Annotated in this window: 45 protein-coding genes; 31 read left to right on the top strand and 14 right to left on the bottom strand. The window is 71.8% G+C overall.

Features of this window, described 5'->3' with window-relative positions; translation table 11 throughout:
- Nucleotides 1-1,509 (top strand): LPXTG cell wall anchor domain-containing protein (locus tag DI269_RS24810; RefSeq protein ID WP_157975186.1); only part of this gene is annotated, 1,509 nt, incomplete at its 5' end.
- A gap of 61 nt (nt 1,510-1,570) precedes the next feature.
- Here DI269_RS24810 and DI269_RS24805 read toward each other — a convergent pair.
- The gene (locus DI269_RS24805; RefSeq protein WP_112141002.1) at nt 1,571-2,299 is read right to left on the bottom strand and encodes a TetR/AcrR family transcriptional regulator; all 729 of its coding nucleotides are present in this window, start codon (nt 2,297-2,299) and stop codon (nt 1,571-1,573) included.
- A gap of 87 nt (nt 2,300-2,386) precedes the next feature.
- Here DI269_RS24805 and DI269_RS24800 point away from each other — a divergent pair, with 87 nt between their 5' ends.
- The 3 genes from DI269_RS24800 (at nt 2,387) to DI269_RS24790 (ending at nt 5,846) form a co-directional block, all read left to right on the top strand.
- On the top strand, nt 2,387-3,055 hold the full coding sequence (locus tag DI269_RS24800; protein ID WP_157975185.1) for an SRPBCC family protein: 669 nt from the start codon (nt 2,387-2,389) through the stop codon (nt 3,053-3,055).
- A gap of 148 nt (nt 3,056-3,203) precedes the next feature.
- Nucleotides 3,204-4,529, top strand: a complete 1,326-nt coding sequence (locus tag DI269_RS24795; RefSeq protein WP_112140998.1) for a jacalin-like lectin — start codon at nt 3,204-3,206, stop codon at nt 4,527-4,529.
- Nucleotides 4,530-4,706: 177 nt separating this feature from the next.
- Nucleotides 4,707-5,846, top strand: coding sequence for a hypothetical protein (locus tag DI269_RS24790; RefSeq protein ID WP_112140996.1), 1,140 nt, complete (start codon nt 4,707-4,709; stop codon nt 5,844-5,846).
- Between the two features lie 13 nt (nt 5,847-5,859).
- Here the strand turns inward: DI269_RS24790 and DI269_RS24785 are convergent, their stop codons facing one another.
- Nucleotides 5,860-6,804: an alpha/beta fold hydrolase gene (locus DI269_RS24785; protein ID WP_112140995.1), complete on the bottom strand. Its 945-nt coding sequence runs from the start codon at nt 6,802-6,804 to the stop codon at nt 5,860-5,862.
- 87 nt (nt 6,805-6,891) lie between these two features.
- Between DI269_RS24785 and DI269_RS24780 the strand changes: the two genes are divergently transcribed.
- The 4 genes from DI269_RS24780 to DI269_RS24765 all read left to right on the top strand — a co-directional run bounded on the left by DI269_RS24780 (nt 6,892) and on the right by DI269_RS24765 (nt 9,555).
- The gene (locus tag DI269_RS24780; RefSeq protein WP_112140993.1) at nt 6,892-7,560 is read left to right on the top strand and encodes a TetR/AcrR family transcriptional regulator; all 669 of its coding nucleotides are present in this window, start codon (nt 6,892-6,894) and stop codon (nt 7,558-7,560) included.
- Between the two features lie 228 nt (nt 7,561-7,788).
- Nucleotides 7,789-8,193, top strand: a complete 405-nt coding sequence (locus DI269_RS24775) for a hypothetical protein (protein WP_112140991.1) — start codon at nt 7,789-7,791, stop codon at nt 8,191-8,193.
- Between the two features lie 148 nt (nt 8,194-8,341).
- Nucleotides 8,342-8,971: a ClpP family protease gene (locus tag DI269_RS24770; RefSeq protein WP_112140989.1), complete on the top strand. Its 630-nt coding sequence runs from the start codon at nt 8,342-8,344 to the stop codon at nt 8,969-8,971.
- Nucleotides 8,968-9,555 (top strand): ClpP family protease, encoded by a 588-nt coding sequence (locus DI269_RS24765; RefSeq protein ID WP_112140987.1) that lies wholly within the window; start codon nt 8,968-8,970, stop codon nt 9,553-9,555. Before DI269_RS24770 ends, DI269_RS24765 begins: the two co-directional genes overlap by 4 nt.
- Before the next feature lie 37 nt (nt 9,556-9,592).
- On the opposite strand, the gene DI269_RS24760 is transcribed toward DI269_RS24765, so the two are convergent.
- Nucleotides 9,593-9,970 (bottom strand): helix-turn-helix domain-containing protein, encoded by a 378-nt coding sequence (locus DI269_RS24760; protein WP_112140985.1) that lies wholly within the window; start codon nt 9,968-9,970, stop codon nt 9,593-9,595.
- A 191-nt stretch (nt 9,971-10,161) separates the two neighbouring features.
- On the opposite strand from DI269_RS24760, the gene DI269_RS24755 reads away from it, so the two are divergent.
- Genes DI269_RS24755 through DI269_RS24745 form a run of 3 tightly spaced genes read left to right on the top strand, consistent with a single transcriptional unit; the run spans nt 10,162 to nt 13,618 of the window.
- Nucleotides 10,162-10,374, top strand: coding sequence for a heavy-metal-associated domain-containing protein (locus tag DI269_RS24755; protein WP_112141014.1), 213 nt, complete (start codon nt 10,162-10,164; stop codon nt 10,372-10,374).
- Nucleotides 10,371-11,342 (top strand): heavy-metal-associated domain-containing protein, encoded by a 972-nt coding sequence (locus DI269_RS24750; RefSeq protein WP_112140983.1) that lies wholly within the window; start codon nt 10,371-10,373, stop codon nt 11,340-11,342. Before DI269_RS24755 ends, DI269_RS24750 begins: the two co-directional genes overlap by 4 nt.
- A gap of 32 nt (nt 11,343-11,374) precedes the next feature.
- Entirely contained in the window at nt 11,375-13,618 is a 2,244-nt protein-coding gene (locus DI269_RS24745) for a heavy metal translocating P-type ATPase (RefSeq protein ID WP_112140981.1), read from the top strand.
- A gap of 53 nt (nt 13,619-13,671) precedes the next feature.
- Here the strand turns inward: DI269_RS24745 and DI269_RS24740 are convergent, their stop codons facing one another.
- Nucleotides 13,672-13,992: a DUF3817 domain-containing protein gene (locus DI269_RS24740; RefSeq protein WP_112140979.1), complete on the bottom strand. Its 321-nt coding sequence runs from the start codon at nt 13,990-13,992 to the stop codon at nt 13,672-13,674.
- 222 nt (nt 13,993-14,214) lie between these two features.
- On the opposite strand from DI269_RS24740, the gene DI269_RS24735 reads away from it, so the two are divergent.
- The 12 genes from DI269_RS24735 to DI269_RS24680 all read left to right on the top strand — a co-directional run bounded on the left by DI269_RS24735 (nt 14,215) and on the right by DI269_RS24680 (nt 26,999).
- Nucleotides 14,215-15,228, top strand: coding sequence for a LacI family DNA-binding transcriptional regulator (locus tag DI269_RS24735; RefSeq protein WP_112140977.1), 1,014 nt, complete (start codon nt 14,215-14,217; stop codon nt 15,226-15,228).
- Nucleotides 15,225-16,139, top strand: coding sequence for a carbohydrate ABC transporter permease (locus DI269_RS24730; protein ID WP_112140975.1), 915 nt, complete (start codon nt 15,225-15,227; stop codon nt 16,137-16,139). Before DI269_RS24735 ends, DI269_RS24730 begins: the two co-directional genes overlap by 4 nt.
- A complete protein-coding gene (locus DI269_RS24725; RefSeq protein ID WP_112140973.1) occupies nt 16,136-16,969 on the top strand; it encodes a carbohydrate ABC transporter permease in 834 nt (277 codons plus the stop codon). Before DI269_RS24730 ends, DI269_RS24725 begins: the two co-directional genes overlap by 4 nt.
- A 32-nt stretch (nt 16,970-17,001) precedes the next feature.
- Complete coding sequence (locus DI269_RS24720; protein ID WP_112140971.1) at nt 17,002-18,285, top strand: ABC transporter substrate-binding protein; 1,284 nt, start codon at nt 17,002-17,004, stop codon at nt 18,283-18,285.
- A 74-nt stretch (nt 18,286-18,359) separates the two neighbouring features.
- Nucleotides 18,360-19,535, top strand: a complete 1,176-nt coding sequence (locus tag DI269_RS24715; RefSeq protein WP_112140969.1) for an ADP-ribosylglycohydrolase family protein — start codon at nt 18,360-18,362, stop codon at nt 19,533-19,535.
- Nucleotides 19,532-20,878: an ADP-ribosylglycohydrolase family protein gene (locus tag DI269_RS24710; protein WP_198667730.1), complete on the top strand. Its 1,347-nt coding sequence runs from the start codon at nt 19,532-19,534 to the stop codon at nt 20,876-20,878. The genes DI269_RS24715 and DI269_RS24710 overlap by 4 nt, the downstream gene beginning before the upstream one ends.
- A complete protein-coding gene (locus tag DI269_RS24705) occupies nt 20,875-21,765 on the top strand; it encodes a ribokinase (protein ID WP_112140967.1) in 891 nt (296 codons plus the stop codon). Before DI269_RS24710 ends, DI269_RS24705 begins: the two co-directional genes overlap by 4 nt.
- Entirely contained in the window at nt 21,752-23,791 is a 2,040-nt protein-coding gene (locus tag DI269_RS24700; RefSeq protein ID WP_112140965.1) for an SUMF1/EgtB/PvdO family nonheme iron enzyme, read from the top strand. Before DI269_RS24705 ends, DI269_RS24700 begins: the two co-directional genes overlap by 14 nt.
- Complete coding sequence (locus DI269_RS24695; protein WP_112140963.1) at nt 23,788-24,975, top strand: CaiB/BaiF CoA transferase family protein; 1,188 nt, start codon at nt 23,788-23,790, stop codon at nt 24,973-24,975. Before DI269_RS24700 ends, DI269_RS24695 begins: the two co-directional genes overlap by 4 nt.
- Nucleotides 24,972-25,763, top strand: a complete 792-nt coding sequence (locus DI269_RS24690; protein ID WP_112140961.1) for an HpcH/HpaI aldolase/citrate lyase family protein — start codon at nt 24,972-24,974, stop codon at nt 25,761-25,763. Before DI269_RS24695 ends, DI269_RS24690 begins: the two co-directional genes overlap by 4 nt.
- Nucleotides 25,764-25,780: 17 nt before the next feature.
- Nucleotides 25,781-26,299, top strand: coding sequence for a GNAT family N-acetyltransferase (locus DI269_RS24685; RefSeq protein WP_198667729.1), 519 nt, complete (start codon nt 25,781-25,783; stop codon nt 26,297-26,299).
- A gap of 55 nt (nt 26,300-26,354) precedes the next feature.
- Nucleotides 26,355-26,999: a maleylpyruvate isomerase family mycothiol-dependent enzyme gene (locus DI269_RS24680; protein ID WP_112140959.1), complete on the top strand. Its 645-nt coding sequence runs from the start codon at nt 26,355-26,357 to the stop codon at nt 26,997-26,999.
- Nucleotides 27,000-27,052: 53 nt separating this feature from the next.
- Here the strand turns inward: DI269_RS24680 and katG are convergent, their stop codons facing one another.
- On the bottom strand, nt 27,053-29,278 hold the full coding sequence (gene katG / locus DI269_RS24675; protein WP_112140957.1) for a catalase/peroxidase HPI: 2,226 nt from the start codon (nt 29,276-29,278) through the stop codon (nt 27,053-27,055).
- 193 nt (nt 29,279-29,471) lie between these two features.
- On the opposite strand from katG, the gene DI269_RS24670 reads away from it, so the two are divergent.
- Nucleotides 29,472-30,464 (top strand): aminoglycoside phosphotransferase family protein, encoded by a 993-nt coding sequence (locus tag DI269_RS24670; RefSeq protein WP_198667728.1) that lies wholly within the window; start codon nt 29,472-29,474, stop codon nt 30,462-30,464.
- A 7-nt stretch (nt 30,465-30,471) separates the two neighbouring features.
- Here the strand turns inward: DI269_RS24670 and DI269_RS24665 are convergent, their stop codons facing one another.
- Nucleotides 30,472-31,116: a TetR/AcrR family transcriptional regulator gene (locus tag DI269_RS24665; protein ID WP_112140953.1), complete on the bottom strand. Its 645-nt coding sequence runs from the start codon at nt 31,114-31,116 to the stop codon at nt 30,472-30,474.
- A 171-nt stretch (nt 31,117-31,287) separates the two neighbouring features.
- On the opposite strand from DI269_RS24665, the gene DI269_RS24660 reads away from it, so the two are divergent.
- Together DI269_RS24660 and DI269_RS24655 are read left to right on the top strand one after the other, a co-directional pair.
- Entirely contained in the window at nt 31,288-33,987 is a 2,700-nt protein-coding gene (locus tag DI269_RS24660) for an MMPL family transporter (protein WP_112141008.1), read from the top strand.
- A complete protein-coding gene (locus DI269_RS24655; protein ID WP_112140951.1) occupies nt 33,987-35,993 on the top strand; it encodes a YhgE/Pip family protein in 2,007 nt (668 codons plus the stop codon). The genes DI269_RS24660 and DI269_RS24655 overlap by 1 nt, the downstream gene beginning before the upstream one ends.
- Here the strand turns inward: DI269_RS24655 and DI269_RS24650 are convergent, their stop codons facing one another.
- Together DI269_RS24650 and DI269_RS24645 are read right to left on the bottom strand one after the other, a co-directional pair.
- Entirely contained in the window at nt 35,994-36,512 is a 519-nt protein-coding gene (locus DI269_RS24650; RefSeq protein ID WP_112140949.1) for a DUF4396 domain-containing protein, read from the bottom strand.
- An 87-nt stretch (nt 36,513-36,599) separates the two neighbouring features.
- Complete coding sequence (locus DI269_RS24645; RefSeq protein ID WP_112140947.1) at nt 36,600-37,826, bottom strand: MFS transporter; 1,227 nt, start codon at nt 37,824-37,826, stop codon at nt 36,600-36,602.
- 168 nt (nt 37,827-37,994) lie between these two features.
- Between DI269_RS24645 and DI269_RS24640 the strand changes: the two genes are divergently transcribed.
- The 3 genes from DI269_RS24640 to DI269_RS24630 all read left to right on the top strand — a co-directional run bounded on the left by DI269_RS24640 (nt 37,995) and on the right by DI269_RS24630 (nt 41,694).
- Nucleotides 37,995-38,402 carry a MerR family transcriptional regulator gene (locus DI269_RS24640; protein WP_198667727.1) on the top strand — a complete coding sequence of 136 codons (408 nt, stop codon included), beginning with the start codon at nt 37,995-37,997 and terminating at the stop codon, nt 38,400-38,402.
- 154 nt (nt 38,403-38,556) lie between these two features.
- A complete protein-coding gene (locus DI269_RS24635) occupies nt 38,557-41,325 on the top strand; it encodes a hypothetical protein (RefSeq protein WP_112140943.1) in 2,769 nt (922 codons plus the stop codon).
- Between the two features lie 105 nt (nt 41,326-41,430).
- Nucleotides 41,431-41,694 carry a GlsB/YeaQ/YmgE family stress response membrane protein gene (locus tag DI269_RS24630; RefSeq protein WP_112140941.1) on the top strand — a complete coding sequence of 88 codons (264 nt, stop codon included), beginning with the start codon at nt 41,431-41,433 and terminating at the stop codon, nt 41,692-41,694.
- A gap of 75 nt (nt 41,695-41,769) precedes the next feature.
- Here the strand turns inward: DI269_RS24630 and DI269_RS24625 are convergent, their stop codons facing one another.
- Nucleotides 41,770-43,323 carry a phytoene desaturase family protein gene (locus tag DI269_RS24625; RefSeq protein WP_112140938.1) on the bottom strand — a complete coding sequence of 518 codons (1,554 nt, stop codon included), beginning with the start codon at nt 43,321-43,323 and terminating at the stop codon, nt 41,770-41,772.
- Nucleotides 43,324-43,436: 113 nt separating this feature from the next.
- On the opposite strand from DI269_RS24625, the gene DI269_RS24620 reads away from it, so the two are divergent.
- The gene (locus tag DI269_RS24620; protein ID WP_112140936.1) at nt 43,437-43,676 is read left to right on the top strand and encodes a hypothetical protein; all 240 of its coding nucleotides are present in this window, start codon (nt 43,437-43,439) and stop codon (nt 43,674-43,676) included.
- Nucleotides 43,677-43,723: 47 nt separating this feature from the next.
- On the opposite strand, the gene DI269_RS24615 is transcribed toward DI269_RS24620, so the two are convergent.
- The 5 genes from DI269_RS24615 to DI269_RS24595 are packed head-to-tail and all read right to left on the bottom strand — an operon-like array spanning nt 43,724 to nt 49,480.
- Complete coding sequence (locus tag DI269_RS24615; protein ID WP_112140934.1) at nt 43,724-44,581, bottom strand: carbohydrate ABC transporter permease; 858 nt, start codon at nt 44,579-44,581, stop codon at nt 43,724-43,726.
- Complete coding sequence (locus tag DI269_RS24610) at nt 44,571-45,518, bottom strand: carbohydrate ABC transporter permease (RefSeq protein ID WP_112140932.1); 948 nt, start codon at nt 45,516-45,518, stop codon at nt 44,571-44,573. The genes DI269_RS24615 and DI269_RS24610 overlap by 11 nt, the downstream gene beginning before the upstream one ends.
- Nucleotides 45,515-46,783: an ABC transporter substrate-binding protein gene (locus tag DI269_RS24605; protein ID WP_112140930.1), complete on the bottom strand. Its 1,269-nt coding sequence runs from the start codon at nt 46,781-46,783 to the stop codon at nt 45,515-45,517. The genes DI269_RS24610 and DI269_RS24605 overlap by 4 nt, the downstream gene beginning before the upstream one ends.
- A gap of 31 nt (nt 46,784-46,814) precedes the next feature.
- A complete protein-coding gene (locus tag DI269_RS24600; protein WP_112141006.1) occupies nt 46,815-48,410 on the bottom strand; it encodes an FAD-dependent oxidoreductase in 1,596 nt (531 codons plus the stop codon).
- A gap of 8 nt (nt 48,411-48,418) precedes the next feature.
- Complete coding sequence (locus tag DI269_RS24595) at nt 48,419-49,480, bottom strand: LacI family DNA-binding transcriptional regulator (protein WP_198667725.1); 1,062 nt, start codon at nt 49,478-49,480, stop codon at nt 48,419-48,421.
- Nucleotides 49,481-49,669: 189 nt separating this feature from the next.
- On the opposite strand from DI269_RS24595, the gene DI269_RS24590 reads away from it, so the two are divergent.
- Complete coding sequence (locus DI269_RS24590) at nt 49,670-50,647, top strand: hypothetical protein (RefSeq protein ID WP_112140928.1); 978 nt, start codon at nt 49,670-49,672, stop codon at nt 50,645-50,647.
- Nucleotides 50,648-50,687: the final 40 nt, after the last annotated feature.

The following is a 50,687-nucleotide window of genomic DNA, read 5'->3' as shown; positions in this document are numbered from 1 at the left end:
CTCGCCGCGGCCGCCGTCGCCGCCGCGCTCGGCGCCGCCTCGTTCGCGTCACCGGCCGCCGCCCAGGCGCCCGTCCCCGTCGACGTCGTCCACCCGGCCGCCCATCTCATCACCGCGAACGGCGAGGAGCTGTACGGCGAGCTGACCATCGTCTTCGGGGAGGACTTCGCCGAAGGCGAGCACGACGTCACCGCCGGATTCTCGCTCGACCCGAACACCGGGGTCGTCTACTGGGCCAACAACGACCCGCAGTACGGCGGGTGCGGCCCCGACGCCACCACCGGCCTGCTGTGGTGCGAGGCCGAGGACGCCGACCGCAGCACCACCTTCAGCTACATGTACACCGCCGAACCCGGCGCCGCGCCCGGCGTCCACCCGTACGCGATCACCATCAGCGTCGACGGCGAGATCGTCATGGTCGTCGACGAGGAGATGGAGGTCATCGCGGCCGACAACGAGTTCCCGTACCTGCCCAGCGACCTCAACTTCAACGGCGTCGACCCCGGCGAGTCCGCCCCGGTCCAGCCCGAGTTCTACCAGGCCGAGGACCTGCCCGAGGACACCGCCGCGGTCGTCGTCTCCGCGTTCCGCGCCGACTACCTGCCGCAGGGACTCGTCGCGCCCCAGGACGACTGGGACAACTGCATGGACGACCACGGCGCGCTCGTGTGCGCCGTGACCGACTTCGAGGACGCGCCCGACACCGCGTTCACCTTCACCGAGCCGATCCGCTACGAGGTCCTGGCGACCGCGCCCGGCCCCGTCCTCGTCTGCGGCTGCTCCTACTCGGTGTTCCCGATCGACGCCGAATCGCTCGAATCCTGGTTCGGCGGCGTCACCTGGGAGGGCTCGGACGACGTGCTCGGATTCCAGGCCGTGGAGCCCACCGCGACCTTCTACGACTCGGACTTCGGGTACATCGACATCACCTCCAGCGAGAACCCCTACGACCTCGCCGTCGACGGCGCGACCTTCAAGGGCGACGACGGCGACGACGTGACGGTCACCATCGAGGTCGAGAACCGCGGCCCGGCCCTGGCCCCGACCTTCATGGACGGACCCGGCTCCTACGCGCTCGTCGGCGACCTGCCCGAAGGCGTCGACTTCGTCGAGATCGAAGCGCCCGAAGAGGGCTGGCACTGCGAAGAGGGCGCCAGCGACTTCCTCAACTCCTCGATTCCCGCAGTGGACGAGGACGAGGTCGACTTCGTGTGCCTGTTCTACAGCACGAACCCGGGCACGGTCCTGAAGTACAAGCTCACCGCCGAGATCACCGACGGGAAGTCGAACGACAAGGGCTACGTCCAGGTCGTCACCCTCGGCTCCGAGGACTACCCGGGCGACCTCGACGCGAAGCTGTCCAACAACACCGACGACCTGACGGTCAACGGCGGCGGCCCGAAGCTGCCCAAGACCGGGCCCGCCACGGCCTGGTTCATCGTCGCCGCCGCCGTCGCGCTGCTGTCGGGCCTGATCCTGGCCGTCGCCGCCCGCCGCCGCTCGGCCTGACCCGGAACCGCACCACCGCAACCGAACACCCCTAGGGCGCCGACACGCACCGGTCGGCGTCCTAGGCCCTGCGCCCGATGAGGTCGCCGATCCCGACGAGGAGCCGTTCGAGCCCGAACTCGAACGAGGAGTCGTGGTCGGCGTCCCCCTCGTTGCGGGCCTCCTCGGCCACCCGGTGGGCGGTCGGGAACCGCTCGGGGTCGAGCACCAGGTGCATGAACGGCTCGTGGTCCTGCCAGAACCGCCGCTCGCCCCGGCCGTCCCGCTCGTCGCTGCGCGCCTGGCTCTGGAACCGGGCCGCGCCGTACACGAAGCTCGTCAACGACATCACCGCCGCGTTCATCTCCGCCGCAGTCAGACCCGTCCCGTCCAGGGCCGCCAGGTCGCGGTCGTACTTCGCGGTCACGTTGGGCCCGAACGCGGGCCGCGCCGCCGGCAGCTCCAAAAGCCACGGATGGCGCAGGTAGCGGTCGCGGTCCTGCCGCGCGATCGCCGCGCACCGCTCGCGCCAATCGCCCTCCGGCTTCTCGGCCGCGTCCGCGAACACGCGGTCGAGCATGAGCGCGTACAGCTCCCGCTTGCCCGGCACGTGCGTGTACAGCGACATCGTGCCCACGCCGAGCCGCTCGGCGACGCTGCGCATCGTCACCGCGCCGATCCCGTCGGCGTCGGCGATCAGCACCGCGGCCTCCACGATCGCGCCGATCGTCAGCCCGCTGCCGCGGCTCGGACGCTCGGCCGTCCGCCACAGCAGCGGCAGCGCACTGCCGGGGTCGGGCCATGAGTTCACGTGCCGATTCTAGTGCCGCTCGGACGCCGCCCGCACCACCTCTACCGTATGTTGTACGGTACGACGTACGACAACGGAAGGAACCCCATGGCCACCATCAGATTCCTGCGCTGGAGCGAGCACGGCCGCTCCGTCCTCGCCCTCACCCCCGGCCCGCTCCCGAGCCTCGCCGAAGAACCCGCACCCGAAGGACTCGACCTGCCCGGCGCGGCCGGGATCGCCGTCCTGGAGGACCCCGACGGCTGGCTCGCCGCCGGAGCCGCGCCCCTCGGCGGCGCCCTCTACACCGGACCCGCACTCGACGCCCTCCTCGCCGAGGTCGCCGCCGGCCGCACCGACGACCTCGCGCCCACCCAGGCCGCCGGGGAGATCCTCGTCGACGCCGCACCCGAGCGGGTGTGGGACGTCCTCGCCGACGTCGCGGCCTGGCCCGAGGTCCGCGCCGACGTCCACGACGTCGAAGCCGACGGCCCCGCCCGCCGCGGCGGCGCCTTCACCTGGAGCGCCGGACCGAACCGGATCACCTCCACCTTCGGCGCCGTCGAACCCGGCCGCCTCCTCGCCTACGTGAGCACCAGCGCGGGCGCCCGCTTCACCCACGTCTACCGCACCGAACCCGCCGACGGCGGAACCCGCCTGTCCTGCAAGGAGACCCTCGCCGGACCGGTCGTCGCCGCGCTCGTCCCCAGCGCGGCCCTCCAAGTCGGCGTGGACACCTGGCTCGCGGGCGTCAAGGCCGTCGCCGAGACGCGCTGACGCGGCGGCGGGGGAGCGCCGCGGCGGCGCAAGCGGACTCCTTCACCCGGCGTTCCCCCGCCCGTCTTGAACATTTCGCGTATTTCGGGCAATCTGGCGGGGCCGCTTTCGAGCCGAGCCCCCTCGGCCGCACCACGACTGGAGTCCCATGCGCACCCCGTCCCGCCTGGCCGCGCTCGCCGCGCTGGCCGTCATCGCCGTCCCAGCGCCCGCCGAGGCGCAGGAGGCCGCCGCCGCCCAGAGCGGCGAGCTGTCCGTCCTCTCCTACAACATCGCGGGCCTGCCGCTGGGCCTCGGCGACGGCGACCCCGAGACGAACACGCCGATCATCGGGTCCCGCCTGGGCTCCTACGACATCGTGCACGTCCAGGAGGACTTCAACTACCACGCGGCCCTGTATGCGGCCGACGACCACCCGTACCGCACCCCCACCAGCGGCGGCGTCCCCTTCGGCGACGGCCTCAACACCCTCTCGGACCTGCCGTTCGAGGACTTCGAGCGGACGGCCTGGGACGAGTGCGCCTCCGGTTCCGGCGACTGCCTGACGCCCAAGGGCTTCACGTTCATGCGGGCCCGCCTTGCTGAGGGCGTGTGGGTCGACCTCTACAACCTCCACACCGACGCCGGCAGCGAGCCCGCCGACATCGCCGCCCGCGCCGCGAACCTCGCGCAGGTCTCGGCGTTCATGACCGAGCACTCGGCCGGGAACGCCGTGATCGTCTACGGCGACACCAACACCCGCTACACCCGCACCGGCGACGGCATCGCGTCCTTCGCCTCTGCGAACGGCCTCACCGACGCCTGGGTCGACCTCGTGCGCGGCGGCGACGCCCCCGACGAGGGCGACCCCGCGCTCGTCTGCGACGACGCCACCGTCAGTGCCGACTGCGAAGTGGTCGACAAGATCCTCTACCGCTCCGGCGACCACGTCCAACTGGACGCGGGCCAGTACCGCAACGACCACGCCGCCTTCCGTGACGGCTCCGGGGAGAACCTCTCCGACCACTACCCGATCGCCGTCGACTTCTCCTGGGCCACCAGCGGCGACTTCACGCTCAGCGACCAGTTCGGCGGCCCGCACGGCGACTTCTTCACCGACGTCGACGCCCTCGACGCGACCGACGACCCCGCCGTCCTGCGCCTGCGCGCCGGCTCGCGCGTCGACCTCATCGGCCTGACCCTCGCCGACGGCACCGTCCTCGACCACGGCGGCAGCGGCGGCACCCTCGCGACGCTCACGCTCGCCGCGGGGGAGTACCCGGTCTCGCTGCACCTGTGCCGCGCCGAACGCGACGGCCGCACGCGGATCTTCTACGCCCGCTTCACCACCAGCACCGGCCGCACCCTCTCCGGCGGCACGACCACCGGCGACTGCACCACGTACACCGCGCCCGCGGGCTGGCAGATCGCCGGCTTCCACGGCCGCTCCGGCGCCGAGGTCGACAAGATCGGCGTCGTCTACACGCGACGCTGACTCCGCGCCGTCCACTCCGGTCCCGTCCCCGATCCGTCCACAAGTTCGGCGGATTCGACGGCACGGGACCGGACCAGGCGTTCCGCGCCGTCACCTGCGCCGAAGTGCGGTTGACTACGCACCGTTCCGACTGTGACACTCGAATCCCCAGGACTCCAGTGGAAGCGAGGCGACGCCGTGTCACTCGAAGAAAAGCACCGCACCGAATGGTTCGCGATCCTCGGCGAGTACCCCGACGACCAGAAGCCCGACCCCGAGAACCGGCTCGACATGGAGACCGCGCTGTCGGGGTTCCTCGGAAACATGTGGACGCGCTCGACCTTCCCCGACATCCAGGGCGTGTCCCAGGCCGAGCTGGAGACGCTGCTCGTCCAGTACTACCTGAACAACCCCGACGCGTTCGGCACCGCGATGCTCGCGGCCATGACCGAACTCGCCGACACCCCCGGCGGCCGCCGCTCGGCGACCAGGGCCCTTGAGCGCCTGGGGAGGCTCGGCTTCCCCCCGCCCTCCTGGTACGGCGAGGAGATGCGGCTCGTCGAGTGCTGGGAGGCCGGCGACGTCTTCGGCGACCAGCGCAACTACCTCCTCAAGTTCGAAGCGCCGAGCGGGGACTACGGGGTCGGCTACTCCGTCGAGTACTCGGAGTACCACTTCGACATGGTCGTCGACGCGATCGCCTCGTTCTCCTTCGACTACCTCCTCGGCAAGTTCCGGCAGCGCGCCGCCGACCTCCCCGAGCTGTTCTTCGAACCGCGTCAGGTCGCGCGCGAGGACGTCTACCTCGGCACCCGCCAGTCCCTCGACGACTGGGACGTGTTCTGCGTCGACGGCGACCCGCGGAAGCTCGAACACCGGTTCGTCATGCTGCGCCAGCTGTGGAAGGCCCGCCTCCGGATGTGCCCGGAGGTCGAGATGCCCGGCATCAACGAGCCCGGCGAGGAGGAGCTCAGCATCTTCGCCTCCGGCTTCCTCAACCACATGCTCGGCAAGTTCCTGCTGGAGGCCGAGCACTTCGAGGCGATCAGGGAGCTGTGCTGGTTCCACGGCTTCAACGGCACCCGTGTCAGCCCGCTCCGCGCCTACGTCTTCCTGGAGCGCTACCTCCCCTCCAAGTACGAGCCCAACGACCCCGTCGTGCGGGCCGTGAAGCGCCTCTTCCAGCCCTTCGTCGAATGGACCGCCGACGCCACCGGCGTCTCACCGGCCGCCCGCTTCTACCTCTCGGCCAAGACCGAGGCCCTCCTGAAGACCTTCCCCAACTGGAAGCACCAGCAGTCCGACATCGCCCGCATCCCCCGGCCCCGGACGTTCTGACCGGAGCCGCGCCTCAGCTTCGCGGATTCGGCGCCGGCCCCGCATCGGCGCTGCGGGCGGACGCCCTCGCGGCGTTCGCGTGCACCTCCTTCGCGTAGTCGCCGTACTTGGGTCCGGGGATGTCGTGACCCACTCCCGGGCTCACGACGAGACGGGCCCCGGGGATCGCCGCCGCGAGGTCGCGGGCCGCCGCGACCCTGAGGAGCTGGTCGCCGTCGCCGTGCAGGACCACCGTGGGGACCTCGATCGTGTCGAGCCCGGGGCCGGACCAGTGGGCGCCGAGCTGGCGGCCCATGGTGTTCGGGTCGCGGACGGAGCTGCGCTCGTCCTTCTCGATGCGCGAGAGCGCCTCGGCCTCGTCGAACGGGTAGCCGGGGGAGGCCAGCGCCCGGGAGACCGCGAGGCCCATCGCCAGGTCGCCCTCGCGCGTCTCGGGAAAACGCAGGCGGGCCATCTTGGCGACGAACCCGAAGTGGATGTAGCGCAGCAGCTTCATGCGCCCGGCGTCGGAGGACACCGCGGCGGACACGGCGAGGCTCCGCACGCGGGCCGGATGGCGCAGGGCGATCCGCTGCGCCCGCAGGCCGCCGTTGGAGTGTCCGAACAGGTGGGTCGACTCCCAGCCGACCGCGTCGAGGACCGCGACGGCGTCGTCCGCTACGTCTTCGCCCGTGTAGGCCGGGACCTCCTTGCGGAACAGGGCCGTCACGGGTTTCGCGGGGGCGGCCGGGAAGTGGGTGGACTGGCCGGAGTCGCGGTTGTCGAAGGACACGACGTGGAAGCCGAGGCCGATCAGTTCGGCGACGAGGCCCTCCGGCCACCAGAAGCGCGTCACCGCCGAACCCATGACGAGCAGCAGCGGTTCACCGCCGCTGCCGCCGAGGTCCTCATAGGCGATCCGGACGTCGCCGTTGTGCGCGTAGCCGGTGGGAGGGGTCGAGGTCGGTGTCTGGTTCATGGTTCCTCCTTGCGATCGGAGTTTGCGAACGGTGTTCCCGAAGTCTAGTGTTCGGGTACAGTGTTCGCAAACGATGAGGTGAGTGACTTGGCCGACTACGACGAACCGATCTGGCTGCGACCCGAACGCGCCGCCACCGGCCGCCCCGCGGTCCGCAGCCGCCCCGAGATCACGGCCGCCGCCCTGGCGGTCGCCGACCGCGGCGGGCTGGAGACGGTCTCGATGCGGAACGTCGCCGCCGAACTGGGAACCGGCGGCGCCTCCCTGTACCGCTACGTCTCCGGCCGCGACGACCTCCTCGACCTCATGGTCGACGCGACCGCCGCCGACATCGAACTCCCGCCGCTGACAGGCGAATCCGTCGCCGACCTCGCCGCGGTCGGCGAGGGCATGTACGCGGTCATGCTGCGCCACCGCTGGCTCCCCGAACTGGTCCTGACACGACCCTCCCTGGGCCCCAACGCCGTCAAGGTCCTCGACCACGTCCTGGAAGCCCTCGCCGGCCACCCCGGCGACGGACGCGTCAAACTGGAGGTCTTCGCCCTGCTCAACGCCGTCGTCGCCACCTTCGCCCTGAACGAGCGGGCGGGCATTGAGCGGCCGCGCCAGGCGGTCGCCTACCTGGGCCACGTCGCCGCCTCCGGCGAGCACCCCCGCATCACCGCCCTGCTCGACGATCTGGCCGCCTCGACAACGACCGCCGACGACCGCAGACCCGCCGCCCTGACCAGGATCCTGACCGGACTCCTCAGCTGACACCGGGCGGACCGGCCGACCACTGGTGGTAGATCGACCGGCCCGCTGTATGGAGAACGCACCGGAACGTCTTCCATGACGCGGTTCGGGCGAAAAATCCCGAACGGCTGACAGACGGGACTCCGGGGACTGAAGGCGTGTCAGGCTCGCATCAGCGCCCCGTCAGGGCGGTCTCCGATAGTTGCTCCATCAACGGGAAACGCCCGATGAGCAACAAGGAGCAAGAACATGAGCGTCAACCTGACCGCCGAGAACCAGACCGTCATCCGCACCGCCGCCTACGGCGCGATCCACCTCCTCGCCTTCGCCGGCCTCGCCGGGTCGGCCCACAAGGTCGCCACCGAGGGGTCGCTGTCCTACGCCTCCGCCACCGGCGAGGTCGGGCACGTCCTCGCCTCGAAGAAGAACGACTTCAAGCTCAAGGGCAAGACCGCCGCGGCCGTCGCCGACCAGGTGCTGCCCGCGCTGGCCGAGGCCGTCGGCATCCTCAAGGCGCAGGACGAGGCCGAGGCGGAGAACTTCCGCAAGGTCGTCACCGTCGCCGTCGAGGCCGCGAACCGCGCCCACAAGGGCGCCCCGAGCCCCTCGATGGCCGAGATGAGCCGCAAGATCACCGAGGCGCTGAACGCCTGACCGCACCGATGACGAACACCGCCGCGCCGCGGAGGTCCCGAAAGGACCTCCGCGGCGGCCGCGCTGCTCAGAGCGGATCTGCTCAGAGCGGATCTGCTCAGGGCGGATTCGGTTGCGGGGGAAGCGGGGCGCGGCGGAGGGTGGGGGGATGAGCGAAGACAACAGGCCGCAGCAGTTCACCGAACGCGCGCGGCGGGAGCTGTACCAGCAGCGGGTGCTCGTGCTCGACGGGGTGCTCGACGACGACAACGGGACGCTGCTGGCGACGCAGATGCTGTCGCTGGCGATCGACGACCCGTCGAGCGACATCTCACTGTGGATCCACTCGCCGGGCGGGTCGGTGCCGTCGATGCTGGCGATCCGGGACACGATGCGGCTGGTGCCGTGCGACGTCGCGACGCTGGCGCTCGGGCTCGCATGCAGCGCAGGGCAGTTCCTGCTGTCGGCCGGGACGAGGGGCAAGCGGCGGGTGCTGCCGCACGCGAGGGTCCTCATGCACCAGGGGTCGGCCGGGATCGGGGGCGCCGCGGTCGACATCGAGTTGCAGGCCAACGACCTGCGCTACACCAGGGACACCGTGCTCAAGCTGATCGCCGAGGACACCGGCCAGACCGCGGAGACGATCTTCGAGGACTCGCTGCGGGACCGCTGGTACACCGCGGAGGAAGCGAAGGAGTACGGCTTCGTCGACGCGATCGTCACCTCCTTCGACGAGATCGCGCCGAAAGAGCGACCGGGCATCGGCCTGCGGGTCGCGGCCGAGAGGGGAAACCGGTGAGCAGCTACATGATCCCGAACGTGATCGTCGACCAGGGCCGCGGCGAGCGCGTCATGGACGTCTACTCCCACCTGCTGGCAGGGAGGATCATCTACCTCGGCACCGCGATCGACGCGGGCGTCGCCAACGCCCTCGTCGCGCAGCTGCTGCACCTGGAGGAGGCGAACCCCGACAAGGACGTCAACTTCTACATCAACTGCGAGGGCGGCGACCCCAGCGCGATGCTCGCGGTCTACGACACGCTGCGGTACATCAGGCCGAACGTCGCCACGCTCTGCGTCGGCCAGGCGATCGGCGTCGGCGCGGTGCTCCTGGCGTCCGGGACCGAGGGGATGCGCTCGGCGCTGCCGCACGCCCGCATCGTCCTCGACCAGCCCGCCGGGCAGGGCCGCGGGACGATCCCGGACCTGATCATCCAGGCCGACGAGCTCGTGCGGGTCCGCGACAGCATGGAGCAGATCCTGTCGCGCCACACCGGGCAGACCGCGGAGCAGCTGCGCCTCGACACCGACCGGGACCGCGTGTTCACGGCGGAGGCCGCGAAGGCCTACGGCCTGGTCGACAACATCCTGGAGACGCAGTAGCCCCCGGGGCCCGGCCGCGGCCGGGCCCCGCGAGTCCCTAGGCCGCGAGCGCGTACGCCGCCCGGCAGACCGGGCCGGACGGGGTGTCGGCGCGCTCGACCGCGGTGCGGTCGAGGAGGATCCGTTCGGCGACCTGGAGGACCAGGTCGCCGAGCGTCGTCTCCAGGGCGCCGGCGACCGCGGCGATCATCTCGCTCGACGGCTCCTTGACGCCGCGCTCCATCTCGGAGAGGTACTGCGGGGAGATCCCGGCGCGGTCGGCGGTCTCGCTCAGGGTCTCGCCGCGTTCGCGGCGGGTCGAGCGGAGCTGCTCGCCGAGGGCGTCGCGCCACAGGGGCTCGCTCGGCGCCGTGCTCGGTGCGGTCGGTCGGGTCTGCTCCGGCGCGTCGACCGGGTTCGGGGAAGTCTCAGCCATGGTTCACGGTAAGCCGACGCGCCCGGAGGATTCCACCCGTTACGCCCACGGCGGAATCCCCGGGCTTTCCGCATGTCCGGGGGTCTGGTCGAAAAAATGAGACCCGTCTGTTGACTCGATACCCCAAGGGGGTATAAATTCAGATCAAGGAGATACCCTCCAGGGGTATGATCGACCGAGAGGAAGTCGTCATGAGCGTCATCGAGTACCAGGTCACCGGAATGACCTGCGGCCACTGCGAGATGTCCGTGCGCGAGGAGGTCGGCAAGATCGGCCCGATCAAGCAGATCGACGTCAGCGCCGCCACCGGCAAGTTGGTCGTCACGGCCGACGCGCCGGTCGACGACGCCGCCGTCATCGCCGCCGTGGACGAGGCCGGCTACGAGGCGGTGCGCGTCTCATGAACGCCCCCGTCCGACTGGGCGCCTTCGGCCTCGGACTCGCCGCGCTGTTCGCCGGGACGTACGCGGTCGCCGCGGCCGTCGTCCCCGACAGCGCGGTCGAGGACCGGCTGGCGGCCACCGAACCCGAGCACGACATGGACATGGAGACGGACATGGAAGACCACGGCGGCCACGAGGCCGACCCGGTCCGCGGCCTCTCGATCGAGCAGGACGGCTACCTCATGAGCGAGGTCTCGGCCCCCGCCGAGACCGGCACCGAGGGGACGCTCGCCTTCGGCATCACCGCCCCGGGCGGCGAGGCCCTCAGCGAGTACACCGTCTCCCACGAGAAGGAGCTGCACCTCATCGTCGTCCGCGCCGACGGCGCCGAGTTCCGCCACGTCCACCCCGTGTTCGACGGCACGACCTGGTCCCTGCCCTGGTCCTGGGACCAGCCCGGCACCTACCGCGTCTTCGCCGACTTCGTCCCCGGGGACGCCGCCGAGGAACTGGACGTGACCCTCTCGCAGACCTTCGAGGTCGCCGGCGACTACACGCCGCGCGCCGACAACCCGGTCACCCGCACCGCGAGCGTCGACGGCTTCGACGTCACCCTCACCGGCGACCTCGCCGCGGGCGCCACCACCGAACTCACCGTCGAAGTGACCAAGGACGGCGCGCCCGTCACCACCCTGGAGCCCTACCTCGGCGCCTGGGGCCACCTCGTCGCCCTCCGCGAAGGCGACCTCGGCTACCTGCACGTCCACCCCGAAGGCGACGAGCCCGAACCGGGCACCACCTCCGGACCGGGCATCGTGTTCGCCACCGCCGCGCCCACCGAGGGCCGCTACCTGCTCTACCTCGACTTCCAGGTCGACGGCCAGGTCCACACCGCGCCGTTCGTCCTCGACACCGACGGAACCGAGCCCCAGTCGACCGAGTCGGAGTCCCCGCACGGGCACGACGGCACCGACTCCCACGACGACTGAGCGACACCGAGCAGAAGGAAGGAAGTAGACCCATGGCATCGGCCCCCGCCGCCGCGAACCGCATCGAACTTGAGATCGGCGGTATGACCTGCGCCTCCTGCGCCATGCGGATCGAGAAGAAGCTCAACAAGCTCGACGGCGTGACCGCCAGCGTCAACTACGCCACCGAGAAGGCCCTCGTCGAAGCCCCCGCGGGCACCGACCCGGCCGAGCTCATCGCCGTCGTCGAGAAGACCGGCTACACCGCCGCCGTCCCCAAGGCCCCCGAACCGGAGGCCGACGACGAGGACCGCCCCGACCCCGAGCTGACCTCGCTGCGCACCCGCCTCATCGCCTCGGTCGTCCTGTCGGTCCCGGTCATCGCCATGTCGATGGCCCCGGCCCTCCAGTTCGACTACTGGCAGTGGCTCTCGCTCGCGCTGGCGTGGCCGGTGATCCTGTGGGCGGCCTGGCCGTTCCACAAGGCCGCCTGGGTGAACCTGCGCCACGGCGCGGCCACGATGGACACGCTCATCTCGGTCGGGACGCTCGCCGCGTTCGCCTGGTCGGTGTACGCCCTGTTCTGGGGGACGGCCGGCGAGATCGGCATGACCCACCCGTTCGAGTTCACCGTGGAGCCCAGCGACGGCGCCTCGAACCTGTACCTCGAAGTCGCCGCGGGCGTCACGATGTTCATCCTGGCCGGGCGCTACTTCGAGAAGCGCTCGAAGCGCCGGGCCGGCGCGGCCCTGCGGGCCCTGCTGGAGATGGGCGCCAAGGACGTCGCGGTCCTGCGGGGCGGCGCCGAGACCCGCGTCCCGATCGCGCAGCTCGCGGTCGGCGACGAGTTCACGGTCCGCCCGGGGGAGAAGATCGCCGCCGACGGCGTGATCGTCTCGGGCACCTCCGCGATCGACGCCTCCATGCTCACCGGCGAGTCCGTCCCGGTCGAGGTCGCCGAGGGCGACCCCGTCACCGGCGCGACGGTCAACGCCGGGGGCCGCCTGGTCGTGCGGGCCACCCGCGTCGGCTCGGACACGCAGCTGGCGCAGATGGCGCGCCTGGTCGAAGAGGCCCAGTCGGGGAAGGCCGAGGTCCAGCGCCTGGCCGACCGGGTCTCGGGGATCTTCGTGCCGGTCGTCATCGCGATCGCGGTCGGCACCCTCGGGTTCTGGCTCGGCGCCGGGTTCCCCGCGGCCTCGGCGTTCACCGCCGCCGTCGCGGTCCTCATCATCGCCTGCCCGTGCGCCCTGGGCCTGGCCACGCCGACCGCGCTGCTGGTCGGCACCGGCCGCGGCGCCCAGATGGGCGTGCTCATCAAGGGCCCTGAGGTCCTGGAGTCGACCCGCCGGGTGGACACGATCGTGCTCGACAAGACCGGCACGGTCACCACCGGCAAGATGACCCTCGTCGACGTCGTCGCCGCCGAGGGCGTCGAGCGGGCCGAGCTGCTGCGGCTGGCCGGCGCGATCGAGCACGCCTCGGAGCACCCGGTGGCGCAGGCGATCGCGAAGGGCGCCGCCGAGGACGGGCCGCTGCCGGCGGTCGAGGACTTCCAGAACGTCGAGGGCAAGGGCGTCCAAGGCGTCGTCGACGGCCACTACGTGGTCGTCGGCCGCGAGAGCCTCCTCAAGGACTGGACCCTCGAACTCGACCCGGTGCTCGCCGAGGCCAAGGCCGCCGCCGAGGCCGAGGGGAAGACCGCGGTCGCGGTCGCCTGGGACGGCGAGGCCCGCGGGGTCCTGGTCGTCGCCGACACCGTCAAGCCGACCAGTCTCGAAGCGGTCGCCCAGTTCAAGGCCCTCGGGCTGACGCCGGTCCTGCTGACCGGCGACAACAAGGCGGTCGCCGAGCGCATCGGCGCCGAAGTGGGCATCGACTCTGTTCTAGCCGAAGTCCTCCCCGAGGACAAGGTCGCGGCCGTCGCCCGGCTCCAGGAGCAGGGCAAGGTCGTCGCGATGGTCGGCGACGGCGTCAACGACGCCGCCGCACTCGCGAAGGCCGACCTCGGCCTGGCCATGGGCACCGGCACCGACGTCGCGATCGAGGCCGCCGACATCACGCTGGTCCGCGGCGACCTGCGCGGCGCGGCGGACGCGATCCGGCTGTCGCGGCGCACGCTCGGCACCATCAAGGGCAACCTGTTCTGGGCCTTCGCCTACAACGTCGCGGCGATCCCGCTCGCGGCCCTGGGCCTGCTCAACCCGATGCTCGCCGGGGCGGCCATGGCCTTCTCCAGCGTGTTCGTGGTCGGCAACAGCCTGCGGCTGCGGTCGTTCAAGAGCCGAGCGCTCTAGCGACGACGAACCGCCCCGGCGCAGCGCGCCGGGGCGGTTTCGCATGTCGGGGACTAGGCGGGCTGGGCCGCGCCGCGCTCGGCGGCGAGGAACTCCTCGCGCTTGCGGTGGTGGAACCAGAACGGCGCCAGCGGGACCACGGAGCAGACGAGGGCGAGGAGCGTGGTGCCGAAGCCCCAGCCGAGGCGGCGGCGGATGAGCAGGGTCGAGCCGACCAGGAGCACGAACAGGGCGCCGTGGAGCGAGCCGAGCGGCATGACCAGGTCGATCTCGGAGACGCGGCTCAGGCCCGAGCCGAAGACGAGGAGGAGCACGAAGGACCAGCCTTCGGCGAGGGTGAGCATCCGGTAGAGGAAGACGGGGTTCTTGGCCACCGAGGACTCCTTCAGCAGGTTCGGTCAGGGTTTCCGCGCCGAACCTAACACCGGCCCCGGGGTGGGCGGTGCCACGGAGCCACGGGTGTAGGCCGCGCCCCAGGAGCGGCCGTCGTCGAGAGGCGGGTGTGGCTCGTGTTGCGTTCTCTCGGATCTCTGCTATGGTGCTTGGAAACGTTCTTAAGAACGTTTCCAATCCCTCCTACCTCGTAGGGAATGAGGATGGCTGAGACGAAGAAGTCCAACCTCCAGCTCGTGGCCGCGAAGGCCGGCGTGTCCGTGTCGTCCGTGTCGCGGGTGCTCAACGGCGGGTCCGCCAGCGAGGAGCTCGCGCGGAAGGTCCGGGAGGCCGCCGCCGAACTCGGGTACGTCCCCCATGCCAGCGCCCGCACCATGCGGACCGGTCGCACCGACCAGATCACCCTCGCCGTCGCCGACGTCGGCAACCCCGTCTACGTGCAGATGATGCGCACCGTCACCGGGATCGTCGCCAAGGCCGGGTACCGGCTCGTCGTCTCCTCGACCGGCAGCGACCCGCAGTCCCAGATCGACCTCGTCACCAGCCTCAACCGCGGCTACGCCGACGGGCTGCTCATGAGCCCGCTGCGCATCACCGAAGACCTCATCGAGGCGATGCAGTCCAGCCGCCTGCCGATCGTCGTCATCGGCACCCTGCCCGCCGACGTCGCGCTCGACAGCGTGCGCGCCGACTCCGCCACCGGCATCGGCCTCGCCGTCGAGCACCTCGTCGCCCAGGGGCGCCGCCGCATCGCGCTCGTCAACGGCCCGGTCGACACCGTCCCCGGTTCGGCCCGCCTCGCCGGGTACCTCTCGGCGATCGAGCGGTTCGGGCTCCAGACCTCCTCCGAACTCCAGGTCACCGCGGCCGCGTTCACCTACCGGGCCGGGCGCAAGGCCACCGCCGCGCTCCTGGGCCAGGCCAGTCCCGACGCGATCATCGGCGCCAACGACCTCCTCGCCGTCGCCGCCCTGAAAGAACTCGCCGCGGCCGGGACCCGCGTCCCCGAGGACGTCGCGGTCGTCGGCATGGACGACACCGACGCCGCCGAACTCGCCACCCCGTCCCTGACCTCAGTGGACCTGGGCTCCGCCAAGCGCGCCAAGGCCGCCGCGAAGCTCCTCATCCGCCGCATCGCCGAACCCGACGCCCCGGTCAGCCGGATCGTCATCCCCCCGGCGCTGTCCGTCCGCGAGTCCACCGGAGGCCCGGCATGACCGCGCTCGCCGCACCCGCACCGCCCCGCAGGCGCCGCCGCTCGACCGACGGCCGCGACGCGTGGCTCCTGGTCCTGCCCGCGCTGCTGCCGGTGATGCTGTTCAGCGTCTACCCGCTCGTGTACGGCGTCCTCCTCGGCTTCACCGACGCCGAGGCCGGACTCAACGCCGAGACGCACTTCAACGGGCTCGACAACTACGTCGCGCTGGCCGGGAACGAGCTGTTCTGGAACTCGTTCAAGATCGGCCTGATCTGGGCGTTCTCGGTGACCGTGCTCCAGTTCCTCGCCTCGCTCGGGCTCGCGCTGCTGCTCAACCTGGACCTGCGGCTGCGCTGGCTGGCGCGCACCCTCGCGCTCATCCCGTGGGCGATGCCGCCGGTGATCATCGCGATCATGTGGCAGCTCATGCTCAACCCGAACTACGGGCCGGTCAACCGGACCCTCGAATCCCTCGGCCTGCCGAGCGCGATCAACTGGCTCGGCGAGTCGGCGATCGCACTCTCGGTGGTGATCGTCGTGGGCGTGTGGGCGGGGATGCCGCAGACCACGGTCACGCTCCTGGCCGGGCTCCAGTCGGTCCCGGCCGAGCTGAACGAGGCGGCCGCGATCGACGGCGCCAGCACGTGGCGGCGGTTCTGGCACGTGACGCTGCCGGCGCTGCGGCCGATCATCACCGCGATCACCACGCTCGACCTGATCTGGAACTTCAACTCGTTCGCGCTGGTGTTCGTGCTGACCGCGGGCGGCCCGGGCGGGACCACGATGCTGCCGAGCCTGTTCGCCTACAACGAGGCGTTCCGGTACGGCAACTTCGGCTACGCCGCCGCGATGGGCAACGTCATGGTGATCCTCATCGGCGCCTTCCTGTTCCTGTACCTGCGCGCCCAGATGCGGAGGCGATTCCAGTGAGAAAGAACCCCTTCTCGCGGCCGTTCCAGTACCTGGCGCTCCTGGCGTACATGGTGTTCCTGGCGTTCCCGCTGGTGTTCCTGCTGACGACCGCGTTCAAGACCGACCGCGAGATCCGCTCGCCCGACCCGAGCTTCCTGCCCCAGACCCTGAACTTCGACAACTTCACCGCCGCGATTGAGCGCGCCGACCTGTTCCGCGCCGCCGGGAACAGCCTGCTGACGGCGGTCACGACCACCGTCATCGTCACCGCGGTGTCCCTCCCGGCCGCCTACGCCCTGGTGCGGTTCCGCACCAAGATGCGGGCCGTGGCCACCGGGTGGATCCTGCTCTCCCAGGTGTTCCCGTTCATCCTCATCATCATCCCGCTGTTCCTGCTGCTCAAGAACATCGGACTGGTGAACACCCTGCTGGGCCTGGTCCTGGTGTACGCGGTGTGGGCGCTCCCGTTCGCGCTGTGGATGCTCCAGGGCTACGTCGCCGCCATCCCGGTCGAACTCGAAGAGGCCAGCGCCGTCGACGGCGCCGGGCGGCTGAAGACGCTGTGGAAGATCGTCCTGCCGCTCCTCGCGCCCGGCCTGGTCGCGACCAGCCTGTTCACGTTCATCAACTCCTGGAACGAGTTCTTCTTCGCGCTCGTGCTGATCCAGGACCCGGACATGCAGACCCTGCCGCTCGCCCTCGCCCGCTTCGTGGGCGCCGAGGGGCAGGTCCAGCTCGGGCCGCTGGCCGCCGCCGCGCTCATCGCGTGCGTGCCCAGCCTCGTGTTCTTCATGCTCATCCAGAAACGGCTCACCGCCGGACTCCTCAGCGGCGCGGTCAAAGGCTGACCGCACCGACCACTATGGAAAGAGAGAAAGCAATGCGCACTCGCACCAGCGCCAGCGTCGCCGCGGTAGCAGGCCTGCTCGCCCTGCCCCTCGCGCTCACCGGCTGCTCGGCCTTCGGGGTCGGCGACGACTCCGACGACGGCGGGAAGGTGACCCTGACCTTCCAGTCCCTGGCCTACCAGGACACGACGATCGCCGCCACGCAGGAGATCGTCGACGCCTGGAACGAGGCGAACCCCGACGTCCAGGTCGAACTCGTCCAGGGATCGTGGGACAACGTCCACGACCAGCTCGTGACCCAGTTCCAGGGCGGCACCGCGCCCGACATCATCCACGACGAGTCCGCCGACATCATGGGCTTCGCCGAGCAGGGCTACCTCGCCGACCTGAGCCCCTACCTCGGCGACGACACCAAGTCCGCGGTCTCCGACGACATCTGGGGCACCGTGACGGCCTCCGACGGCTCGATCGTCGCCGCCCCGACCCTGCTCCAGTCCTACGTGGTCTTCGCCAACACCGACGCGTTCGCCGACGCCGGCGTCGAGGTCCCCGCCGGGGAGACCCTCACCTGGGACGACTTCCAGGCCCTCGCCACCCAGCTCGGCGGCGACGGCGGCTTCGGCGTCGGGTGGGGCCTCCAGCAGCCCACCGCCGCGGTCATGAACCTCTCGCTCGGCTTCGACGGCACCTTCTTCGACGGCGACCAGATCAATGTCGGCGAGAACGAGCTGGCCGTGCCCGAGCGCATCCACGCCATGGCCTACGACGACGGCTCGCTCGACCCGGTCTCGCTGACCCAGTCCGGCTCCGACGTCCTGCCCGGCTTCTTCGACGGCAAGTACTCGATGTACGTGGCGGGCAACTACATCGCCCAGCAGATCACCGAGTCCGCGCCCGAGGGCTTCAACTGGGCCGTCCTGCCACCGCTCGCGGGCACCGCCGGCGCGACCCAGGCCGCCAACCCGCAGACCATGTCGGTGGCAGCCGAGTCCGAGCACGTCGAGGAGTCGGCCGCGTTCATCGACTTCTTCATGCAGGCCGACCACCAGGCCGCGCTCGCGCAGGGCGACTGGCTCATCCCGTCCTCGACCGCGGCCCGCGACCTGGTCGCCGAGCAGACCGCCGGCGACAACGGCTGGGGCGCCATCCTCGCCTCCGGCGAGGGCCTGTCGGCCGCGCCGTTCCAGTCGGCCGTGAACTACCCGCAGTGGAAGGACCAGTACGCGACCCCCGCCCTCCAGCAGTACCTGGCGGACGAGATCACCGTCGAGGAGCTCCAGGCGCAGCTCACCGACGGCTGGAACGACCTGGGCTGACGCCGAACCGCACACCTTGCGCCCGCCGGGGCCCCGGCCCCGGCGGGCACCGAACCGGATCTAGAGGAGACACGATGACCCTGCCGCTGAACACCGCTCCGCTCAACGACATCCTGGTGGACAAGGCGACGGGCGCGCTCGCGGGCGCCGCGGTGGGCGACGCGCTCGGCGGTGCCGCCGAAGGGAACACGCCCGAGGCGATCCAGCACCGCTACGGCGGCTTCATCGAGGGGATCGTGCCGCCGTTCAACGCGGACTGGCGCAACGCCCGCCCGATCGCCCCGTACCACAAGGGCGACGGGCACATCACCGACGACACGCTCATGACCGCCGCGCTCGTCGACGTGTACGACACCGTCCGCGGCCACCTCGACGCCCACGCCATCGCGACCCACCTGGTGCCGCTGCTCATGGGCGAGAAGCGGTGGATCCCCGAGTTCGAGTCCGAGGCGCTGCTGCTCCACCGGATCTTCCTGGCCGAGAAGTGGCTCGTCGCCCGCCTCCACTACGGCCACATCGACCCGCGCGAAGCCGGGGTCGGCAACATCGTCAACTGCGGCGCGACCATGTACGTCGCCCCCATCGGCATCGTCAACGCCGGCAGCCCCGACGCCGCCTACGCCGAGGCCATCGACGTCGCCGGCGCCCACCAGTCCTCCTACGGCCGCGAGGCCGCCGGGGTCTACGCGGCCGCCGTCGCCGAGGCCATGCGCCCCGGCGCCGACGTCGAATCCGTCGTCGCCACCGCCCTGCGCCTCGCCAAGGACGGCACCAGGGCCGCCATCGCCGCCGTGGTCGACACCGCCCGCCACATCTCCGACTGGCGGACCGGCCTCGCCGAGCTGCGCCGCGCCGTCGAGCCCTACGACACCGTCGGCCCCGACTACCGCGCCCCCGCCATGGACGCCCGCATCCCCAGCCGCACCAAGGCGATCGAGGAACTCCCGGTCGCCCTCGGGATGCTCACGGCCGCCCGCGGCGACTACCGCGACGCCGTCCTCGGCTCCATCAACTACGGCCGCGACTCCGACTCGATCGCCGTCATGGCCGGATCGATCGCCGGCGCCCTCGGCGGCCTCGACGCCGTCCCCGCCGAGTGGGTCAAGGACGTCAGCGACAACTCCCGCATCGACGTCACCGCCACCGGCCCGGTCATCGCCGCCGTCGCCCGCGACGTCTGGGCCGCCGACGCCGCCCGCGCCTCCCAGGTCGCCGCCGCCCGAGGCGCCTTCGCCGGGGCCGCCGCATGATCCGCCTCTCCTGGACCCAGCCCGAGGACCTCGTCCCGCACGCGCTCGAAGCCGCCCGCCTCGACGGCCGCGAGGCGAGCGCGATCCGCGACCGCTGGACCGCCGCCGGAGGCTCCACCGACGCACCGGTCTCCGGCGCGACCCCCGAGCCTGCACCCGAGGCCCTCCGGAGCCTCGCCCGCGAACTCCTCGCCGAACTCGACCGGCTCCCCGACCCCGAAGCGCTGCAAGCGAACGAACCCGACGACCTCGGCCCGGTCCTCGCCCTCGCGGCCCCGCCCGAGCTCCCCGAGCCCGGCGACGCCGCCGACCGCGTCCTCGGCGCCTGGCTCGGCCGCGCCGCCGGATGCCTCCTCGGCAAACCCGTCGAGAAGCTCCCCCTGGACGGCATCCGCGCCATCGCGAAGTCCACCGGCAACTGGCCCCTCGACGGGTACTTCACCGAGCACGGCCTCGACCCCGCGATCGCCCTGGCGCACCCGTGGAACCGCCGCTCGCGCCCCACCAGCCTGGCCGAGAACATCGACGGCATGCCCGAGGACGACGACCTCAACTTCCCCCTCATCGCACTGACACTCCTGGAGCGCCACGGCCCCGGCTTCACCACCGACCACGTCGCCCAGGCCTGGCTCGACCTCCTCCCCGGCGGCCGCGTCTTCACCGCCGAGCGCATCGCCTACCGCAACCTCCTCGACGGCGTCGAACCCGACCGCGCCGGACGCGTGCGCAACCCGTTCCAGGACTGGATCGGCGCGCAGATCCGCACCGACCTCTACGGCTGGACCCGCCCGGGCCTGCCCGTCGAGGCCGCGCTGCTCGCCTGGACCGACGCGCGACTCTCCCACGGCCGCAACGGCGTCTACGGCGCCATGTTCGCCGCGGCCGCCAGCGCCGCCGCCGTCACCGGCGCCCCCGTCGACGCCGTCATCGAGGCCGGCCTGTCCGTCGTCCCTCAGAACTCCCGCTACGCCACCGCGATCCGCGTCGGCACCGGCCTCGCCGAAGGCCCCCTCGACGACGAAGCCGCCGTCGACGCCCTCCACGCCCGGTACGGGCACCTGCACTGGGTCCACGTCCTCCCCAACGCCGCGCTCCTCGCGTTCGCGCTGGCCCGCGGCGCCGGCGACTTCCACCACACCGTCACCCTCGCCGTCTCCGGCGGCTGGGACACCGACTCCGTCGGCGCCACCGCAGGCGCGCTCACCGGCGCCCTCACCGGCGCGAAGGCCCTGCCGCCCAAATGGATCGAACCGCTCGACGACCGCTACGCGACCTCCGTGCCCGGCTTCGCCGGCGCCCGGTTCTCCGCGCTGGCGGCACGCACCCTGGAGGTCTCGCAATGACCGTCGTCGTGCTCGGCTCCGCGAACCTCGACCTCGTCTACGACGTCGAGCGCATCCCCGCGCCCGGCGAGACCGTCCTGTCGCTCGGCTTCGCCTCGTTCCCCGGCGGCAAGGGCAACAACCAGGCCGTCGCCGCCGCCCGCGCCGGGTCCGACACCCGCTTCATCACCGCCCTCGGCCGCGACGAGAACGGCGACCGCCTCGCCGCCGAGGCCCGCGCCGCCGGGATCACGCTCCTGGACCGGCGCACCGACGCCCCGACCGGCACCGCCTCGATCTACGTGGACCGCCGCGGCGAGAACTCCATCGTCGTCAACTCCGGCGCGAACGCCGAACTCACCGACCTCACCGCGCCCGAACGCGAAGCGATCGCGGGCGCCGATGTGCTCGTGCTGCAACTGGAGACCCCGGTGCCCACGGTCGCTGAGGCCGTTCGGGTCGCGAAGGCCGCCGGGACCCGCGTGGTCCTCAACGCCGCCCCCAGCACCGCCGTCCCGCTCAACGTCCTGCGCGGAGTGGACGTGCTCGTCGTCAACGAGCACGAGGCCGCCGAACTCACCGGCCCCGGCCCCGACCCCATGGCGGCCCTGACCGGGCACGGCTGCGCCGTGATCATCACGCTCGGCGGCGAAGGCGCCCTCGTCGGCGTCCCCGGCCAAGCCCCCGTACCCGTGCCGGCCTACACCGTCAACGCCGTCGACACCACCGGCGCCGGCGACACGTTCGTGGGCGCCTTCGCCGCCGCGCTGGACGGCGAGGGCCTCGAAGCGCTCGTCGCCGCCACCGGCTTCGCCACCGCCGCCGCGGCGATCAGCGTGCAGCGCAAGGGCGCCGTCCCGTCCATTCCGACCCTGGAGGAGGTGCGGGAGTTCCGTGACGCACGCTGACCCCGACGAGGCCGCCACCAACACGTTCAACCCGCTGGTGCCCAGGCCCATCGACCGACCCACGACCCTGCCGCCCGGCGGGGGGATCGACCCCGCGGCCGGGGACGTCGCGAAGATCTTCGCCGCCCCCGACGACCCCGCCGACTGGCCCGCCTGGCGCGACGACCTCGCCACTTGGCGCGAGGCCTCCCGCGACCGCCTCGCTTACAGCGGCAAGGCCTACGAGGACGAGGCGACCCGCTGGGCCGCCCGCGCCTTCGCCGTCGCCCAGGTGTGGCTGTGGGACGAGCGCCTGTTCGACCACGCCGAGCAGCGCTTCACCGTCGACCGGTTCCTGGAGTCCATCGCCTCCCAGGGCGGCCTCGACGGGCTCGTCCTCTGGCACGCCTACCCCGTGATCGGCATCGACGACCGCAACCAGTTCGACTACTACCGCGACGTCGCCGGCCTCGCCGACCTCGTGCGCCAGTTCCACGACCGCGGCCTGCGCGTCTTCGTCGACTACAACCCCTGGGACACCGGCACCCGCCGCACCGCCTCCTCGGCGAAGCTTGCGAGCCGTAAATTTGTGCTGGAGGACGCCGCCGAACTCGCCGACCTGCTCCAGGACCTCGGCGCCGACGGCGTCTTCCTCGACACCCTCAAGGAGGGCGACGCCGCCCTCACCCGCGCCCTCGAAGGATGGGTCCTCGAAGGCGAATCGCGAGTCGCCAACGCGCGCATCGAGGACCACCTCCTGTCGTGGGCCCAGTGGTTCGCCGACTCCGAGGCGCCCGGCGTGCAGCGCGCGCACTGGTACGAGCGCCGCCACATGATGCACGCGATCCGCCGCTGGAACCGCGACCACTCCGGGGAACTCCAGTCCGCGTGGATGAACGGCACCGGGATCCTGGTGTGGGACGCCGTGTTCGGCGTCTGGGTCGGCTGGAACCGCCGCGACGAGGCCACGCTGCGCCGGATGCTCCGCGTCCAGCGCGCCGCCGCCGACGTGCTCGTCGAGGGGGAGTGGGCGCCGCTCGACGGCGCGACCCCCGAAGCGGTCGCCGCCGGGGTCTACGCCTCCCGCTGGACGCACAATGACGTGACACTGTGGACGATCGTGAACCGGCGCGACATCGACTGGGTCGGTGACCCGCTCGCCGCGCCCGCGACCGGCCGCCGCTTCGACGTCACTGCCGGGACCGAGGTCACCGGCGCGATCAAGGTCCCCGCCCGCGGCATCGCCGGCGTCCTCGACCTCGCCCCCGGCGCCGAGGCCCCCGCCTGGCTCGACGGCCTCCTGCGCGAGGCCGCCGCCGACCCCGGCTCCTCCGACGCGACCTTCCCGGCCCGCGAAGCGATCCGGCTGCAGCCCAAGCCGTCCGTGATCACGAGCCCTCCCAACACCGCGGTCCGCCCCGCCCCCGGCCGCCGCGAACTGCGCGTCACGTTCCGCCGCCGCGAGACCGGCTTCTACCAGGGCGCGCCGTACGTCGAGGAGTGGAAGCCGCTCCCGCCGCGCCTGCACGACGACCGCGAGGAGGTCCTCCAGGTCGAGACCGGGCCGGTCGCGGTGGCCGCCAACGAGGTCACCGTCAGGCAGTACCGGCTCTTCCTGGAGCGCAGCGGCTACGAACCGCAGGTCCCGCACCGGTTCCTCACCGGCGCCGAGGACTCGGCGGCCCCCGTCACCGGCGTGTCCCTTGAGGACGCCCGCGCCTACGCGGCCTGGGCCGGGGCCCGCCTGCCCGACGAGTTCGAATGGCAGCTCGCCGCGACCGGGCCCGGGTTCACGCGACGCGAACCGGCCGTGTGGAACTGGACCGAGAGCGAGCACTCCGACGGCGTCACCCGCTTCGCGATGCTCAAGGGCGGCAGCGCACACCGCTCTGAAGGCTCCGACTGGTACACCGACGGCGGCGTCCAGGACCCGTCCTTCAGCCTGAAGTTCCTGCTCCCGGGCCTGGGCCTGGAGCGCTCAAGCAGCATCGGCTTCCGCATCGCCTGGGACCTGCCTCTGAACGACACCGACGGGGAGGCATCATGACCGCGCCGCTGGAGGGCCTGCGGGTCCTCGACGTCTCGACCCTGTTCGCCGGGCCGATCGCCGCGACCTTCCTCGGCGACTTCGGCGCCGACGTCGTCAAGGTCGAGCACCCGACGAAACCCGACGCCTCCCGCGGCCACGGGCCCTCGAAGGACGGCGTCAACCTGTGGTGGAAGACCTTGGGCCGCAACAAGCGCACCGTCACCGTCAACCTCGGCACCCCCGAAGGCGCCGACCTGCTGCTGCGCCTGGTCGCCGGAGCCGACGTCCTCATCGAGAACTTCCGGCCCGGCACCCTCGAACGCTGGGGCCTGGGCCCCGACCGCCTCCACGAGGCCAACCCGCGCCTGGTCGTCGCCCGCGTCACCGCGTTCGGCCAGACCGGCCCCTACTCGGGCCGTCCCGGCTTCGGCAGCCTCGCCGAGGCCATGAGCGGGTTCGCGGCCCTCACCGGCCAGCCCGACGGGCCGCCCACGCTGCCGCCCTTCGGACTCGCCGACGGCATCGCCGCGCTCGCCACCGCCTACGCGGTCATGGTCGCGCTCCGCTCGGCCGACCGCGACGGCGCCGGCCAGGTCATCGACCTCGCCATCATCGAGCCGATCCTCATGCTCCTCGGCGGCCAGATCACCGCCTACGACCAGCTCGGATTCCTCCAGCCGCGCAGCGGGAACCGCTCAGTCAACAACGCGCCCCGCAACGTCTACAAGACAGGCGACGGCGAGTGGGTCGCCGTCTCCACCAGCTCCCAGTCGATCGCCGAGCGCGTCCTGCGCCTGGTCGGGCGCGACGACCTCGTCGCCGAGCCCTGGTTCGCCTCCGGGCACACCCGTGCCGAGCACGCCGACGAACTCGACGCGGCCGTCGCCGCCTGGATCGGCGCCCGGCCCACGGCCGAGGTCGTCGCCGCGTTCGAGGACGCCCAGGCCGCCGTCGCCCCCGTCTACGACGTCCGCGGCGTCCTCGCCGACCCGCAGTACCGGGCGATCGGCACCGTCCAGACCGTCGAGGACGAGGAGCTCGGGCCGGTGAAGATGCAGAACGTCCTGTTCCGGCTCTCGGCGACGCCCGGCGCGATCCGCTGGCCCGGGCGCCGCCACGGCCAGGACACCGACGAGGTGCTCGCCGAGGTCGGCGTCACCCGCGAACAGCTGGAACGACTGCGGGAGAAGGGGATCGTATGAACCCGGTCAGCGCGCTCTACGTCCCGGGCGACCGCCCGGACCGCTTCGACAAGGCCGCCGCCTCCGGCGCCGACGTCGTCATCCTCGACCTGGAGGACGCCGTCGCCGAACCGGACAAGGCCGCCGCCCTCGACCACGTCACCGCCTGGCTCAAGGCCCGCACCGGCGGGCCCGCCGTCCAGGTGCGAGTCAACGTCGGCGCCGACCACGAGATCCGGGCCGTCCGCGCCACCGGCGCCGCCGTGGGCCTGCGCATCCCGAAAGTCGAAGCGCCCGAAGACCTCGGCGTCATCGCCGCCCTCGCCGGAAGCCTGCCGCTGACCGCGCTCATCGAGTCCGCGCGCGGCCTCCAGAACGCCGCCGCGATCGCCGGGCACCCCGCGGTCGCCGCGCTCGCGCTCGGCGAGGCCGACCTCGCCGGCGACCTCGGCTCCACCGCCGAAGTCGTCCTCGACTACGCCCGCATCCGCGTGCTCGTCGCCGCCCGCGCCGCGGGCCTGCCCGCCCCGATGCTCTCGGTCTACCCGAAGATCCAGGACCTCGACGGCCTCCGCGCCGACACCGAGCGCGGCCGCGCCCTGGGCCTGCGCGGGCGCACCGCCGTGCACCCCAAGCAGCTCCCGGTGATCCGCGAGGTCTTCGCGCCCAGCCCCGAGGAGACCGCATGGGCCGAAGCGGTCGTCGCCGCCCTCGCAGGCGGGGGAGTGGCGACCCTCCCCAGCGGCGAGATGGTCGACCCGGCGATGCTCGGCCGGGCCCGGGCCATCCTCGCCTCCGCGAACCCCTAGCAAGGGATACTCATGCGGTGACTTACATCCGACGCGAAACCGACGGCGACCGCGAAGCCGTCCACGCCCTCCAGACCGCCGCGTTCAAGAGCGCCCCGCACGCCTCCGGCGGCGAGGCCGACCTCGTCGATGCCCTCCGCGGCACCGCCGCCTGGGCCCCGCAGTTCTCCCTCGTCGCCGAAGTCGACGGCGAGATCGCCGGGCACGCCCTCTCCACCTACGGCACCGTCGACGGCAGGCCCGTCCTCGGCCTGGGCCCCATCGGCGTCGACCCCGCCCGCCACGGCCAGGGCATCGGCTCGGCCCTCATGCACGCCTCCATCGGCGCCGCCGACGCCTCCGGCGAACCGGCGATCATCCTCCTCGGCGACCCCGGCTACTACGGCCGCTTCGGATTCGTCCCCGCGAGCGACCACGGCATCGCCCCCGAGCACCCCGAATGGGGCCCGTACTTCCAGATCCGCGTCCTCAGCGCCTGGGGCGAGGGCCTGCGCGGCACGTTCGCGTACCCGCCCGCGTTCAGCGAATTCGGCTGAGCCCGATGAATCCCGGAACGCTGCGAAGTCTCAGCGAGAGGAGATTGGAGGACCGGTGACCGAGCCGTTGTCGAAGCAGGAACTGTGGGACGCGACCTTCGCCGAGCGCAAGGCCCTCGCGGCCGACCTCGCGGACCTGGACGCCGAGGCGTGGACGACCCCGTCGCTGTGCGCGGGGCTCTCGGTCCGCGAAGTGCTCGCGCACCTCACGGCCGGGGCGAGCCTGAGCTGGCCGCGCTGGATGGCCGGGGTGATCAAGTGCCGCTTCGACTTCGACGCGCAGGTCGTCATGCAGCTGCGCCGACAGCTGGGCCGCTCCGCGCCCGAGACGCTGGAGCGGTTCGAGCGCGTCGTCACCAGCACCGTCAAGCCGATCCCGCTCAAGGCGATGCTCGGCGAGATCGTCGTCCACGGCGAGGACGTGCGCCGCCCGCTCGGCATCCGCCGCGACCACCCGGTCGCCACCGCGACCGCCGTGGCCGAGTACTTCCAGAGCACGAACATGGCGGTCCCCTCCGGCAAGCGCGCCGCCGGGCTGCGCCTCGAAGCGGCCGACGGCCCGTTCGCGGCCGGTGCGGGCCCGCTCGCCACCGGCCCGACCATCGCCCTCATCGGGGCCATGACCGGGCGCGCGGCCTACTGCGACGAGCTCGAAGGCGATGGCGCCGCGGTGCTCCGGGAGCGCTGCGACTCCATGTGAGGCAACGCGAAAGCCGCCGGACCCGATCGGGCCCGGCGGCTTTCGTCATCGCCTTACTTCAGGTCGAACCGGTCGAGGTTCGCGACCTTCACCCACGCGGCCGCGAAGTCCTTGGCGAACTTCTCGGCGGCGTCGTCGCTGCCGTACACCTCGGCGAGGGCCCGCAGCTCGGAGTTCGAGCCGAACAGCAGGTCCACGCGGGTGCCGGTCCACTTGACCTCGCCGGTGGCGTCGTCGTGGGCCTCGTAGACCCCGTTGTCGCCGGACTTCCAGGTCACGCCCGGAGCCAGGAGGTTCCGGAAGAAGTCGTTCGTCAGCTGACCGGGGCGGTCGGTGAAGACCCCGTGCTTGGCGTCCTCGAAGTTCGCGCCCAGGACGCGCAGGCCGCCGACGAGGACGGTCATCTCCGGGGCGGTCAGCGTCAGCAGGTTCGCCTTGTCCACGAGCAGGAACTCCGCGGGGATGCGGTGGCCCTTCGCGAGGTAGTTGCGGAACCCGTCGGCGGTCGGCTCCAGCGCCGCGAACGAGTCCGCGTCGGTCTGCTCCTCGGTCGCGTCGACGCGGCCGGGCGCGAACGGCACCTCGACGTCGACGCCGGCGTCCTTCGCGGCCTTCTTGACCGCGACGGTGCCGCCCAGGACGATGACGTCGGCCAGCGAGACCCGCTTGCCGCCGGTCTGCGCGGCGTTGAACGCGTCCGTGACCGCTTCGAGCTTGCCGAGGGCGAACCCGAGCTTGTCGGGCTCGTTCACGGTCCAGCCGCGCTGCGGCTGGAAGCGGATGCGGGCGCCGTTGGCCCCGCCGCGCTTGTCGGAGCCGCGGAACGAGGACGAGGCGGCCCACGCGGTCGCGATGAGCTGCTGCACGGACAGGCCCGAGTCGAGGAGGCGCGCCTCCAGGTCGGCGACGTCGGCGTCGGTGATCTGCTCGTAGTCGGCCGCGGGCAGCGGGTCCTGCCAGATGAGGTCCTCGGAGGGGACCTCGGCGCCGAGGTAGCGGACCTTCGGGCCCATGTCGCGGTGGGTCAGCTTGAACCAGGCGCGGGCGAACGCGTCGGCGAACGCCTGCGGGTCCTCCGCGAAGCGGCGCGAGATCGGCTCGTAGACCGGGTCGAACCGCAGCGACAGGTCCGTGGTCAGCATCGTCGGCTGGTGCGTCTTCGACGGGTCGTGCGCGTCGGGGACGGTCCCGGCCCCGGCGCCGTCCTTCGGCCGCCACTGGTGCGCGCCCGCGGGGGACTTGAACAGCTCCCACTCGTAGCCGAACAGGATCTGGAAGAAGCTGTTGTCCCACTGGGTCGGCGTGTCGGTCCAGATGCCCTCCAGACCGGAGGTGATGGTGTCGCCGCCCTTGCCGGTGCCGTGGCTGTTCTTCCAGCCCAGGCCCAGCTCTTCGAGCGGGGCGCCCTCGGGCTCGGGCCCGACGGCCTCGGCCGGGCCGTTGCCGTGGGTCTTGCCGAAGGTGTGGCCGCCCGCGATGAGCGCGACGGTCTCCTCGTCGTTCATGGCCATGCGCGCGAAGGTCTCGCGGATGTCGCGGGCCGCGGCGATCGGGTCGGGGTTCCCGTTGGGGCCCTCGGGGTTGACGTAGATCAGGCCCATCTGCACCGCGGCGAGCGGGTTCTCCAGCTCGCGGTCGCCCGAGTAGCGGGCGTCGCCCAGCCAGGTGGTCTCGGGGCCCCAGTACACGTCCTCGTCCGGCTCCCACACGTCCTCGCGGCCGCCGGCGAAGCCGAACGTCCGGAAGCCCATGTTCTCCAGCGCCACGTTCCCGGTGAGGATCATCAGGTCCGCCCAGGACAGGCTCTGGCCGTACTTCTGCTTGACCGGCCACAGCAGGCGGCGGGCCTTGTCGAGGTTGCCGTTGTCGGGCCAGGAGTTCAGCGGCGCGAACCGCTGCTGCCCGGCGCCGGCGCCGCCGCGGCCGTCGTGGATGCGGTAGGTGCCCGCGGAGTGCCAGGCCATGCGGATCATGAGCGGGCCGTAGTTGCCGAAGTCGGCCGGCCACCAGTCCTGCGAGGTGGTCAGGACCTGCTCGATGTCGGCCTTGACCGCCGCGAGGTCGAGCGCCAGGAACGCCTTCCCGTAGTCGAAGTCCGGGTCGAGGGGGTTCCCCTCGGCCGGGTTCTTGGCCAGCAGCCGCAGGTTGAGCCGGTCCGGCCACCAGCCGCGGTTGCCGCCGCCCTGCGCCGGGACGGGCGCGCGGCCGTGCGCGACCGGGCACTTCGACTCGGCCCCCGCGTCCGCGTCGTGGACGATGGCCTCGTGGTCCTGAGACATGTGGAATTCCCTCCTCATACAACGGGGAGCCCCGAGCCCCTGCCAGGGCGGCCCCCACACCAGGTCTAAACAACAACCTACTCGTAGTTTAGACAGAGTCTAAATCAGGGGCCCCGATCGGTGGCCCGGTCCCGGGGCCGCCCCCGCCGGAAACCGTTTGCGCTCGCGGCCCGCCCCCTGTTGAATGGCGCCCATGGAACCAGCGCAGGCGGCCGCGGCACTCGGCCTCGGGCCGCTCACCGGCCCGGTCGAGATCCTCAAGGCCGACGAGCCGCACCCGGTGTGGAAGGTCACGACCGAGTCCGGGACCTGGGTGGTGAAACTGGAGGCGCCCGGCGGCGACTACTGGTACCCGGCCACCGCGCAGGCCGGGAGGTTCGAGGCCGCGGCCTGGAAGGCCGGCGTCGACATGGCCGAACCGCTGATCCCCGCGGGCGAGGCCTGCGGCATGTGGTCGAAGGTCGGCGACGGCCTCTACGCCAGGGCCGCACGGTTCCTCGAAGGCGCGCACGCGCCCGCCCCCGTCCCGCCGCGGGTCGCCGAATGGGCCGGCGCCACCTTCGCCGCCTTGGAGCGCCTCGCGATCGCCCCCGACCCCGACCTCGACGCCGACTTCGCCTCCTACCCCGAATCCGACTGGGACGACTGGCTCGCCCAGGCCCGCGACCTCGGCGTCCTCGACGCCGACCAGGCCCGCACCCTCAAGGACGCCGCGATCCGCATCAACGCGCTCGACGCGGCCGCCCGGGCCGAGAATGAGCCCAAGCTCGTCGTCCACCGCGACTTCAGCCACCTCAACATCCACCTCACCACCGACGGCCCCAAGCTCCTGGACTTCGACTGGGCCGGACCGAACACCGCCTGGGGCGAACTCGTCTCGATCGCCGTCGAGATGGGCGCCCCCGGCCTGGGCGTCATGGAACCCGACCGCGCCTCCGTCGAGGCGTGCCTCGCCGGGTACACCGCCGCGGGCGGCACCCCCGGCCCCGCCGACGAGTCGGCCTTCACCGCCATCCTCACCGGCCGGCTCGCCTCGACCGCCTGGGAACTCTGGGTGGCCTGCGGCCACCGCGGCGGCAGCGCCGAGCACCGGGCGCAGTTCGGACGGACCGTCCGCGCCTCGGTCGACGCGCTGGCGGCGATGCTCGACGCCGTCCCGACCTGGGCGGCGTGGCTGAAGGGCTGAGCGCGGCTCAGCCGGTGACGTCGAGCTCGTCGAGGTCGGGCAGCGGCAGATGCGCCAGCTCCTTCGCCTCGTCGGCCGCGATGCCGAAGGTCCGCAGGAGGTCCTCGGCGATCTGGTCGGCCGCGGTGGCGTCGTCGCGGTCGGGGCGGTCGTGGAGGAACTGCGCGAGCGAGAGCGCGGCGCCCACGGCGATGACCAGCGCCAGTTCGGGGTCGCCGATCTGGAAGCGGCCCTGTTCGATCCCGCATTCGATGGCGTTGCGCGCCCGCGGGGCCAGGCCCTTGATCGGGCCGGTCAGCGAGAGCCCGTGGTGGAGCAGGACCCGGCTCAGCTCGGGGTGGCGCCGGTGGAGGCGCCCGGTGAGGCGGAAGCTCTGGGCGAAGGTCGCGGCCGGGTCGTCGAGGTCGCCCGAGAGGCGGTCGAGCGCCTCGCCGTAGGTCGCGAGCGCGTCCTCCACCGCGGCCTGGAACAGCTCGTCCTTGCTCGCGAAGTGGTTGTAGAACGAGCCCATGCCGACGTCGGCGGCCTGGGTGATCTCCAGGATCGGGGCGTTCAGGCGGCCCTCGGCGATGAAGGTCCGGGCCGCGCCGAGCAGGGCCGCCCGGGTGCGCGCCTTGCGCCGTTCGAGGCGGCTCGGGGCCTGGTCGCTCATGACTCCTCCTGGATCGTGCGGGCCCGCCCATACTAGCCGCCGGTTCAGTGCTGAGGATATCGTCACAAAGTCTTGTCTGAAGACTTTCTCATGAATGATGATTTCGTCAATCACGGTCGGCGGTACGAACGCCGCCTACGATGACCGTTAAGTCCGAAATGGGGGGTGGGCATGTCCTCAGTGCTCTACAGGCTCGGGCGCGCCTGCGCCAGGGCCCGCGGGCTCGTCGTCGCGGCCTGGGTGCTCGCCCTGCTCGCCGCGGGCGGCGCGGCCGCACTGTTCAACCAGGGCACCGACGACACCTTCGCCATCCCCGGCTCCGAATCGCAGGACGCCCTCGACTACCTCGGCCGCGTCTTCCCCGAGTTCAGCGGCACCTCCGCCAGCCTCGTCCTCACCGTCCCCGACGGAAGCGAGGTCGACACCGCCGCCGCGGAAGCCGCCACCGCCGACGCCGTCGCCCGCATCGAGCAGCTCGACCAGGTCGGCGCCGTCGCGAACCCCTTCGGCTCCGACGTCACCGGCGCCGTCTCCGAGGACGGCCGGGCCGCGATCATCACGGTGCTCCTCACCGTCGCGCAGGCCGACGTCACCGACGCCACCAAGAGCGACCTCACCGCGATCAGCGGGGACCTCGCCGACGCCGCCGGGGACGGGGCCGAGGTCTACACCGGCGGCGACGCCTTCGCCGACAACGTCCCCGAACTCACCCCCACCGAAGGCATCGGCCTCGTCGTCGCCCTCGTCGTCCTGCTGCTCATGTTCCGCTCGCTCATCGCCGCCTTCATGCCCCTGATCACCGCGATCCTCGGCGTCGGCATCGCCGTCGGGCTCGTCTACCTCGCGACGGTCCTCGTCCCGATCTCCTCGACCGCGCCGATGCTCGCGGTCATGCTCGGCCTCGCCGTCGGCATCGACTACGCCCTCTTCCTGCTCTCGCGCCACCGCGACCAGCTCACTGAGGGCCTCGACGTCGAGGAGTCGATCGCCCGCGCCACCGCCACCGCCGGGTCGGCCGTCATCTTCGCCGGGCTCACCGTCGTCATCGCGCTCCTGGGCCTCTTCGTCGCCGGCATCCCGTTCCTGACGACCATGGGTGTCGCCGCCGCGGTGGCCGTCGCCATCGCCGTCGCGGTCGCCATCACCCTCGTCCCCGCCCTCCTCGCCCTCGCAGGGGAGCGGATGCGCCCCAGGAAACCCAAGCGCCGCAGGAAGACCCGCCGCAAACCGCAGATCGCCCTCGCCTGGGTCCGCACCGTCACCAAGGCCCCGGTCGTCACCATCGCGGTCGTCGTCATCGGCCTCGCCGTCGCCGCGATCCCCGCCATGAACCTGCGCCTCGCCCTGCCCGACAACGGGGACGCCGCCGAAGGCACCGACGCCAAGGTCACCTACGACGTCATCGCCGACCACTTCGGGCCCGGCTACAACGGCCCGCTCATCGTCACCGCCGACATCATCACCTCCACCGACCCGGTCGGCCTCGTCGACGACCTCGCCGAGTACATCCGCGGCATGGACGGCGTCGCCTCCGTCCCCCTCGCCACCCCGAACCCCAAGGGCGACACCGGCATCATCCAGGTCATCCCCACCACCGGCCCCGACTCCGCCGCGACCGAGGACCTCGTCGCCGCCCTGCGCGGCAAAGAGGGCCACTTCCTCTCCCAGTACGGCACCCAGACCGCCGTCACCGGCATCACCGCCGTCGGCATCGACGTCTCCGCCCAACTCGGCAGCGCCCTGCTCCCCTTCGGCGTCCTCGTCGTCGGCCTCTCGATCGTGCTGCTCGCCATGGTGTTCCGCTCGATCTGGGTCCCCGTCAAGGCCACCGCCGGATACCTCCTCTCCGTCGGCGCCGCCTTCGGCGCCACCTCCTTCGTGTTCGTCGAAGGCCACGGCGCCGACGCCCTGCACGTCGCCGGCGTCGGCTCCGTCATCAGCTTCCTCCCGATCATCCTCATGGGCGTCCTGTTCGGACTCGCCATGGACTACGAGGTCTTCCTCGTCTCCCGCATCCGCGAGGACTACGTCCACCACGGCGACCCCCACCACGCCATCGAGACCGGGTTCGTCTCCGCCTCCCGCGTGGTCACCGCCGCCGCGGTCATCATGTTCGGCGTCTTCGCCGCGTTCGTCCCCGAAGGCTCGGCCACCATCAAGCCGATCGCGTTCAGCCTCGCCGTCGGCGTCTTCGTCGACGCGTTCCTGGTGCGCATGACCCTCGTCCCCGCCGTCCTCGCGCTCCTGGGCCACCGCGCCTGGGGCCTCCCGCCCAAGCTCGACCGGGCTTTGCCGGTCTTCGACGCCGAAGGCGACGCCCTCGTCCGCGAACTGCGCCTCGCCGACTGGCCCGAACCCGGCGCCGACGACGCCGTCGCCGCCCGCGGCCTCCGCATCGAGGACGACCGCGGCGCCACCGTCGTCGACGACGTCCACCTGCGGCTCCCGCGCGGCGGGACGCTCGTCGTCGACGGCGCCGGCGCCGTCGGCAAGACCGCCCTCCTCATGGCGATCGCCGGACGCGTCCCCTCCGTCAAGGGCGACCTGAAGGTCCTCGGCCGCGTCCTGCCCCAGCACGCCCGCGCCCTGCGCCGCGAGGTCGAGATCGTCGCCTGCCGGGACCACCCCGACCCGGCCGCATCGATCACCGCCGCCGTCGACGACGGGGTCCGCCTCGTCCTCCTCGACGACGTCGACCTCGTCCTGCGCACCGACGCCCGCGACGCCCTGCGCTCGCTCCTGTCCGACCGCCGCTCGCCCCAAGGGGAACCGGTCGCCTACGTCCTCGCCTGCCAGGACACCGACCGCATCCGCGACCTGCTCCCGCCGACCGCCCAGCCGCTCGCCCTCAACGCCATCGAGGTGGCCTGATGTTCAAGTTGTTCGCAGGCTCCGCCCGCGCCGGGGCCGCCGGGCCGCTCACCTGGCGCACCTGGGCCGGGCTCATCCTCATCCCCGTCCTCGCCATGGGCCTGCTCACCTGGGCGCTGTGGAACCCGGACGCCGACCACGGCACCGCCACCGCCGCCGTCGTCAACCTCGACGACCCGGTCACCGTCGACGGCCAGACGATTCCGCTCGGCCGCGAACTCGCCGGAGAGCTCACGCACGCCGACGACTCCGCCTACGAGTGGACCCTCACCGACTCAAGCGACGCCTCCGCCGGGCTCGCCGACGGCACCTACGCCGCCGTCGTCACCATCCCCGAGAACTTCTCCGCCGAAGGCACCTCGGCCGCGACCGCCACCGCCGTCGACGGCGACCGCTCCAGCGCCGCCAAGGCCGTGCTCACCGTCGAGACCTCGAACGCGGGCGGCGCGGCCGACCCCGCGCTGGCCGAGGAGATCGCCCTCGCCACCCAGCGCGCCCTCGACGGCCAGGTCGTCGAGACCTACCTCGACAACCTCTACGTCGCCTTCAACACCATCCACGACCAGCTCGCCGACGCCGCCGACGGCGCCGCGCAACTCGCCGACGGCACTTCGCAACTCGCCTCGGGCGCCTCCGAACTGTCCTCGGCCGCAGGCGAACTCGCCTCCGGCGCCGACACCCTCGCCGACGCCACCGCGCAGCTCGAATCCGGCTCCGCGACCCTCGCCTCCGGCCTCGGCGAACTCGACGACGCCGCCTCGGACCTGCCCTCGGCCACCCGCCGCCTCGCCGATGGTGCCGAGCAGGTCGCCCAAGGCAACGAGGAACTCGCCGCCGAGGTCGTCCCGCTCGCGAACGACATCATCGCCGCCATCGACGCCCTCCCTTCGGCCGCCGACGCCGCCGCGGACTTCCAGGACCTCGCCGCCGACTGCACCGCCGAAGGCGGCGACGCCGACTTCTGCGCCGCCCTCCAGGACGCCGCCGACCGCTTCAGCGCCGACGCCGCCGACATCGACGGGGCCGTGGCCTCCGTGCGCGCCAAGGTCGTCCAGACCCGCGACGCCGTCCAGGCCCTCGCCGCCGGCGCCCGCCAGGTCGCCGACGGCAACGCCGAACTCGCCGACCAGGCCGTCTCCCTCGCCTCCGCCATCGCAGAGGCCTCCAGCGGCGCCGACGAACTCGCCTCGGGCGCGGCCCAGACCAACTCCGGCGCACAGGAACTCGCTTCCGGCGCCGACCAGCTCGCGTCCGGCGCGGACGAACTCGCTTCGGGTGCGAACGAAGTCGACGACGGCGCCCAGGAACTCGCCTCGGGCCTCGCCGAAGGCCGCGACCAGGTCCCGACCTACACCGAAGCCGAGCGCACGCACTTGTCCTCGGTCGCCGCCGACCCCACCACCGCCTCGATCGACGGCACCGGTTTCGGCCGGCTCGCCATCGGCCTGTTCGCCGCGATCGCCCTGTGGGGCCTGGCCCTCGCGGTCTACCTCGTGACCGCCGCGGTCCCCGAAGGCATCCTCACCTCGCGGGCCCCGACCTGGCGGATCGTCCTCCAGTCCGCGCTCCCGGGCGCCACCGCCGCCTCGCTCGCGGCCCTGGCGATCACCGCGATCGCCGCGCCCGTCATGGGACTCGGACTCGCGCGCGCCCTCCAGTTCCTCGGGGTCGCGCTCCTGGCCGCGTTCGCGTTCACGGCCCTGAACCAGGCGCTCGTGGCGATCTTCGGCCGCGCCGGGCGCCTCGCCTCGGTCGCCGTCCTCATCCTCACGATCGCCCTCGGCGTCGTCTCCACGGTTCCCTCGCCGCTGTACGCGCTCATCGGCTGGATCCCGACCCACGGCGCGGTGATCGCGCTGCGGGCCGCCGCGCTCGGCGGCCCCGGCCTCGCCTCCGGGGTCGCCCAGCTCGCCGTCTGGCTCGGCGTCGGCGCGCTGGCGACGATCCTCGTCACCGACCGCCGCCGCAGCGTCGGCGCCAGACGGCTCCGCCTGGGCCGCGGGTGATCAGTGGCCGTGGTGGGCGTGCACCACGGCGTGGCCCTTGCCGCGGGAGATGAGCCAGCGGTTGACCGGGACGGTGAGCACGAACGCGACCGCGAGCGCGATGGCGAGCGAGACCCAGAAGCGGAGGTCGCCGACCCCGGCCTCCATGGCGCCGGGGATGGCGAGCATGAGGGCGTTGTCGACGATCTCCATGACGGCGATGGAGATGGTGTCGGCGGCCAGGGCGATCTTGACGGCCTGGCGGAAGGGCACGCCCGAGCGCATGACGCCGCGCATGGTGAGCGCGTAGCCGAAGACGAACGCGAGCGCGATGGCGAGGACGATCGTGGCGGCGCCGTGCCAGCCCAGCGAGGTGCCGATGATCATGCCGAGCACTTCGCCGATGGCGCAGCCGGTCAGGCAGTGGAGGGTGGCCGAGACGGCCATGCTCCAGGACGCGGCGGGCGGGGCCGGCTCGGCGTGCGCGTCGTGGCCCTCGTGGTCGTGGTGCTCATGGTGCTCGTGGTGGGAATGGTCCATTGCGGGCGTTCCTTTCCAGGCCGGAGCCCCCGGCCGCCGATGATACCCCGGTAGGGTATCTGACGGCCGGGTGGCGCGGTGCTCCGGCTACTCGGCCGCGGTGAGGCCCTTCGGTTTGCGGGCCGCGGGGGAGCAGATCAGCGCGACCGCGACCAGCACCAGGACCACCAGGAACGCCTTGCGCAGGCCCGCCTGGTCGCCGAGGAGGCCGATGAGCGGCGGGCCGACGAGGAACGCCAGGTAGCCGATCGTGGCGACGGCGGCGACGTTCGCGGTGGCCTTGCGCGGGTCGTCGGCGGCGGCCGACATGCCGACCGGGAACCCGAGCGAGGCGCCCACGCCCCACAGGACCGAACCGGCGATCGCGATCGGCGCGGTCGGGCCGATGATGACGAGCAGGAGCCCGCCGAAGGCCAGGAACGCCGACCCGGCCAGGACCGGGACGCGTCCGAAGCGGTCGAGCGCGGCCCCGCCGAAGAACCGCCCCGCCGTCATCGCGGTCACGAACACCGCGAACACCGCGGCGCCGCCGGGGTTGGTGAGGCCGTAGCCGTCGACCATCGCCAGGCCGAGCCAGTCGTTGGCGGTGCCCTCGGTGAAGGCCATGCCGAGGATGATCAGTCCGATGAGGAGGATGCGCGGGTCCGACCACGCCGACAGCCTGCCGCGCCAGCCCGCGGCCTCGCCCGGCTCGGCCTCGTGCGGCTCCTCGGCGGGCTGGAGGAAGCGCACCACCCACAGGTCGACCGCGATGACCAGGAGGCCGACCGCGGTCAGGTGCGCCTCGACGGGGACGCCGAGCTGCTCGGTGAGTGCGCCGGTGCCGGCGCCGAGCATGGTGCCGACGCTGAACCCGGCGTGGTACATCGGCATCAGGGTCTTGCCGATGCGCCGCTCGTTGGCCGCGCCCGCGACGTTCATCGCCACGTCGAGCACGGAGTTGCCCGCGCCTGCGATCGCGAGCGCGGCGAACAGGAGCCAGAAGCCGGGGGCGAACCCGGCGATGAGCCCGGCCGCGATGAGCCCGACGGCCGCGGTCGCGAGGAACCAGCGGATCGCCCGGTTGACGCCCAGGTGCGTGATGACGTGGCTGGAGGCGACGAGCCCGAGGATCGCGCCCGCGGAGAGCCCGAGGATGAGGATCCCCATCTCCTGCGTCGAGGCCCCGAGGATGTCGCGGATGTTCGGCACCCGCGCCGCCCAGTTGGCGAACACGAAGCCCGAGAGCGCGAAGATCGTGAACACGGCGTTGCGCCAGCGCGCCAGCACCGGGTCGGTGCGGGGCGGGCGCTCGCGCAGGGAGGATTCGGTCACGGCGATCCAATCGGACGGTGGGCACGCGGATGCCCGGAGTCGACCCGGGCACCGGACCAGCTTGCATCCGATCGGCCCGATCGACAAACCATTTCGACAGGTGAACGCCGGTTGATCGCTAAATATGAGCGGAACGCGAGGTCAGGCCCGTCCGCTACGATGGCGCCCATGGACGTCCAGGGTCTCTCGATCGGCGAGGTCGCCGTGGCGACCGGTCTGAGCGTGCACGCGCTCCGGTTCTTCGAGCGCGAGGGCCTGTTCCTGCGCGACATCCCGCGCTCGGCCTCGGGCCGCCGGGTCTTCGACCGGGCCGACCTCGACTGGCTCGGGCTCCTCAACCGCCTGCGCGAGTCCGGGATGCCGATCGCGGCGATCCGCGAGTTCGCGGCCCTGGTCGCGGCCGGGCCCGGCAACGAGGCCGAGCGCCTGAAGCTCCTCCGGCGCCACGAGGACGACGTGCGGGCCAAGATCGAGGAGCTCCACGCCTGCCTCGACGTCGTGCAGGCCAAGGTCGTGGCCTACGGGCGCCACCTCGACGCCGGTACGGCGCAAGGCGTGTGGTCGCCGCGCGGCTGACCCGGGAGCCGGTCGGCGCCCGGAGAATTCCTCTCCACTGAGCTCTATCCCCATGGGGCGATCGCTGCCATACTCATTGGTATCGATACCATCGGGACGGAGGACAGTCTTGAGAAGACTTCCGATCGCTTGCGCTGCAGCGGTATTCGTCAGCATGCTGGTCATCCAGCCCACCCAGGCCGCCCCACCAGAGGCGGCCTCTGACACCACCCCCCAGACCGAGACGGCGACCGAGGAGCTCCAGCAGCAGGGCGTCGCCGAACCGCAGCCGTTCGACCAGGCCGCGTTCGACGCGTTCACCGACGACGGCGACGCCGACTTCGGCCCGTACGAAGCGGGTTCGGCGCGCGCCGCCGAGGACAGCGCCGTGCGCCAGGAGATCACCGCCGAATCGCTCGACGTCGAGCAGTTCGACATGGAGGACGCCGCCACCGCGGCGGCCGACGACTGCGCCTCCTCCTACAACTACAACTTCCACGACTACGAGTGCCAGGCGTTCGCCGGGGACTTCGTGTTCCTCTACGACATCAAGAACAACCCGGGCGACACGCGCGGCGTCCCCGCCGCCGCCGGACCCAACGGCCGCCCCACCGCGGTGGTCGACATGATCAACGCCATCGACGAGGCCCAGTCGGCCTACCGCTCGATGGGCTACCCCGTCGACCCCGGCGACGGCCCCTGGGCGGTCATCGTGGGGCTCAACGACACCCAGGAGGGCTGGTTCAACGGCGGCGCGTTCACCCTCCCGTTCGGCGCCAACGACCAGCCGATGATCATCCTGCCCTCCGACCCGGGCCTGAACGACGCCGACAACTACGACTACCTGCCCCGCCACGAGTTCTTCCACATCGTCCAGTACCAGTACTGGGACGACGTCGGCGACATCGGCTGGGCCTACGTCCAGGACTGGCTCGGCGGCAGCGACTTCAAGACCATGAACTGGTGGATGGAGTCGACCGCCGAATGGGCGACCCTCATGTCCTACCGGCTCCAGCCGTACGACCCGCGCAACCCCACCGCCGCGACGATGTACGCCCACGCGATCCCCGAGCACCTCGGCGATCCAGGACGCGCCCTCAACGCCGCCGAAGACCTAGGGAGTTCGCGCCAGTACAGCACCTTCACGCTCGCGTTCTACCTCAACGAGGCCACCGGGAGCGCCACGGCCGTCCGCAAGACCTGGGAGCACATCAAGAACCACGACTCGACGCCGATCACCGCGATCAAGGCCGTGCTCACCTCGTACGGCCTCGACATCCCCTCCACCCTCCTCGGCTACTCCGTCGCGAACTACCGCCTCGCCGCCGAGCAGGGCGGCGCCCCGCCGAACCCCATGGCCGGGTACGGGTACAACGACACCGAACGCGACCTGTGGCGCGACTTCCTCATGGGCGACACCCGCACCGACGACCACCTCCTGGAGGAGTACCGCCCCGCCCGCACCACCCGCGCCGTCCCCCTCGGCACCCAGCAGACCTACGCGGAGACGATCGAACCGGGCGGGTCCGCCTACTTCGACTTCTCCGCCATGCAGAACTCCGGCGACCCCACCAGCGACTACCGGTCGCGCCTCACCATCTCCACCGAGGGCAGGGACGACCTCCAGTACGTGGCGATGGTCTGGTCCCCGCAGGGCAGCCCCGGCAGCCTCTCGGAGTACCCCACCGCCGCACGCGCGGTCTACCCCGACGCCGGCAACGTCATCACCGTGACCGACTTCGCCTACCCGATGGTCGTCACCCTCATCGCCACCCGCACCGACCTCCAGACCAACTCGGTCGAGGCCGACGGCGACGGCCGCGAGTACCGCTTCCGCGTCAGGGCCCTCGTCCCGCTCGACCACCCGTCGTGCAACCTCTCCAGCCTCACCGTGAGCAACCTCCAGGACGACGGCGTCGCCCCCGAGCAGCAGTTCCTCGACTACGCCGAGTCCACCCCGAACGGCTGGACCGGCGGCGACTCCACCTACTCGGTGCGCCTGCCCGACGGCGACCTGCTGTGGCTGTTCTCCGACACGTTCCTGGGGCCGCTCAACAGCGACGGCACCAGACCGGTCACCGCACCGCTCATCAACAGCACCTTCGTCAGACAGGACGGCGGCAGCCTCTCGACCATCCAGGGCGGCACCACCGCCAACCCCGAGGCGATCATGCCGCCGCCCGAAGCCAACCACTGGTACTGGCTCGGCGACGGGATGATCTCGCGCCAGAACGGCACCGACTACCTCCAGGTGGTCTTCCAGGAGTACCTGCGGTTCGGCACCGGCGACTGGGACTGGCGGTTCGACCAGAACGTGGTCGCGACCTTCTCCCTGTCGAACCTGAGCGACCCCATCAGCGTCGAGCCCCTGCCCTCGCAGGCCGGCGCCTGGGGCTCGGCCCTCCTCCCGGCCAGCCAGTCCGGGGACGGCTACACCTACATCTACGGGATCGCCGACGCGCCGACCAACAAGAAGCAGCGCATCGCCCGCGTCCACGGCTCCGACCTCGGCGCCACCGCGAAATGGCAGTACTGGACCGCCGACGGGTGGACCGCCTACGAGTCCGACACCGGCGTCGGCCTCAACGGCATCGCCAACGAGTACTCCGTGACCAAGTGGAACGGCCAGTACGTCCTGGTCACCCAGGACTCGACCCTCGCGTTCAACAACAAGGTGTACGCCTACACCTCCTGCTCGCCGGCCGGGCCGTTCACCAACCAGAGCCTGGTCTACTCGATGCCGGAGACCGGCCTGTGGGGCAGCTACGGCGACGAGCGGATCTTCGCCTACAACGCGCACCTCCACCCGACGATCAGCTCCGGCAACCGCTTCGTCATGTCCTACAACGTCAACACCTTCGACAGCCGCATGACCGCCGAAGGCTCCCACTACACCGATCCGAGCATCTACAAACCGCGGTTCATCAGCTTCACGCTGAATTAGCGCGCCACCGGCGCAGCACCGCCGGGCCGAGGGGCCCGGCGGTGTGGAACCGGCCCGGGCGGGGTACACGGAGGACACCTCGGTCAACCGAACTCGGAGGTTCCAATGATCGGATTCATCATCGCAGGCCTGGTCATCGGTGCGCTCGCGCGCCTGATCAAGCCCGGCAAGCAGTCGCTCGGCATCCTCGCCACGCTCCTGCTCGGACTCGTCGGATCGGTCATCGGCGGGACCATCGCGAACCTGCTCGGCACCGGTGACGTCTGGGAGCTGAACGTGCTGGGCTTCGTCGTTGCGGTCATCGCATCGGTGCTGCTCATCGGCGTCGCCGAGGCGATCGCTTCGGGCCGGCACCGGACCGCCCACTAGACCGGCCGCGCCGGGGTCCGCGCTTCGGCGCGGGCCCCGGCGGCACTCGGCGGTCGTCGTGTCCATCCCCCGATATCAGGCTTCGAGCACGGCCATGGCCGCGTTGTGCCCGGGGATGCCGCTGACCCCGCCGCCGCGGGCCGCCCCGGCCCCGCAGAGCAGGACGTTCGCGTGGGCGGTCTCCACGCCCCAGCGCCCGGGCGCCCCGTCGGTCCGGTACGGCCACGACAGGTCCCGGTGGAAGATGTTCCCGCCCGGCAGCCGCAGGTCCCGCTCCAGGTCGGCCGGGGTCTTCGCCTCGATGCACGGCTCCCCGTTCTCGTCCTCGGCCAGGCAGTCGGCGAGCGGCTCGTCCAGGTACCGGTCGAGCTGCGCGATCGTCGCGTCCAGGAGCGCGGCCTTCGCCGCCTCGTTGTCTCCCTGGAAGAGCCGCGCGGGGGCGTGCAGGCCGAACAGGGTCAGCGTCTGGTACCCCTGGCGCACCAGGTCCGCGCCGAGGATCGACGGGTCGGACAGGGAGTGGCAGTAGATCTCCGAGGGCGGGCGCGACGGCAGCCGCCCCGCGGCCGCCTCCGCGTAGGCCGCCTCCAGCTGCTCGTACGTCTCGGAGACGTGGAACGTCCCCGAGAACGCGTCCCGCGGGTCCACGTCGGCGTCCTTCAACCGCGGCAGCCGCTTGAGCAGCATGTTGACCTTGAGCTGCGCGCCCTCGGCCGGCGCTGGCGCCGTCTCGCCGAGCAGGCCCGCGAGCGCCTCGGGGGAGGCGTTGACCAGCACGTGCCGCGCCTCCACCGTCCCGGTCCCGTCCCCGCTCGCGAATGCCACCTCGGCCCGCGCGCCGTCGGCGGCGATCCCCGTGACCTCGTGGCCGGTCAGGATCTCGGCGCCCGCGGCCCGCGCGGCGGCGGCGAGCTCGTCGGTGAAGGCGCCCATGCCGCCGACGGGCACGTTCCAGTCGCCGGTGCCGCCGCCGATGACGTGGTACAGGAACGTGCGGTTCTGCCGCAGGTCCTCGGCCCACGCGGAGGTGAAGGTGCCGATGAGGCCGTCGGTGAGGACGACGCCGCGGACGAGGTCGTCGCGGAAGCTCGTCTCGATTGCCTCCCCAAGGGGCGCTTCGAAGAACATGTGCCAGGCACGGTCGTCGCCGACGCGGCGGCGCAGGTCGTCCGCGGTCGGCAGCGGCTCGGTGAGGGTCGGGAACACCCGCTGCGCCACATGGGCGGCCGCGCCGTAGAACTCCTGCCACGCTTCGTATTCGTCGTCGGAGCCGGTGAGCCGCGCGAACGACTCGCGGTTGCGGCCCTGGTCGCGGGTGACGAGCAGGCCCGTGTCCCGCCCGCCGCGCTCGGCCGGGGTGTAGGAGGAGACGTGCCGCTTGCGCACCTGGAACCGCAGGCCCAGGTCCTCGACCACCTTGCGGGGCAACAGGCTCACCAGGTAGGAGTAGCGCGAGAGCCGGGCGTCGACGCCGGGGAACGCGGGGGCGGAGATCGCGGCGCCTCCGGTGCGGCCCAAGCGTTCCAGGACCAGGACGCGCCTGCCGGCGCGGGCGAGGTAGGCGGCGGAGACGAGGCCGTTGTGGCCGCCGCCGACGATGACGGCGTCGTAGTTCCGGTGCTGAGGCATGCATATTCCTAGCACGGATCGGCGATGTTTTCGCGGGTGTCGTTTCGGGAACTTTGCACCGACACCTTGTCCCCCTATAGTGGGACGTACCGACGCGAAAAGGGGGTAGGTCTATGGGCTTGCTGGACAAGTTCAACGAGCTGAAGGACATGGTGACCGGCGCCGTCGAAGAGGCGAAGGGCCAGGCCGGCGAGATGGCGGGCGACGCGACGGACGCGGCGTACCAGGAGTACGTCCCCGATGCGGCGGGCCAGGCCGGCGACGCGGTGCAGGGCGCGGAGGACGCCGCGCAGGACGCGCAGGACGGCGCGCAGAACGCGGCCGAGAACTTCCGCAACGACCTCGGGCTGTAGCGCAGTGACGTGAAGCGGTGCCCCGGCCCCTCGGCCGGGGCACCGCTTCATCCTTTGAGGCCGGTGTGCGCCAGGCCCTCGACGAACTGGCGCTGGGCCACGACGAAGACGATGAGCACCGGCAGCGCCGACAGGGTCGCCGCCGACAGCTGCACGTCCCACATGGGACCGCCGTAGGCGTCGGTGAACTGCGTGAGCGCCTGGGGGAGCGTGAACTTCTCCGGCGTGGACAGGAACACGACCGGTTCCAGGTACAGGTTCCAGCTGTGGAGGAACGAGAAGATCGCGACCGCGCCCAGGGCCGGGCGCGACAGCGGCAGCGCGATCCGCCAGTACAGGCCGAGCCGCCCGAGGCCGTCCATGCGCCCGGCCTCCTCGACCTCGGCGGGCAGGGCGATGAAGAACTGCCGCATGATGAGCGTCGCCAGGACGCTGGGGGCGCCGAAGATCGGAACCAGCAGCAGCGGCCAGTGCGTGTCGACCATGCCGAGCCCGTTGAACAGCTGGAACAGCGGCACGATGGTGACCTCGCTCGGGATGAGCAGGCCGACGAGGACCACCAGGAACAGCAGGTTGTGCCCGGGGAAGCGGATGCGCGCGAACGCGTATCCGGCCAGCGAGGACACCGCGAGCGTCCCGACCGTGACGACCGCGGCGATGTACATGCTGTTGAAGTACTGGGCGGCGAACGGCGCGAACTCGAAGACGCGGGCGTAGGCGCTCAGGGACGGGTCCGCGGGGAGGATCGACGGCGGGAACGCGAAGATGTCGTTGGCGGACTTGAGGCTCGACGTGACCATCCACCAGGTGGGGAACACGAACGGGACCGCCAGGACGCACAGCAGCCCGTACAGGAGCAGCTTCGCGCGCCGCGAGCGCTGGGTGGTGAGGCGTTCAGTCTTCATGGACGACCCACTTCCGGCGCATCTGCCACTGGATCACGGTGAGCACCAGGACGATCGCGAACAGCAGGACCGAGAGGGTCGCGCCGTAGCCGAAGTCGTGGAACTGGAAGGCGTTCTGGTACAGGTAGTAGACGAGCACGGTGGTCGAGGTGCCCGGCCCGCCGCTGGTGAGGACGTCGATCTGGGCGAAGACCTGGAGCGAGCCGACGACGGTGATGATCGAGGTGAGCAGGATCGTCGGGCTGATCATCGGCATCGTGATGCGTCGGAACCTGGTCCACGCCCCGGCGCCGTCGATGGTGGACGCCTCGTACAGCTCCTTCGGGACGCCCTGCAGCGCCGCGAGGAACAGGACCATGTTCAGCCCCACGTTCTTCAGCACCTGCACGACGACGACGGCGACCATCGCGGTGGTCTCGCCGCGCAGCCAGTTCGGGCCCTCGACGCCGATCGTCGACAGGAGGCCGTTGACGCCGCCGTCGTCCTGGAGCAGGAAGCGCCACACGATCGTCCACGCCACCAAGGTGACCGCGACGGGGGAGAAGAAGATCGTGCGGAACACGATGGTGCCGCGCAGCTTCTGGTCGAGCAGGATCGCCAGCACCAGCGCCAGGCTCAGGTTGAGCGCGACCAGGCCGATGGAGAACATCGCGGTCGTGCCGAGGACGCCGGGCAGGGCCGGGTCCTGGGCGAGGCGCCCGTAGTTCTCGCCGCCGGTCCACGTGAAGCCCCCGGCGAGGACGTTCCAGTCGTGGAAGCTGTACCAGAACATCAGGCCCAGCGGCAGGATCACGAACAGGACCGTGCCGGCCAGCTGCGGGGCGACGAAGAGGAACCCGGCGAGGTGGTCGCGGCGCCGCGCCGTCCACCACCCGGGCCGCCCCGGCCGGGTCTGCACCCGGCCGGGGACGGCGGTCTTCACTTCCGTGCGTGTCATTGCGCCAGCAGCGGTTCGATGGCGGTGCACAGCTCGGCGAGGACGCCCGCGACGTCGGCGTCGGGGGTCCACAGTGGGTCGAGCGCGGCGCGCACGGCCTGGTCGAGCTGGGCCTGGCCGGTGTGGCCGGGTTTGACGACGCCCGCGTCGATGCGGTCGATGACGACGGTCTGGAGCTGCTCGGGGGTCAGCAGCGGGTTGGCCTGCCCGAGGACCTCGGCGGTCAGCTGCGACTCGCGCGGCGGCGGGAAGTACTGGGCGAGCTTCGCGGAGTTCTCCGGGTTCGTCAGGTACGCCAGGAAGTCCGCGGCCTCCTCGGGGTGCGGGGCGACGGTGAGGACGCCGAGCCCGGCCTGCCCGATCACCGAGTACTCGCCCGCGGGCCCGGCCGGGAGCGGCACCAGGTCCCACCCGAATTCCGCTTCGGCGAGGAGCCCGGCGCGGGAGATCTGGGTGACGGTCATTGCCGCCTCGCCCGCGAAGAAGTCGGCGGTCGTGCCGGGGCCGGGCATGGCCTCCTGCGCGAACACCGCGTCGTGCATGAACGTCAGCGCCGCGGTCATCTCCGGGTCGTCGAACCCGCACTCGGTGCCGTCCTCGCTCCATGCGCTTGCGCCCCAACCGGTCCACAGGGTGGAGAGGTTGTCCCAGCCGGAGTAGTCGAAGTCGCGGATGACCAGGCCGTCGACGCCGCTCTGGGCGTGGACGGCGGCGCCGGCCTCGACGACCCGCTCCCAGGTCCACTCGCCGGAGGCGATGAGCTCGGCCGCGGTGGGCTGCCCTGCGGCGGCGAGGAGGTCGTTGTTGACGAACACGCCGAACGGCGAGGTCGAGAACGGGTACGCGTACAGCTCGTCGCCCTCGCGCCACAGCTCGGTCGCGGCCGGGATGAGGTCGTCGTACTCGTATCCGTCTGTCCCCGAGAGCGTCTCGTCCAGCGGCACGAGGGCGCCGCTGGAGACGAAGTCGGGCGCGGAGTTCTCCAGGATCCACGCCAGGTCGGGGGCGTTGTCGCCGGCGATCTGCGTGGTGAGCGTGCTCGTGTAGCCCTCGAAGGGGAGCGGGTCGAACTCGATCGCCTCGACGTCGGGGTGGTCGGCGATGTAGGCGTCGGCGATCTCGCTGAGCATCGCGAGGTGGTCCTCGCTGGCCGACCAGGTGGTCATGCGCAGCGTCACCGGGCCCTCGTCGCCGCCGCCGCAGGCGGCCAGGGAGAGCGGTGCGGCCGCGGCGGCGGCCAGCAGTATCCGAGCGGGCTTTCTCATCAGGGGTCGTTCCTTTCGGTTGACGGCGTTGTCAGTAGGCGGCGACGTCGGGCCAGCGCAGTTCGACGCCCTGCGCGGCGAGCCGGTCCTGGAACGCGGCGAGGAGCGCCGGGTCGGCGCCGACGGCGCGCGGCCGGGTGCCGTGCTCGAAGGCGAAGGCCGCGAGGGCCCCGGCGGCCTCGCCGATGTTCCATTCGACCGGGTGGAGCCGGTAGCAGCCGTTGGTGATGTGGGTGGTGCCGAGGTTCTTCCCGGCGGGGAGGAGGTTCTCGACCCGCACCGGCAGGAGTGCGCCGAGCGGGATCTCGAACGGGCAGGAGGCGACGTCGATGTAGTTGTCGCCTCCGGTGGAGGGGTGGAGGTCGATGCGGTACATGCCGATCCCCACGCTGTCGTGATAGGACACGGCGCCCTTGTCGCCGCGCACCGCCGCCGACAGGTCCTGCTCGACCACGGTGTACTCGGCCTTGATGCGCCGCGATTCGCGGTGGTAGGGGGCCTGGGCGAGGCCGTCGGCCGATCCGGTGACGTCGCCGCGCAGGCGCAGTCCCGGCCAGCCGGTTCCGCCGTCGGCGCGCGGCGCCTCGGTCTGGAGCCAGTACAGGACGCTGCGGGACAGGCCCCGCGCCTTCTCCAGATGCGCTGCGGCGTCGGGGTTGTCGATGACGGGCGCCAGGAAGTAGTCGATCATCGGCCAGTTGACGAGGGTGATGTCGCTGGCGTACGCGCCGGGCGTGAAGTTGCGGCGGGCGGCGATGCGGCGGAAGGTCCACAGGTTCATGTCGCCGCCGCCGCGGCGCTGGTCGCCGACGACCGCGAGCGGGTCGTCGTCGGGGTTGGGCTCGAAGGTCCTTTCCGCCGCTTCGAGGGTGCGCGGGTTGGGGGCCCGGAACCCGAGGAGGTTCCCGCCCCAGAAGTCGGTGCGGAAGTCCCGCCAGAAGTCGTAGTCGGCGGGCTTGTCGATGACGTGGTCGCCGTCGACGTGGTCGATCGCGAAGCACACCGACACGGCCTGCATGTTGTCCGGTTGCGCCTCGTCGGGCGCGCTCGGCTCCCCGGTGTCCCTTCCGGACTCGAAGCCCGTGACGTATTCCGTCCCGGTGAGGGGCAGCAGTTCTCCGGTCTCGGTCGCGTCCAGGACGTACGGCGCGCCGACCACGACCTCCTCGCCGCTGTCGCGGTGCACGAGGGTCACGGCCTCGACCCGGTCGCCGTCCACGTCGGCCGCGACCGGCCGGTACGGCTGGAGGAGCCGCAGCATCCCGGACCCGAGGTAGGGCGCGAGCATCGACTCCAGGACCGCGACGGCCACGCGCGGCTCGTGGCACAGGCGGCTGACGTGCCCGCCGCCGGGGTTCAGGTCCCGCTTGGCGCGGGCGGCCTCGGTGAGCGGGTAGTGGCGCCGGTAGTACTCCCTGATCCCTTCGCGCAGTTGCCGGTAGGACGCGGTGATGCCGAACTGCTCCACCCAGGACGACTCGTCCGGGGGGACGGCCTGGCTGGTGAGCTGGCCGCCGATCCAGTCGTACTCCTCGGTGAGGACGACGCGCCTCCCGGCGCGCAGCGCGGCCAGCGCGGCGGCGACGCCGCCGAGCCCGCCGCCCACGACGAGGATGTCGGCTTGCAGTTCCTGCTTCAAGAGTTGTTCCTTCCGGTGGGGGCCGGCGCGAGGGTCGCGCCGTCGTGCAGTTCGCACGGGAGCAGCCGCTGCACGTTCGTCTCGGCGCCCTCGATGAGTGCGAAGAACACGTCGAGGGCCTGGCGGCCCATCTCGCGGCGGGGGATGGTGAACCCGGCGACGTCGAGGTCGATCGACACCGGCCGGGTCGGGTCTCCAAGGGCGACAAGGGAAAGGTCTGCGGGGACGTCGAGGCCGCGTTCGGCCGCCCAGGCGGTGACGGCCGGGACGTCGGCGGGCTCTTCGAGGAACAGCGCGGTCACGCCCTCGGCGACGGCCGCGTCGAGCGGCTCGGCCGCGGCGGTGCCGATGCGGCCGTACTCGACGCCCGCCTTCGCGGCGGCGGCGCGGAACCCGCGCAGGCGGTCCGCATAGGACTCCGGTCCTTCGCCGCGTCCGACGTAGGCGATCCGCCGGTGCCCCAAGGCGGCCGCGCGCTCGACGAGTGCGGCGACCGCGACCGGGTAGTCGGCGCCGACGTACGGCACCGGCCCGCCCGCGTCGTCCCGGCGGCCCACCGACACGAACGGGATGCCTTCGGCGACAAGGCGTTCGAGGTCTCCGCGGTCGACCTCCTGGCCGAGGAGGACGCACCCGTCGGCGAGGCGGATGCGGCTGCCGTCGGCGAACATGCGCCGCCGGCCGCCGTCGACGGGCGCGCTGGTGAGCAGCAGCAGGTCGCAGCCGAGCCGCTCGGCCTGCTCCTCCAGTCCGAGGAGGAACGGGTGGAAGAAGTCCCTTGCGCCCGAAGGGAACACGGGCTCGTAGGTGAACACGCCGATGATGCGGTTGTACTGGTCGGCGAGGCGGCGCGCGATCGGGTCGGCGACGTAGCCGGTGTCGCGGATGGCGTCGAGGACGCGCTGCTGCGTCTCGGCGGCGATCCTGACGCCGCCGTCGAGGCGGTTGTTGAGCACGAGGGAGACGGTGGCCTGGCTGACGCCCGAGATGCGGGCGATGTCGCGCTGCGTCACGCGGCGGCGGGGTCCGGTCACGGCGGGGCCTTTCTCGACGGGCATATAATGCGTATAACCACTGGTGCGTGTGATCATGTTGCCCGCCGATTTTCGGACCGTCAAGATGATAATACGTATTATCATCTTGACTGCCGCTCATCCCAGCCCGGACACTCGTCCTCCACAGGCCCACCGCGGTGCCTCTGCACCGCCCGAGCGCGGCGCGGCCGCCGGGCCGGACAGGAGAGCGTCATGGACCCCGACCGACGATCCGCCTTCGGCCGCCGCGGCCTGCTCATCGGAGCCGCCGCCCTCGGCACGACCGCGGCCCTCGGCGCCGCCCCCGCTGCCGCCGTCCCCGCCGGCTTCCCGACCTTCACCCGCCTCGGTGCGGCGATGGACAAGAGCACCCTCAGCTACGCGCCCGCCAGGAAGGAGATCATCTTCCCCTCGATCCGGTACGTGGCCGGACGGGTCCAGAACCCCTTGGGCGCCTGGTACATGTACTACGCGCCCCACGACGACCCGGGCGGGATCTGCCTCGCCTACGCCGACTCCCTCGCCGGGCCGTGGAAGGAGTACCCGGCCAACCCGATCATCTCGAACTCCTGGCCGCCGCACTACTCGACGGTGCCGCACGTGTCGAGCCCGCACGCGGTCTGGAACGAGGCCGACGGCCGCATCTACCTGTACTTCCACGGCGACAACCGCACCACCCGGGTCGCGACCTCGACCGACGGCCGCTCGTTCACCTACGGCGCCACGGTCCTCCACACCTCGATGCTCCCGTCGGACGTCACCGAGGCGTCCTACGCGCGGGTCTTCCCGCATCCGACGCAGGCCGGCGTCCACATCATGCTGTTCATGGGCAACCAGGCCGGGACCCGGAAGATCTTCATCGGCTGGTCGAACCAGCTCGCCTCGGGCTGGCAGTTCAAGCAGCAGCCGCTCCTGTCGCCCGTCGCGGGCGAGGGCGGCCAGCTCTCGGGTCCGCACTACTGGTCGCGCAATGGCGGCGGGCACGTCGTCTACCACTCCGGCGACGGCCGCATCCGCGTCGCCCACGTCGGCACGAGCTTCGACCGCGACGAGCGCCTCGGCGTCCTGTACACCGAGCCCGCCGCCACCCGCGCAGCCGCGCCGACCTTCGCCGAGGAGGACGGCCGCCTCTACATGTTCTACGAGGCCGGCGCCCGTTCCAACACGAACATCGCGATCGCCAGGGCCTGACCGCGAACCCGTGCGGCCCCGCCCCGGAGAGCGGGGCGGG

Origin of the sequence: Glycomyces dulcitolivorans, assembly GCF_003265355.1 — a bacterium.
GTDB classification, from domain to species: domain Bacteria; phylum Actinomycetota; class Actinomycetes; order Mycobacteriales; family Micromonosporaceae; genus Glycomyces; species Glycomyces dulcitolivorans.
The sequence above is the reverse complement of the archived record's forward strand: the minus strand, read 5'-3'. Positions and strand labels throughout refer to the sequence as shown.

Coding starts and splice junctions, on each gene's coding strand:
- DI269_RS24610 (WP_112140932.1), bottom strand. CDS start 45,518: ATGACACGCACGGAAGTGAAGACCGCCGTCCCCGGCCGGGTGCAGACC.
- DI269_RS24660 (WP_112141008.1), top strand. CDS start 31,288: ATGTCCTCAGTGCTCTACAGGCTCGGGCGCGCCTGCGCCAGGGCCCGC.
- DI269_RS24750 (WP_112140983.1), top strand. CDS start 10,371: ATGAACGCCCCCGTCCGACTGGGCGCCTTCGGCCTCGGACTCGCCGCG.
- DI269_RS24595 (WP_198667725.1), bottom strand. CDS start 49,480: ATGCCCGTCGAGAAAGGCCCCGCCGTGACCGGACCCCGCCGCCGCGTG.
- DI269_RS24705 (WP_112140967.1), top strand. CDS start 20,875: ATGACCGTCGTCGTGCTCGGCTCCGCGAACCTCGACCTCGTCTACGAC.
- DI269_RS24605 (WP_112140930.1), bottom strand. CDS start 46,783: ATGAGAAAGCCCGCTCGGATACTGCTGGCCGCCGCCGCGGCCGCACCG.
- DI269_RS24625 (WP_112140938.1), bottom strand. CDS start 43,323: ATGCCTCAGCACCGGAACTACGACGCCGTCATCGTCGGCGGCGGCCAC.
- DI269_RS24720 (WP_112140971.1), top strand. CDS start 17,002: ATGCGCACTCGCACCAGCGCCAGCGTCGCCGCGGTAGCAGGCCTGCTC.
- DI269_RS24665 (WP_112140953.1), bottom strand. CDS start 31,116: ATGAGCGACCAGGCCCCGAGCCGCCTCGAACGGCGCAAGGCGCGCACC.
- DI269_RS24730 (WP_112140975.1), top strand. CDS start 15,225: ATGACCGCGCTCGCCGCACCCGCACCGCCCCGCAGGCGCCGCCGCTCG.
- DI269_RS24690 (WP_112140961.1), top strand. CDS start 24,972: ATGAACCCGGTCAGCGCGCTCTACGTCCCGGGCGACCGCCCGGACCGC.
- DI269_RS24785 (WP_112140995.1), bottom strand. CDS start 6,804: ATGAACCAGACACCGACCTCGACCCCTCCCACCGGCTACGCGCACAAC.
- DI269_RS24650 (WP_112140949.1), bottom strand. CDS start 36,512: ATGGACCATTCCCACCACGAGCACCATGAGCACCACGACCACGAGGGC.
- katG (WP_112140957.1), bottom strand. CDS start 29,278: ATGTCTCAGGACCACGAGGCCATCGTCCACGACGCGGACGCGGGGGCC.
- DI269_RS24655 (WP_112140951.1), top strand. CDS start 33,987: ATGTTCAAGTTGTTCGCAGGCTCCGCCCGCGCCGGGGCCGCCGGGCCG.
- DI269_RS24775 (WP_112140991.1), top strand. CDS start 7,789: ATGAGCGTCAACCTGACCGCCGAGAACCAGACCGTCATCCGCACCGCC.
- DI269_RS24670 (WP_198667728.1), top strand. CDS start 29,472: ATGGAACCAGCGCAGGCGGCCGCGGCACTCGGCCTCGGGCCGCTCACC.
- DI269_RS24635 (WP_112140943.1), top strand. CDS start 38,557: ATGCTGGTCATCCAGCCCACCCAGGCCGCCCCACCAGAGGCGGCCTCT.
- DI269_RS24795 (WP_112140998.1), top strand. CDS start 3,204: ATGCGCACCCCGTCCCGCCTGGCCGCGCTCGCCGCGCTGGCCGTCATC.
- DI269_RS24615 (WP_112140934.1), bottom strand. CDS start 44,581: ATGAAGACTGAACGCCTCACCACCCAGCGCTCGCGGCGCGCGAAGCTG.
- DI269_RS24630 (WP_112140941.1), top strand. CDS start 41,431: ATGATCGGATTCATCATCGCAGGCCTGGTCATCGGTGCGCTCGCGCGC.
- DI269_RS24735 (WP_112140977.1), top strand. CDS start 14,215: ATGGCTGAGACGAAGAAGTCCAACCTCCAGCTCGTGGCCGCGAAGGCC.
- DI269_RS24800 (WP_157975185.1), top strand. CDS start 2,387: ATGGCCACCATCAGATTCCTGCGCTGGAGCGAGCACGGCCGCTCCGTC.
- DI269_RS24620 (WP_112140936.1), top strand. CDS start 43,437: ATGGGCTTGCTGGACAAGTTCAACGAGCTGAAGGACATGGTGACCGGC.
- DI269_RS24715 (WP_112140969.1), top strand. CDS start 18,360: ATGACCCTGCCGCTGAACACCGCTCCGCTCAACGACATCCTGGTGGAC.
- DI269_RS24695 (WP_112140963.1), top strand. CDS start 23,788: ATGACCGCGCCGCTGGAGGGCCTGCGGGTCCTCGACGTCTCGACCCTG.
- DI269_RS24590 (WP_112140928.1), top strand. CDS start 49,670: ATGGACCCCGACCGACGATCCGCCTTCGGCCGCCGCGGCCTGCTCATC.
- DI269_RS24745 (WP_112140981.1), top strand. CDS start 11,375: ATGGCATCGGCCCCCGCCGCCGCGAACCGCATCGAACTTGAGATCGGC.
- DI269_RS24760 (WP_112140985.1), bottom strand. CDS start 9,970: ATGGCTGAGACTTCCCCGAACCCGGTCGACGCGCCGGAGCAGACCCGA.
- DI269_RS24755 (WP_112141014.1), top strand. CDS start 10,162: ATGAGCGTCATCGAGTACCAGGTCACCGGAATGACCTGCGGCCACTGC.
- DI269_RS24710 (WP_198667730.1), top strand. CDS start 19,532: ATGATCCGCCTCTCCTGGACCCAGCCCGAGGACCTCGTCCCGCACGCG.
- DI269_RS24770 (WP_112140989.1), top strand. CDS start 8,342: ATGAGCGAAGACAACAGGCCGCAGCAGTTCACCGAACGCGCGCGGCGG.
- DI269_RS24640 (WP_198667727.1), top strand. CDS start 37,995: ATGGACGTCCAGGGTCTCTCGATCGGCGAGGTCGCCGTGGCGACCGGT.